Here is a 57,671-nt window from a genome sequence, read left to right as displayed (position 1 = left end):
AAAAAAAGGCGCAATTGCGTAAGAAAAATACTCTTTGTAGAGTGAATTGCAAATATACGGAGTATTCTGCTGTATTGATTTAAATTTTTGTTATAACTATGGGAGGCATATAGAGGTGGTTATCTTAAGTAATCTTTTTAATAAATTTGTTTATACTATGATTATTTTAAGAGTTTTTACTTGTATTAAATGTAGTCTTTGTCGTTGTGAAATAGTAAGAAAGATAATATTATGGAGCCGAGTAGAATTGTGTCAAGTAAGGAATAAGAAATATAGTTTAAAAAGACTCTTCCTTCCGTTTGTATTAAGTATGTTTGTGCTTGAAAATCAAAAAGAATTATGGCATCAGATAGGTTAACTTCTAAAACAAAAGAATACTTAAGTAAAAATTTTACAAGTGATTTTATAAAAGCATCACTTCAAACAGCTTATGATATCTTAAAACAATATTACAAAGTGTTTTCGATTGAAGAAGTAGGTGAGGAACAAAGTAAGCCAACATCAGAGTTTGTTCAAGTAAATAATGCACAAGGAAATCTTACTGCTGAAGTTAGAGTATTGATAACATCTTATCTAAGCACATTTAAATTTACTGAAAATGACGTATTGTCTTTAACGATAGCTTATGTAAATTCGATGAGTTATGATAAAGCTGCAGTATGTTTGATCGATACGAATGATGAGAGGAATGTACAAGAATTATATGAAGTATTAATTGAGAAGCGTGTAAGTGTTGAGTTGCCAATTTATTTAAAAGAGGTAATGATTGAATCAATGGCAATGTTCTGTGCAGAATTTGATATCTCTGGAGGGTTAGTGGACAATGAATATTTTATTGACTTATTGCCTGTATATTGTACTTTTAATAATTGTAATTAGTTGTTTGATAAAAATTACAGTTTTATTTGAGTGATGTATAACTTTTCTTTTTTTTCTTAGTTTAAGAAGGTTGTTGGATCTTGGTTCGTTTAAAAAATAACTATATGCAAGAGAATGGTATTGAGGTTTTAAAGGGGAGTAAAGATGAGGATTTCAAAATAGAAAACTCACCGTTATACGCTTTGTTGTTTGTTAAAGGAGATGTCGGTTTTAGCGTAGATGGGATACCTTACTGTTCAAAAGATCATACTGTAATTTTTTTAACACCTTTTCAAGTTTTTGAAATTGTAAAAGGACATCTATATCAACTGATTCTATTTCACGGAGATTTTTACTGTATAGAATATCATAAAAAGGAAGTAGCGTGTAATGGTTTATTGTTCAATAATATTTATTTAGAACCTTTTATAAGAGTAGATGTTAGCTTATTTGAAGAATTAAAAATGATTACTAATAAGATGCAGAATCTTTTAGTTGCGCCATCAAAATACGATGAACCTATTTTAAAAAGTTATCTACAATTAGTGTTAGCATTATGTAGTAAAGAAAAGTTAAATGAAATTGAGTCTAAAGAAAACAAGGAGCTTCTTTTGTTAGAAGACTTTACATTTCAAAATGAGTTAGAACAGTTTTTTATTGAACAACGCGAAGTTTCTTTTTATGCGGATAGATTAAGTATATCTGTTAATTCACTAAGCAAGAAAGTAAAGAAACAATACGGAAAGAGTCCTTCTATTATGATTCAAGAACGTGTTATATTAGAAGCGAAGAAACTATTGCATTTAACAACTAAGCCAATAAAAGAAATAGCGTCAATTCTCAATTTTGAAGATGAATATTATTTTAGCCGTTATTTTAAAAAAGCTGTAGGCTCATCGCCTAAGCACTATCGGGAGAGAGTAGGTATTTCAAGGGTAGCACAATAGTCCATTTTTATTCCCTTTTTATCCATTTTATGGAGATAGATCATACTATATTTTTGCTTAAAAATAAGAAAGATGAAAAATATAGTAGATCAACTTGTTAAACTGCAAAGTCAGTTTTTTAATGTTATGCGTATTGCAATTTTTGTAGTAATGGTTTGGATAGGAGGTTTAAAAGCTTTTCAGTATGAAGCTGATGGTATTGTTCCATTCGTTACGAATAGTCCATTTATGAGTTTCTTTTATCATAATAGCGATAAGGTTGAACAAGATCAGCAGGGAAAGAAAGTTGCTTCTTACACTTTACATAAAAATCCAGAAGGTAAGACTGTGCAAGCTAATGTAGAATGGCATAAAGAAAATGGTACTTATCTATTTTCTTATGTATTAGGAACTGTAATAGTTAGTATTGGTATTCTTGTTTTATTGGGGGTTTGGTATCCTAAAATAGGATTATTAGGAGGTTTTTTAACAATAGGAATGTCTATGGTAACATTATCTTTTTTAATAACTACACCTGAAGTTTATGTTCCTAATTTAGGAGGTGATTTTCCAACACCTCAGTATGGTTTTCCTTATTTGTCAGGAGCAGGGCGCTTGGTGTTAAAAGATATAATTATGCTTGCTGGAGGATTATTACTTATGGGAGAAAGTGCCAGACAAATTAAACAATAATATATAGTTAGCTATTCAATATGATTTAGTTGTAAATTAAGTTATTATAGCATAATAAAAAGTCGGTTAAATAACTATTTAACCGACTTTTTATTTTATAAACGAGTAATTAATTCTTCTTGAGGAATACGTGATTTTTTTAATGAAACATTCCAATCATTTGCTTCATCTCTATATCCTATATACATCATCAACGTGCTTTTTAGTCCTTTTTCTCTAAGACCTAATACTTTGTCAATCATTTCATTATTGAAACCTTCTGCGGGTGTACTATCAATTCTAAGTTCAGCAGCTTGTGCTAATGCAATTCCTAATGCGATATAAGTTTGTCTTGCTGTATGATCAAAGTTAGCTTCCTCTGAGATGTCCTTGAAAGATTGTTTTAGTTGATCTGTATAACTATCGAAACGCCCTCTTGGTAGGCCTTTTATATCGGTCATTAAGTTATATACATTATCAATTTTTTCATCAGAGTATTTGTCCCAAGCTGCAAATACGATAACGTGAGAACAATCACGTACACATTCTGGATTTAAAGTATATGGAACTAATTCATTTTTAATATCTTGATTTTCTATTACAAGTATTCTAAATGGCTGTAAACCAGAAGAAGATGGTGCTAATGTAATTGCATCTAATATTTTTTGTAAGTTTTCTTCTGATACTTTTTTTGTAGGATCGTATGCTTTAGCTGCATATCTCCATTTTAAATTATCTATCAATGTCATTATAATAAAGTTTGATTACTCAAAATGAGTGATTTTTATTTGTTAGCAATTTACAAAATATGTAAGTAATGAAAGGTATATTTTAGTTTACTTTAAGAAATGTAGGTGTAATGTTAGTTACTTTTAAAGGATAAAGGAATATTTTATTATACGATAGTTTAAAAAGGTTACTAATAAAAAAATATAGGTAATTTTTATTAGTTTTATTTTACTTGTTGTGATTTAATATGTTCTTAATATGTGAAAAATTTACTATATTATTCTTATTTTATGTATTTTAGTAGTATATTTGTAATTATATATTAGTCGGTTCTGCTTATAAAGTATTAATTCAGATGAAGATTATAAGTAACAGAATTGCAAAAGTATTTTGTGATGGAAAAGAGAGTAAATCAATGTATAGATAGAAGTGTTTTAAAGGGATTATATTTTTTTAGAACAGATGCAATTACAAGTGGACGACCTGTGCAGATAAATAGAGTAATAGATTTTGTACAGTATAGTTTTTTATGTGAAAAAGGGGTAGATAATTTGTCTACTGAAGAAAGACATCTATTAAGACAAGTGCTTTCAGATAATGAAGAAGCCTTTTTAAAAGAGGGGAGTTATCTTGTAGATACCCCTACAAACTATTGGGAGTTTAATGTAGATAGTAAGAATAGGTTAGTAGGTAAATCATATTTTAAAGATACTGTTGATGGTATGGAGTATGCGTTGTTTTTTGAAGATGGTATTGCCGTTAAAGGAGAATTAACTATTAACAACGTAATTGTATCAAATTTTCATTATACGAATGAAATATTATGTCTTCGTTATTTCAGTGAAAATGATATATTAGATTCTCAGACAGAGATATTTGTAAATTTATTGAATCAAGAAAATATAATATGTACGTCTTTTTATAAAAATGGACGTGTTATGCGTGTTGAGAATAGTATTGATCAAAGTATCTCTACATATTATGAAAGTGGAAATTTAGAAAGTGTACAAAATTTGAATGAGCAATGGTCAAAGTTTTATGATGAAGAGGGATTGATTTGCAGTGAAATGTATTCTGAAAATGATGTTAAAACAATAATAACTTATTGTGATGGTGTAATTACAAAAAAAATAGAAGTTTCGGAAGAAGAAAATAAGAATTACTATTTTAAAAATGGCGTGTTAAGTTCATTTGAAGTATGTAATAATGCAACTAATGAAGTGGTTTCTTATCGATCTGAAGATATTTTAGTAAGGAATGATTTAGTAGAACAAGAATTTGTGTGATTTTCTAAAATGATTTTATCAATAATTCAAAAGTATTCTGTTTTAAATCACTGGTTTATAAGATAATAAGGTGTATTGATATAAATTAAAAAAATAAATAGGTAAAATAGTGTGGAATATTAAATTTATTCCGTAATATTGCACCGTTAACAAAATCTGTTATTTGTTAACCTACTCCCTCTGCAGGCTTCCAATTCTGCTTAGGGAGATTTTTTTTTATGCTATTCTTCAAAAACTTTTCTAAGTAATTCTTTTTTTAAATTTGACAGTATTTTTTGTGTAATAAAGATATTGATATATTCATTTGTTGTAATTTCATATTATAGTGTGTACAATTGGTTTATATTGCGATTATATTAATAAAAGAGTGTAAATAAATTCCGTAACGCGAACTTATTAAAGGCAAATTACTAATTTTGTTAAATGATTTACCTTACTCAGAAAAATAATAAACTTGTTTTGTACTTAAGTTTTTTAAGTGCAATATTGTTATTAGTAAATTGTTCAAACCCACAAATCAAAACTGAAACTGATTTAGAACAATTGTATGCATATAAATATAGTAATCACTACAGAGATAGTTTAGCAGAGGTGTTACAACCCGAATTTAAACATGTTATGAGTCTTTCGAATACGGAGGGTAATCGTATGGCTATGGATAGTGTTTTAATGAAGTTGCGTTGGACACGAGATTCAGTGTCTTTTAGAGCACTTGCTACTCGATCTAAAAAGTATGCACTTGCACGTGGAGATGATTATGCTTTAGCTAAGGTGTATAATAATATAGGTATGTATTATCACAATATGGAAAAATTGGATAGTACATTTTATTATTATTTATTAGTTGAAAATATCTATAAAAAAATTAACGATAGTGTACGTGTTGGAGAAATACAATTTTATCAAGCAAGACTATTGTTTGAAATGGGATTGTATTTAGAAAGTGAGGTTAAGGTTTCTAATTCGTTATCATTATTAAGAAATTCTATCAATAATCCTGTTCCTTTTGAAGCAAATCAATTGATGGCATTGTGTCTTATGGAGCATAATGATTATAAGGAAGGAGAACGCTATTTTCTTCAGGCTCTGGAGTTAATGGAGAAAGATTATAAAAATAAAAAAGTACTTGAAGAGGGGAATTTAAAATTAGCTTTAGCTGCTGTTCACGGAAATTTAGCTGCTGTTTATTTAAAGCAAGAAAAGTTTCAAACGGCATATCAATATGCAGAAAAAGGATTAAGCTATCTATCAGTAAACGATTATCCAATTTTAATATCTTTTCTTGAAACAACAAAAGCAATTGCTTCATTTGAACTTACGGGAGATAGGAATAATTTTAAAATTATTGAAAATAACTATAAAATAGATTCAACATTTGGCCATATTTATAGAATGTTTATGACGGGTAATGATCTTGCTCAATTGTATCTTGATTCTGGTAATCGTGATCTTGCTCTTGTTTGGGGTAGAAAAATTTATGATATAGTAAAAGGACAGGACTTAAAGGTTTTGGAACGACAAGCTCTTGAGTTTATACTTTTAAATGAACATCACAAATTTAAAAATGAGGTTGATCATTTGATACACTTGAATAGAGAAATTCAAGAACAAGATAATAATACTCGTAACAGATTTGCTCGTATAGCTTATGAAACAGAGCTAATAATAGCTGAAAATGATCATTTAAAAGGTATTATTTCCTTATTAATTATTGCAACATTATCTGTATTGATTATGTTAATCCTGTTTTTTTATGTTGCGCGTTTAAGAAGTAAAAATAGGGCGTTAAAGTTAATTGAAGGACAAAAGAAAGCGAACGAGAGCATATATCAATTGATTATTGATAAAAATAATATAGCTACTGAAGTGAAAAAAGCAGAGAGAAATCGTATTGCCAAAGACTTACATGATGGTATTGTTAATGGAATTTTTACTATACGTTTTAATTTGCAACAGATCGAGTGTGATAATGGAGATTTAAAGAATGTGTTAATTGAAGAGTTGAAAAAACTTGAGATTGGTACACGTGATTTATCTCATTCTCTTCGTAATGTTGATTTGTTCAAAGGTAATAGGTTTATTGAGATAGTAAAGGAACTGGTAAATTTGCAGAGAAATGAGTGGAATACGCGTTTTTGTGTTTATGAAAAGCAAGATGTAGATTTAGAAATATTGTCTTCTTCTCAAAAGGTAAATATTTATTATATCATAAAGGAGGCTCTGCAGAACGTTAATAAACATTCACACGCATCAAAATGTGTTGTAGATTTTAAAAAAGCTAATGAAGGAGTGTTGTGTAGTATAAGTGATAATGGAGTAGGACTTCTAAAAGGAAAGAGTCACGGTATTGGTATGAGTAATATGATAGATAGGGCTTCTTTTCTAAAAACAGATTTAAAGATAACTTCCTCTGAAGAGAGTGGAACTACGATAAGTTTTATAGTAAAAACTACTGTAATTGATAAGAATGAAAAGGACAATTAAATAGGTTTATTGTATGAATTTAAAAAAAGAAGATATTAAGTACTTTCCTGCTTATGAGGAGGTATTTGCAACTGATATTGAAAAATGTAGAGAGCATTTTTTACCTATTTGTTCTATTAATTTAAAATGTATCGATCCTGATAATGATCAATGGCTGCACTTTGTTTCTGTCAAAGAAATTTACGATGGCTGTGTAGGTCAAGAAACAGAACAATGGCATACTGAATATTGTAAAATGGATATGTTAGGCTTTGATATTATAGGTGATAAATATGCTTTTGAAGCAGACTGGAATTACTTTGCTATTGAAAAAATGAAGCAAAGTGAGGTGTCTAACTTAGAAATAGTACAGCTATATCGCAATAAACGTAAAGAGTTTCAAAACGTTGAAGAATTAAAGACTTGGTTGTTTACTTATAAAAATGATATTAGGGAAAGCGTCATATCTACAATTATACAGAAGCATATATTCTATACTAATCCTTCATCGGATCAAGGATTAGTAGAAAGTTTGTTAGATAGATTGGAGAAGCAAGCTATTGAAGCTGATCAAGATAGTTTGATAGGAGCATATCAAATAAATGAAGATACATTTCAGTTAGCAAAGAGTTTTTATAAAAAGCATAAACATATATACCCAAGTACGATTGGTAATTATAGTTCCAAAATATATACGTTAGAGCAATTGGAAAACAATTATGCTAAAGATAGAGAGTATATGGAGAATCCTGAAATAGGTGGAATTATAGATGATATACAATTCTTGAGTAAGGGAGAGCAAGAATATTTAACGAAGTATAATGTTAGCTTAGAAGAGGCTAAAGCATTTGAAGGAACAAATTTGATTGAGAAGCCTTTTGATAAGGATGGTAATATATTTGACTATATAGGTCGCCTTACGGGGTATATATTTCAAGGTTATGGAGCAGATAGTGTTTATTTGTTTTACAATAAAGAACTTAAGAAAGCAGTTATTTGTTTTGAATACACATAAAAAGCAAAAAGCCAGGAGATACTCCTGGCTTTTTTAAGATTTTCAATAAGTCAGATTTTTTCAAATCGTCTATTACTGGAATGGAAATTACGCTTTTCTTACGTTAACTGCGTTTAATCCTTTTTTACCTTTTTCAACTTCGAAAACAACTTCGTCATTCTCACGGATGTTGTCGTATAAACCTGTAGTATGTACGAAAATGTCTTGTCCTCCGTCTTTTGGTGTAATAAATCCGAAACCTTTAGTTTCATTGAAGAATTTTACTGTTCCTTCTTGCATAATATTAAGTATTTAATTTTGTATTATTTTATTATTTTGGCAACTTCTATAGCTCTAAGACCTTTAGGAGTTCTTTCTTTTTTAAAGGTAACGCGGTCACCTTGGTTTATGGGTTGTGTTAATTGACTGCTGTGTACAAAAATGTTCTCCTTCGTTTCGTCTTCAGTAATAAAACCAAATCCTTTACTACTGAAATAAGTAACCTGTCCAACACATTCTTCATTAGGTCCAGCTGCAGACATACGTAATTCGTGCTCTCTGTTCGCTGCCTCAATATCTTGCTCTTCTGGCGGAACCTCAGTTAAATTACCATTAATATCCACATAGATTAGCATATCTTCAAGGTCCTTTCCTTTATTGTTGTTGGTTTTTCGGTCTTCTCTTTTCAGTGCTTTCTCTTGCTTTTTCTGTGCTTTCTTTTTGTTTTTTTCTTTTTTAGAAAAAGAATCAGCCATATTTACTTTGTTTTTTAGTTTATAAAATTTTTACTTTGATACCTGTTTTCTCACTTTCATTTTAATTCCAGTGAAACGTTGAATATCATTAAGCTCTTTCTGTTGTTCTGGTGTACAGATAGATAGAGCAGTGCCTTTTATTCCAGCCCTACCTGTTCGACCAATACGATGTACGTAGGTTTCAGGTTTATCTGGAATATCATAATTAATGACAAATGGTAATTTGTCAATATCTATGCCTCTTGCAGCTATATCAGTAGCGATTAAAATCTTAATGCGTTTACTTTTAAAGTCTTCAAGTGCCTTTGTTCTTGCGCTTTGAGATTTATTACCATGAATAGCCATAGCTTCAAGTCCTCCTTTATCTAAGTGTTTTACAAGTTTATTAGCTTCGTGCTTTGTACGCGTAAATACTAATGTAGGTGCTTTTTGTTCACTTAAAAGAGAATGCAATAAGTCTCTCTTGTCCTTTTTTTCTATATAATAAACTTCTTGTGTTATAGTTTCTGCTGTGATTATCTCAGCAGCAATCTCTATTTTCACAGGATTTTTCACTATTGTGTTAGCAAACTTAGCAATGCTTGCTGGCATTGTAGCTGATAAAAACAGCGATTGTCTTTTAGAAGGTATATATGATAATATCTTTTTTAAATCATGGATGAATCCCATATCAAGCATTTGGTCTGCTTCATCTAAAACCAAAATCTGTAATTTTGATAAATCAACATATTTTTGGTTGATTAGATCTAACAAACGACCTGGCGTTGCTACAACAATATCAGCTCTTTGTTTAAGTGCTTTTATCTGAGGTTGTAATGAAACTCCTCCAAATAGTGCAATTGTCTTTAAAGGCAAGTGCTTGCTGTAATCTAAGAAACTTTTTTGGACTTGTAAAGCAAGTTCACGTGTAGGGACTAATACTAATGTTTTGATTCCTCTTTGTGAATTATCTTCTTTACTAAGTCTTTCTAAGATAGGAATTGCAAAAGCAGCAGTTTTACCTGTTCCAGTTTGAGCAGTACCGATTAAATCTCTACCCTGTAGGATTAGTGGTATAGCTTTCTGCTGAATCTCCGTTGCTTGAGAATATCCAATCTCGTTTAACGCTTGTTTGATTTGTGGTATTAAAGGTAATTCTTTAAAATTCATCTTTTCTTTAATAACTATATAAAGATATAAAATTCTTTACAATAGCTTGTTTAATTTTTAATAACTATTTGTATTAGTGATCTCTTCGTATTTATTCTTTTACAAAAGATTGTTTTGACTACGGGATAGTTCAATACTTAGAGTATAGGTGAATCACATAGGTTATTAATATTAAACTTAAAGACAGATAGATTACATTATTTCTCTTAGAAAGAAATAGAGTAATCATTTTGTTTGATGTTGTAATGATTAACTAAAAACTTCTGTTTTATTGCTACATTTTAGTGTAAGAACAAGACAGTTTACTAAATATAAGAATCAAGAGCTAATACGAATGTTACATTTGTTTCATCCATTCTTTTAAATATGAACGCTACCATTGGTAAAATCTATATAGAAAAGAAATTCATTAACTATTAATACGTTGCAAATGTATGATTATAAATTGAGATTAATAGTATATTTTTTTTATTTTTTCTAAAAGCAATGTGTTTTTTCTAACTTATAGCTTTTTTATGCTAATATTTTTTAGTGTTTTTAAAGATATATCTAAATATTTTAAAAAGGATAGTTGCGAATTTTTGGCTTTTATATCTTATTTTCTAATTAGAATCACGTATTTAGTTTATGTATTTGATATATATAGCATCTTTTTATGATGGATGTAAATGTACTGTTTTCAAATGGTAACTATTTTGTTTTTTATAGTAATTTATAGTTTCTAAGTCTGTTTTTCGTATATCAATAGAAAGGTTTACTTTTGAATATTGTTGCAAACTCAATTGTATATACATTTTAGATAACCCCTTTTTTATATGCTTGATTCTTTAAAAAAACGCGTAAATCAGTTTATAATTAAACTTCCCATTTTGATCTTACTATTTACTGTGATATGTTCTACCACTGGTTTTGCTCAAGAGGTGGAAGTAGTAGATGAAACGGATACTGCAAGTATTATTAAGTTGTGGTTAGATGACAATGGAGACAATAAACTATATATAAATGTTGGTGCAACGTGTAATAATTATGATAGTAAAGGATTGTTTCCTAAACGAGGATATCCTTCTGTGATATCTGTTGAGTTAGAGAATGATGAACACCATATTTTTGCTGAATTTGCCGATAGACATTACGACAGAGAAATGTTGATGTTTTATGATGAAGCAATTTGGTTTACGGAGTTAAACGAAAAGCAAGCTGTGTTTATTCCTGTTTTCTATTGTACTGTTTTTCACGGTAATACAATGCCATTGACTTATATTGTATTATATGATGGCAAACGATATTTGTATCATTTTGACTATCAATGTGAACCTTCTGTTTTGGGGAAATGTAGATTGCCTTACACGAATAAAGAATTAAGTAAACGATTGAGTAATTTACCTAAACCGTTGGAAAGTAGGTTTACAGATTACCTACGCAAAGTTTACACTACTCGTGAAGACTTATTTCCAAATCATGCAACATTTGACTTAGAAAAGTATCATCAAACAAAGAAACCTTTTGATTTGGCAACTGCTTATAATTCAAGCTATCCTTATGTGTTATTAGATAAGGTAAATACTTATTTAGTTGGCCGACGCTATTCTTTGGCTCTAACGTATTTAGAGGAGTTTGAATACTTGTATGTTCGCGATCCAAATATTGTTGATGTTGCTGGTTTTTATGTGCAAGACAGAAAAATTAGCGGTAAGGCAGAAGAATACAAGCCTTTGGTGTTAGATAATCCTCAGGAGTTATTGGATAAGGCAAAGGTTTTTACAGAGTATAGTTTATACCAAGAAGCTTATTTGATTTATAAAACTTTCATTGAAGAAATTGTTATGTTGATGGCAGAAGAGGCATAGTAACTAAGTGATATTTTAAAAATAACGTATAAAAAGCTTATTTGTGCTATTCCCTATATAGTTGTATCTTGCTAACAAATTGTTAAACAGTGTTTTAATTGGCATTAAGTGTCATTTTAAACAGTATAAAATTAAATAGTATGAAAAAGGTAGTTGCTTTATTAAGTTTAGCACTATTAACATTAGGAGCTTGTTCTTCTGATGACAATAAGGGAAATGATAAGGTTTCGATTGAAGTAGGGGAAAGTCATTCTACAGATATTAAAACACCAGTATGGTTACAAGGTACTTGGGCGCCAGAGAATGATTCAGAAGTAGAATTTGATGTCGTTAAATTTAGAATTACTAAAGATGATGTATGTATGCTTACTGGAATTACACAATGTTTTAAAGGAATTGTAAAAGAGTTACTTCGTGTTTCTAAGGATAATGTAAATGTTTATCAAAAATATGAAGAAGACTATTATCAGTTAGATATTGATTTTCCTGCAGGTGCAGTTGTAGAAATGGAATTTTATCGTTTAGATGATAATCGAATGAGACTTGTTCAAAGTGGTGCTTCAGCTGTTTTTGTAAGAAAATAGTTTAAAGGTATTATATAGAAAAAACCTCAACTAAATAGTTTGTTTAGTTGAGGTTTTTTTATGCCATATTTGATAGCTTTTTCTTTAGTTACAATATTAAATTTTTATGCATCATAAGTGCTATATCATTTTTTTTGCTATTTTTAATACTCTTAAATTCAGATGTTATGATACGTTCAATTGAGAAGGCGTACTATCCCTTAGCGGTTTTTATGATTTTAGTGGTATTGATTGCAGTAATCAATGAGCTTATGTATTTGTTATTGTTTATACCCGTATTTGCTTTTTTAGCTTTGCTGAAATTGTATATCATTGACCAACGATTGCATTACTATGGGGAGGAAGCATTGGCAACTATAGTGAAGTATAAGTCATACGTGAATTTTGATGCTAATGTAGCAAGTAGTAGAAGAGGAGATGTAAAAACAGAAGTGGTCTTGATGGAATTTACTACGAAAGAAGGGGAAACTGTGAAAGGACAACCTAAAGAATATGATATCCATACTCCGTCTATTGATGAAAGCCAATTCGGAACACCGTATTTGGATTTACACGAAGAGCTTAAGAACTTCAATCCGGTTGGACAAAAATATGAGATTATCTATGACCGAGAGCGCCCTGATATTTTCATTTTTAAAGAATTACTCTTAGATGAGATCGGAATTAGTGTGAGGTTAATGCAGCTATTAGGTGTATTTATTGCGCTGTGTTTTGGTTATATATTTTATACTTATAGCGTAGTTGGTACTGTTATGTATCTATTTGGTAAGTAATCATTTTTAATATTGAGGGGCTTTAAAGGCCCTTTTTTTTTGCTCTTTTTTAAGGAGAAGTGAAGATGGAGTATGTGAGGAGTGCTGGTAAGAACGTAGGATATGCGTGTTTTGTTTAGGTGATGTTCGAGACAAGTTCGAGATTTGCTCGGAAAAGAGCTTTTTTACCGAAGGTGTGTGGGAGGTGTGTCGAACTTGTGTGGTATTAGATATGATTGAGGTTCGCACTAATTTTATAGCAAGGATAAGTGATGTTGTTATCTAAAAAAAGAGGTGCAATATATTGCACCTCTTTCGTATAGAATTTCTATTTTAAATAGTATTACTATCTACTATGTGATAGTAAGTATTTGATAATAAGCTTTATGCTGTTTATCTTGCTTATGATTCTGGTGTAAGTTTGTTATTTGTAACACCACATTTAAGCATTGCTGCTCCGTAAAGCGGGTTGAATAAATCCTCAGCATCACTTAACCAAGCACCACCTTCTCCATTATCGTACATTGGACAGTATTGTTCAAATACAACGCGGTCAGATCCTACAATGCTGATTAATTTAACCATATCTTCTGTAAGGTCTTCAAATGCTTCTCTTTGTGCTTTGATATCACCTTTTTCAATTTTAGCAGCTTCTTCAGTTAATTCTTTCACTAACTCTTTAACGTTAGCGTCAGTAGAAGCAGTACCTACTTCATTTAAGCTTTTTACAAAAGCTACAGAAGCCGTTGCTGCGTCAGCTTGCTTGTCTTCTTGAAGTGCTTTTTTCATTGAAAAATACCCGTCTAATGAAGCTTTTAATACATCAGAAGATTTAACTGCTGTTGATTTCTCTACTGTTTCATTTGTTGCGTGTCCATGGTCGTGGTTGTGTTCATGCGTTTCTGTAGCAGGTACAGTCTCATTTGTTTTTTTGTCATTACAAGCTGTAAATGCAATCGCTAATACAGCAATACTTAAGATTACTTTTTTCATATTATTGTTTGTTATTTATAATTAGTGTATTGTTAACAGTTCATTATTGTGGTTGTGAAATGTAATATTCTACTTACACTGTAAACTATAAGCCGCTAACCTCTAAAACCTATCTCGTATATTGGCAACAGCTATGTAAACCTGCGTAGGCGTCGTGAGATGCTTTGTGGATCTCCGTATCGTGTCCAACACCTGCAACAGCTTTACTTACCTTTGTTTTATCTGTCTTTGAACTATCAATAGTCAAATGTAATAATTTTGTGTTTACATCCCACGTTGCAATTTGAACTCCTGCTACTGATTTTGCAGCGGTTTCAATGCGTTCTTGACAAAGTGTACAATTTCCTAAGACTTTAAACATTACTTCTTCACTGTGCTTATTAGTCGTACTATGATCAGTGTGACCAGCGCTTGCATTGCTGTCCTCATTGTTCATCATGCTTCGTTTTCCCTCTAATTGCGCACTCGCATCAATGGTAAAAACGCCATTGGTTACAATTTCCTCTCCATCTTGTAAGCCAGACATAACCACGTAGTTTTCACCTAATGAAGGTCCAAGCTCTATCTCGCGCATCATAAACGCTGGAGTAGTTGTGTTGGGTTGTTTTACATAGATGATCGAACGCTTACCAGTCCATAATACAGCTGATTTAGGAATTACCATTTCATTGTTGTACGCCTTCATCGGAGCTTTAATACGTGCACTCGCATACATCTCTGGTTTCAGGTTTTGATCGCTATTGTCTGTTTCTACACGCACTTTAGCTGTTCTTGATGTTGCATCAATAATTGGATTGATAAATGCTATTTTTCCTTTGTACACTTTGCCAGGGATACTCTGTAATGTATATTCTAAGTCAGCCCCTTCTTTCAAGAAAGGCAAGTCATTTTCATAAGCATCAAATACAGCCCATATTTTAGATAGATTAGAAATGCTAAATAACACAGTACCTTGATTGATGTAGTCACCTTGGTTCACATTTTTAGCAACAACAATTCCACTTGTATTAGCGTGAATGCTTACATAAGGAGAAACATTTCCAGAAGTAAGGACTTTGTTGATTTGCCCTTCAGACATTTTCCACAAGCGCAGTTTTTGTTTTGCCGCATCTACTAATAGGGGTTGAAAGTCTTTCAACTTTTCAGCTTCTAATAATTCTTGTTGCGCTGTCAATAGGTCAGGGGAGTAAATAGTGGCAATCAATTGGCCTTGTTTTACAGCTTCCCCTGTAAAGTTGATATATAACTTTTCAATACGCCCGTTTACGTGAGAGGTTTGCGATTGTTGTAATCGTTCGTCAACTTGAATTGTTCCGTATAGTTCAATATCCTTTATAGGGTCTTTTCTGCCTACTATGGTAGTTTGAATATTTGCTAATGCCATAGCTTGTTTTGACATTTGTATTGCATTGTCATCTACCGTTTCATCTCCACTATCACCAGATTTAAGAGGAATTAAATCCATTGCACAAAGAGGACATTTACCGGGTTTGTCCATCTTGATTTGTGGATGCATAGAACAGGTCCACAGAGTTGCTTTTTCTTCAGTAGGAGCAGGCTCTCCATTGTGTTCGTGTGTTCCAGAGCCACCAAATATCAACCATCCTAATAATAGTCCGATTAGTAAAATAGCACTGTACTTTACAGCGTTATTTTGAAATATATTTTTCAACTTATCCATTGTTTTCTGTATCTGTAATTGCAATTAATTTATTGATAGAGGCTACCATCGTATTGTAATTGGCAATAGCTTCTGCTTTTTTTAATTGGTAATCTAATAATTGTCGCTGTACTTGAATTACGTTGGTTAGGTCATTTTTACCAGCTACAAATTCTTTAACAATCAAGTTAAACGTTGTTTCAGCTAATGTACTTTGCTTGTCGTACAGTTTTACGATGCGTTCAGTATCTTCAAGCTGACTTTTATAATCGTAATAGGCTGCTTTTAGGGTGTTTAGTGTATTGTTGTAATTTTGCTCACTTGACTTCCACCACAGCTTACTTTCTTCTTGTTGGGCATTGTATTTTTTGCGGAAAATAGGTAGCGAGACCGTTAGCATAGGCATAACCATGTCTTTTCCGTTCATATCTCCCATACCTAACATAGCATCGTTCGTTTTACCAATAATCATATATTGTAAACCTACGCCAATCATAGGGTAACTCATCTTTTTGTCCATTTCTGCTTTTGCTTGATACGCTAATCCTTGTTCCGTAAGCATACCTAACATTGGGTTGTTGGTTTCAATCATAGCCATCACATCATCTTCTGTCAGCATAAATGGTGTTTTTTCAATGTGTTTAGCAACGACTACCTCAGCAGTTGCTTCTCGATTTAAGAGTACATTAAACTTTGCTTTTTCTACTTTTATCTGAGATTGTAAAGTTTCAATGGTATTTTCAACTTCAATAATTTCAAGGCGAATACGCAATACATCAGACATTCCAGAAGCTTGACTACCTCCCATTTCACTCATACCGCTGCTTGCTGCCATAGTAGGGGTAGAAGAAGCTGTATTTGATGCTCCCATTCCCATACTACTCATTCCATTAGCTGATGAGTTGGTCGTCGTTGGTGCAGGTCTATTGACAACAGGAGTAGGTGCTTTAGCCGAACTTGTAGGAGAAGAAAACTTCTTTAAAGATAGTTGTTCTAATTGTTCCAATAACTTTTTATTGTCTTCTGCATTGGCTAATTGCTGTTGTTGTTTTTGCAATATATACCATTGTGTGTTTACTTGTAAGGCCAGGTTCTCCTTTGCCTCTTTGTATTCTTGGTATTGCATTTGCGCCATGTGGCTCGCCTCGTTACGTGCACTTTTACGTGTGCCAAACCAAGGCAACATCTGCATTACTGTAATATCTCCAATTTGACGACCACCAACTATATCCATTGGTTTGGTATAAAACCCCATAGATAGTTCAGGGTCGGCAAACGCACCGGCTTGGGGTACCTTTTGTAAGGTAGCCTCATAAGCCAGTTGTTGTGATTTCACTAACGGATTGTGTTCAATAGCCACTTTTATATAGTGGGCTAAGGAATCCTTTGGTTGTTCTTGTGCTGCTATTGGTGCTGTTGTAGAGAACATCAATAGGGTAGTTGCTATATATAAATAAGATTTACGCTTCATTGTTTACGGTATTTTCAGTTGGTTTCTGTTCTTTTTTAATCGCCCATTCTCTCCACATACATTGGAATACAGGGACTACAAACATGGTCATAGATTGAATAAACATTCCCCCGAAAGTCGGAATAGCCATTGGCAACATAATTTCTGCTCCTTTTCCTGTTGAGGTCATCACAGGAAGTAAGGCGATTAATGCAGTAGCTGTTGTCATTACAGCTGGGCGTACACGTTTTAATCCAGCATATATTACAGCTTCTCTAATATCTTCTTTCGTTTTCGGGTCTCTGTCCACAAAGGTGTCGTGAATATACGTTCCCATTAACACCCCATCGTTGGTCGCTAAACCAAATAAGGCGATGAACCCTACCCATACGGCAATACTCAGGTTGATGCTGTGCATTTGAAATAAGTCGCGCATATTCATATCTCCGATGGAGAAGTTCATAAACCAAGGTTGACCATATAACCACAATAAGATAAATCCTCCTGCAAAGGCTACAAACACTCCTGAGAAGTGAATTAACGAAGCAGTGATTGTTCTAAATTGAAAGTATAGAATCAATAAAATAGCCAATAAACTGAGAGGAACAACAATCATTAAGCGTTGTGAGGCACGTTCTTGTTGCTCGTAATTACCTGCAAATTTGTAAGTAACTCCTTTCGGCAAGGTTAACTCGCCTGATGCTATTTTGTCTTGTAACAGTTTATCTGCTTCACGGACAACATCAACTTCTGCTTTACCAGCTATTTTGTCAAAAATCACGTAACCTAATAAGAAGGTGTTTTCACTCTGAATCATTTGAGCACCTTTGGCGTATTCAATGTCGGCAACCTCTTTTAGTGGAATCTGAACGCCAGTTGCAGTTGGAATAATTAGTTTTCCTAATGCTTCTGGGTTATCTCTCAACTCACGAGGATAGCGCAGTCTAACAGGGAAACGCTCACGACCTTCAACAGTTGTAGTCAAGGTCATTCCACCCACTGCAGCAGCAATTACTTCTTGTAAGTCGGCAACGGTAATTCCGTATCTCGCCATATTGTTTCTATTCAGGTGAATCTCGATGTACGGAGCACCCACTGCACGGTCGTAAAATACCGTTGATGGCATAATAGAAGGAATGTCTTTTAAAGCCGTTTCCAATGCTTTACCACCCGTTTCAATAGACTCTAAATCTGGTCCTGAAACCTTTAGTCCCATTGGAGCACGCATACCTGTTGACAGCATCACTAAACGGGCTTCAATAGGTTGTAATTTCGGAGCGGATGTTAGCCCTGGTAAGTGTGATACATTCACAATTTCTTGCCAGATATCATCTGCTTTCTTGATATGAGGACGCCATTGACGGAAATACTTACCTCCTTCATCTACAAGTAAACTATCTTTTGGAATCAACCTAAATCCGTTATCAGGAGTATAAGTATCACCATTGATAAGTTCAAACTCTCCTTTTCTATTGACTTTAAAACGCTCTCTATGTCCTTGTTCATTGAGCATATATTCTGGTCTATAGTTGATTGTATTCTCAAACATCTGAGCAGGAGCAGGGTCAAGGGCAGAGTTTACACGTCCCCATTTACCTACTGCTATTTCTACTTCAGGAATATTAGTAATACGCTTATCTAATGTCTCGATGAATTGCAAGTTTTGCTCAATTCCCGTGTGAGGCATACTCGTTGGCATAAGTAAATACGACCCCTCGTTTAAGCTTGGCATAAACTCCTCACCAATACCAGGAAATCGCTCACTTGGTTTTTGCCACATTGCTGTTTGGCGGATATTCTTCCAACCTACGGCTTCAAAACCGTTAGCAATTACTCCAAACGTCTTGTCAAACCCAAGCCATACTAAAACTCCGAATAACACGGTGATAATTGGAATACTCATAAACTTCCAGCGGTTGTTTAATGCCCATCTTAAGATGTTTTCATAGTAGATAACTAATAACCATAAAGCCCCTAAAATAAGTCCAATTGCAAAAAACACAAAGGCGAAGTTAAGACCAGTGCTTTGTTGTGTACCTAAAGGCAACCATTCTACGGTTAAGTAGTATAGCGCTACAATTAAGGCAATAGCTACATTGGCGTAATTAGCGATTTGTTCTCCTTTCCACTTCGGAGTAGATAGGTTGTTTAGTCCCACTAAAGACAAGGCAATTGCAGGCAATTCGCCTGTGAATATAATTAAAGCAAATCCCAAAAAAACTAAAGCGTAATTAGCATATTTGCGCAGCTTTTTACTGTCTAAACGAATAGAATAGATATAGTATGCAAGGGTAGGTAGTACCACAATTCCCAATAAGAAAGCTGAGGTTAAAGCAAAGGTTTTAGTATATGCCAATGGTTTAAACAGTTTACCTTCTTGTGCCTCCATCGCAAAAACGGGAAGGAAACTGATGATTGTTGTAAGCATAGCAGTTGATAAAGCTCCTGATACTTCAGACACCGCATTCGTAATCAGGTTTACAAATGCTTGTCCCTTGCTTTCAATGCCTTGTTTTCGTTCTTCTTCTATATGTCGAATAATACTTTCTACAAAGACGACTCCCACATCAACCATAACTCCAATAGCAATAGCAATACCCGATAGGGCAACGATATTTGCGTCTATGCCCATATATTTCATAATGATGAAGGTCGCTAATACACCAATAGGAAGAATACTGGATATAATGATAGAAGCACGTAGGTTGATAACCAAGACAATAACAACAATAATACAGATTAGTATCTCGTGTGCTAATGCACTTTCTAAGGTACCTATTGTTTCTTTGATTAAGCCAGAACGGTCGTAAAAAGGCACTACAGTTACTTTGGATACCGTACCATCAGCTAATGTTTTCTGTGGTAATCCAGCCTCCATCTCTTTGATTTTTGCCTTTACATTGGTGATTACCTCCATTGGGTTAGCACCATATCGAGCAACTACAACCCCTCCAACAGCCTCAATACCCTCTTTGTCCAATCCACCACGACGGGTAGCAGGACCAAGGTTTACAAAGGCTACATCTTTAACTTTTACAGGAACGTTATTTCTCACCGTTACTACGGCATTTTCAAGATCGCTTACGTTCTTGATATACCCTAATCCACGTACAAGATACTCCGCTTTGTTGATCTCAATAGTTTCTGCACCTATGTCTAAGTTGCTCTTTTGAATAGCAGTCATAACATCCATGACAGATACGTTATAAGCACGCATTGCATCTGGATTAACTTCAACTTGATATTCTTTGATATACCCTCCAATAGAGGCAACTTCAGACACACCAGATGCCGCTGCTAAACTATATTTAGCATAAAAGTCCTGTACAGTGCGCAACTCATCAGGATCCCAACCACCCGTAGGTTCTCCTGTTTGTGGATTGCGCCCCTCTAATGTGTACCAAAATACTTGTCCCAATGCGGTAGCATCAGGTCCTAAGGTAGGAATTACACCTTCAGGTAATGTTCCTGCTGGTAGAGAGTTTAGTTTTTCTAAAATGCGTGAGCGGCTCCAGTAGAATTCAACATCCTCATCAAAAATGATGTAGATAAATGACATTCCAAACATAGAACTACTACGTACAGTTTTTACTCCAGGTACTCCTAAAAGAGATGTGGTAAGAGGATATGTAATTTGCTCTTGTATATCTTTAGGAGAGCGCCCCATCCATTCTGTAGCAACGATCTGTTGGTTTTCACCAAGGTCAGGAATAGCATCTACAGGCACGGGATTACTTGGCAATATATTTTGATGCCAATTAAAGGGTGCGGTTACTAATCCCCAAATAATAACTACACAAAGTAGCAATAAGGTGATTAGTCTATTGTTTACAAAGTACTTAATGATTTTATTAAGCATAGTATTTGATTTTTTATGAAAAGACGATTGGGTTGTTTTGGTTAACGGTTGTTGGTTAACTGTTTACAGCTTGTATGTGAAGCGTAATACACCACTGTGGGTATACTATACGATGTAGATTCCCCTTGTCGTTCATTGATTATGAAAGACATCAATATATGCGTGATACGAAAGACGTAAAACGAAAGACGTTGTTGTGGATAGACTGTATTAATGAATAGTAATTCGCCTCTAAATCAAGTAGAATGCGCTATTCAGTAACCACAATAGGGGTAGCGGTAAACGGTTAGCTGTTTACTGTAAACTAAATCAAATACGATAGGTACAGATGTAATCGAGGCGATTATCATCTTTAAATTTGAAGCCATCAGAGGCTATAGAGGTAAGAGTAACGGAAGTAAGATCAACAGTTCTCCAATCTGACAAGTAGTTTGAGTTAAACCACTTAGCTTTGATATTTGCCTTTTTCTCTTTCGCAATATCAACAGTTTGTGTTACTTCAATAGTAAGGTCAATGGTTGGTGAAACAACGCGCATTGGAGCGGGACAACACATCATGTTTGTCATGTCGTTGCTTGCTTTTTCCATATCCATAGAACAGCAAGACATATCGCTATCTCCACTCATATCCATTCCACAAGTCATCACGCTCTCAGTACAGCTCCAGTCAATAACCGGATTAGCCATAACAAGTACGGATAGGAATAAGAATAATATGGAAGCGTATTTCTTCATTGAACTTAATAGACTGATAAATAAAACGTCAGTGTTGCAAATGTACATTGTTTTGAATTGCAATGAAATATTTTTTTGAAAATATTAGGGATTAACATAAGGGAGTACAGTTGAAAGATGGGTAAGTAGCTTTACTGAGTTTTTCGCCAGACAAGGGGGAATCAGGTTGAGGTTTTTGCTCTAAAATAAGTAGTATAGTTGATTTGGGAAAGTAAAACAAAGTGTACTTGAGTGTTATGAATTAGTTGTTCGTTTTGTGATGTTTTTATCTCATTAAGACAAGGCAAAAAGAAGGAGGGAAGCTAAGTTGTTGATTGATAGAAAGTCAGTGTTTACAGGGGGTTTTGTTATGATAAAGTATTAAATTTTTTTAGAAAACTTTATGCTTTTTGCTCCTTTTCTTTTGTGACAAAACATGATTTTTTTCGGCAACTTATTTTTTAAATTTGCATACTTTATTTGCAAATCTGATTGGTTCCCCCAAGTGATCAATCATTTACTACAAGTGCAGTATCCGTTTTATGTGGTCAAAGAGCAACGTCTTTATCACTACTATAGTTAGGTTTTATTTTTTTGCCTTTATAGCAATAGTAAAAGGTGGTTTTCCTCCCCCAGGAATACGGTCTTTTGTTTTTGTTAGGCGAAGTGGGTCCTATATTTGAATAGTTAGTTGGTAAATAAAAAACTACTCCCCAGTAGTATCTCTTGTGTAGTACCATGTCAAATAGAGCTGTATGCGTGTTTTGTATTTAAGGTAATACTCCTTTAGTTGACAAACAGCTAATAGGGTGTGAAACATAGGAAACATAAACTAACAATGAAGAAAAAGTACTTATTAGGTGCAATGTTAATTAGCACTATGATGCTGTATGCACAAGAAACTCCTAAAAATGGAGAAACGCTAAAAAGCGTTGAAACGTTAAAAGTGGAAGAAGCTCCAAAAGCAGATGAAACACTTTTTGATGTGATTTTACCAACTCAAAAGGTAGAAAAAGAAGAGAAACCAAACAACATCAATGTGTTTTTGGACTCTAAATTTGAAAACAAAACAATTATCAACAGTAAAGAACCGAATGAGAGTGGTTTCCAAATTGCTCAAGCAAGGGTTTACTTAGAAGGTAACTACAAAAACAAGTTGAGATATTATTTGCGTTATAGACTAAACGAGTCTGTGGCTAAAAATGCGTTGGAATTAGCGTATTTTGATTATGATATCAATGATAAATGGACAGTTACTGTAGGTAAGCAATTCACAGCATGGGGGTCTTGGGATTTGTTATACAATGCGTCTGAATATTATATGTTTAGTAATGAGTTTAGCTCTTTAGAGTTATTCAGCTTAGGGGCAGCTGCAACATATAAAACAGCGGGACAAGCATTCAAATTACAAGTTATTTCTCAAGGGGAGCAGTTTACTGCTGAGAACTATAGAAACAAAGCTTATGCAGGACTATTCTTATGGGAAGGTGCTTTGTTTAATGACCACTTCAAAACGAGATATGGTTATGAGATTTTTCAACACGATTCTAAAAGATATTACAGCTGGGTAACTTTAGGTAACCAAGTTAATTTTGATAAAGTTGTTTTAGAATTAGACTGGATGTACGGTTTCCATAATTTAGCTGATAAGGAATTAACACCGTTTAGTGCTGATACAAAGGTTGCTTATGTAAAAGACAATGCAACTGTATTCTCTGCTAAATATCACTTCAAAAAGTTTACTCCTTATGTGAAAGCAATGTATAACTACCGCGAGGATTTAGACAACAATGTTGCTTATTCTTTAACAGGTATTTCTACTGCTTTGGAATACTACCCATTTGAGAAAGCTCCGTTTAAAACAATCCGTTTATACGCAGCTTACAACTACTTAAACTACAATTACCAAAAACACGAAGTTCGTCCATCTGACAAACATGAGCACCAAATTGCAGTAGGTATGCGTTGGAATGTTCCGTTCTTTTAGGTCGTAACTTGCAGTATTACTAAATGTTATATAAATGCTAAATATCAATCATCTCGTTTTTTAAATGCGTACTTTAGATGTATTAAATTTTTAAACATAGATGATATGGCAACGTTTAGTGAATTAGTTTTTGATGAAAAACTAAAGACGATGGAATTGATTACTGACTTATCCAAAGAAGCAGATCAAGTGTTGACAGCCAACATCGGTAAAATGATTGAGGCGGGTATGGATGTTCGATGCCAAGTAATGGCTACAACAACTACTGCAGAGGATTTGTACGTAGAAGGGTACAAAAAACAAGCTGGAGTGTATAAAGGATTATTACAATCTTACACTGAGCTAACAGCTACTCAATCTAATCACAATTAGGTAAACAATTATTATCGTAATTCTATAATTCATTAGGAGATGACTCATTTGAGCATCTCCTTTTTTTATTGATAGCATAAATTTATAACAGCGATATATAAAAGTGTATCTTGCTAAGAAATTAGTTACGTATAAATACTTGAAAAAGTAGGCTTTTAGTTAGGTGTCAAATCACAAGGTTGAAATAAATTATCTTATTAATGATGTGGAGTATAATTAGTATGAGAAATAAAGTTATAGCAGGGGGAATTATACTTCTATTTACTTCTTGTTTTTTAGATAAAGAATACTGCGAGAAGGTAAATAAGTTTACGGATGAAGATGACTACCAAATTATATTAAGTGAGAAGCCTTATAATACTTCTACAAATTTGGTGTTTCACTATGTAGTAAAAGGAAAAGAAGTAAGCACACAGAGAGATACTATATTGAAGTTATACCATTATCGTTGGCATGATTCTTTTGTCTTTTATTGGGATAAAGGCGACTCAATTGTAAAGCATAAAAATTCAAGGGTAACGGAAATACATAAAAAAGATACGGTGTATTTTATGGAATGGGATTGTGAAACACCTTTGATTAATGGAATGACCACAGACCAAGTTTCTCAAACAGGCAATTTTCGGATGCTGAAAGAAAAGTATTACCAAGAATATAGATAAAAAAAAGCCACTCAATCGAGTGGCTTTTGTGCTTTATGCTTTTACTGGATGTTCCTTTTTCAAGTAACATAACAAGTATAAAAGGTGACAACCTAATAAGGCATAACCAGTTAATACCATAATATCAATTGGAATTAAATTGGTAATTGCTGATATAATAAATGTAAGCAATAATTGTAATGAACCTAAAAGAGCAGAGGCAGAACCACTATTCGTAGTGAATGGTGCTAAAGCTAATTTAGTTGTAGTAGGGAATAACACTCCTAATGTTAATACAATGAAGAACAATGGAATTAATAACTCTACAATTGGCATTTGCATAATACACAAGACTAAGAATATAGCACTTACTACAATCCCAAAGAAAATAGTGTATTTCACAATTTGCTCAACAGTCCACCATCTTGCTAATACAGAGTTTGCTAACCACGCACCAGCTACTAAACCAATGGCGTTAAATGCGAAAATTGTACTGAACATACTTGATGATAATCCACCGTAATCCATGATAATAGAAGGAGCATTAGCTAAGTAAATCATCAAAATACTGTAAGTTAAACTACCGATTAATGTGTATTTAACGAATACGTTATTTTGCATAATCTCTTTAAAGTCAGCCATAATATTTGTAGCTTTCTTTTCTGTTTTAACCATCGTTTCTGGCATAAAGAAAATAACAGCAAGTAAACATATCATACCAATGATGAATAAGGTAACAAAAGCTGATTGCCATTCAAAATGACGAATAAGGAAGTTACCAAACACAGGGCCTATGATAGGTGCAATACCAGCAATAATTGCTAATAATGAGAAGATTTGCATACTTCTATCCGTGTCAAAGTACTCATTAACAACTGCTCTTGCAATTACAACACCTGCACATCCAGCGAATGCTTGAAAGAAACGGGCAATAAGGAATTGCTCTATCGTTTGTGAATAAATACAAGCAACTGTGGCAAGGATAAAAATCACAAGGGAAATAATAGTCGGCATCTTACGACCATACTTATCAGAGATAATTCCCCAAAATAGCTGTCCCGCAGCAAAACCTCCTAAGAAGGTAGAAATAGACATTTGTACTGATTTCATATCAGTCTTAAATGTTTCTGCAATTTTTAGAAAACCAGGTAAGTATAAGTCGATACTGAATGGCTCTAACGCAGAAAGAAGTGATAGTATAATAACCACCACAAGTTGAGTTCTTGTTAAATTCTTCATGTTGATGTTTAAAGTCGGCAAATGTACTCCCTTACATCAACCTACTCCTTACGATAAATGGAACTCAACTTGGACTTTTTTCACATTTGTACGAAATTCGATAGGGGTGAAGCCTGTGTTTTTTTTGAAAAAACGATTGAAATAGTTGACTTCACTGAACCCTAAGTCTGCTGAAATTTCGGATATGTTTAAGTCAGAATACCCTATTAAACGCTTAGCTTCAAGGAGTAAGCGGTATTGTAAGTGCTGACTCAATGTGGCATTAGTGGCATTCACTAATATCTCATTCATACGTTTGACAGATAATGCGATTTTTTGCGCATAAAAGTCGTTGCTACGCTCTTTGGTGTAGTTGTTCTCAATCATTTCAAGCAACTGAAAAACGCGTGTATCTTTAGGAGAATATGCGTCAGATAGTCGCTCTAAATCCTGAATGTGAATAAGTGAAAGCTCAAGGTACTTTTCTAACACTTCTGTACGCTTTTGTCCGTTCCACTCTAAAGCCACTAAGTTCAAAAGTGATTTAAAAAGAGAGACTTTGTCTTCCGAGACGTGAAAGTGTAACGGAGGAGGGAGTTTGAAAGTGTTTTCTTTAAGTTGATGGTGAATAATGCGGTTAAAGTAGTCTTTATCAATCGCCAAGTAATACCCTTTAATCCCAGTTGGGTCAAAGAATTGTACTTGTCCAGGGTAGATAATCCATATCTCCTGTGGTTTGATTGGGTACGATTGAAAGTCTATTTGTTGCTGACTATTCTCTACTTCAGTAAACCAGAAAATCTGATAAAAGTTGTATTGATAGTGGTAATCAAAGTCGAATAATTCAGTTGTATCCTCTATAGAATAAAGCTCAATGGGAATGTTTTTGTCAAACATTTGAACTTTGATAACCTTGTTTTGTGGCATTATTCTGTGTTTTTAGTGTTGTAAAAATACAAATTTTAAAACTTTTTTTGCCTTTGAAATTCTCCTTGCTTTTTGGTTGTTCAAAAAAACTCCTAACTACTTGTTAAAATAGGGGTTAGGGTGTAGTTCAGTAGTGTCTTTTTTTATTGAATATTTATTGGTTTTTGAAGCATAATTCGTGCTATTCGTTAAATAAAAGTGAAAATTTATTAGCGTATTGTAAAAAATGTTTTCTACATTTGTTTCAGATGTTAAAGCAAGGCAATACATATAATTCAATTTCTACACCAACAATCTTCGTTGGCGGCATTGCTATTGTATCTACATCATTAACGACATCTACATCGTCGTCATCGTCAACTTCTACCCCGTAAAGGGGTATCAATTAACATATCGCCCATTTGGTGGTTGTTTGCATATTTGTAAGCAGCCGGCATATCTTTTATCCTAATTCAACACAACACAAAATAATATTTATTATGAAAATAGTAAAATTCGGTGGGTCTTCTGTGGCCAATGCCGCCAATATATTGAGATGTATAAACATCGTTAAGAATAAAAAATCACCTGTAATTGTTGTCGTTTCTGCCTTGGGTGGCGTAACAGATTTACTGCAATTAGCTGCTAATCAGGCGTCAAAAAAAGAAGATGCTTATCACGAAAACTATGAGGTTATCGCTCATCGTCACCTGGATATTGTCCGTGAGTTGATTCCTGTAAACCAACAAGCGGGTATTTTAAGTAACGTTTTACGCAAATTAAATGAGCTTGAAACACTGCTACAAGGAGTGTTTTACTTAGGAGAATTATCATTGCAAACGAAGGATGTGATCTTGTCTTTTGGAGAGCGTTTATCGTCTTTCTTAATCGGAGAAGTGTTAATTGCACAAGGAGAAAATTGTTGTTCTGTCAACTGTCGTGAGTTGATCAAAACTAACAACCGCTTTGGTAAGGCAGCTGTTAATTTTGATGTAACAAACACAATAATCAGACAGTATTTCGCTAAAAATAATTGTGATTATTACATCGTTCCTGGTTTTGTAGCAGAGTCAGAAGATAAGTTTATTACAACTTTAGGACGTGGTGGTTCTGACTATACAGCGGCTATTATCGCGGCTGCTTTAGACTTGGAAGAAGTGGAGATTTGGACGGATGTAAGTGGAATTTACACAGCTAATCCAAAGATGGTGAAGCAGGCGCAAGTAATTGAGAATATCAACTTCCAAGAGGCAATGGAACTTTCTCACTTTGGAGCTAAAGTATTGTATCCATCGGCATTGGAACCTATTTTACCTAAGAATATTACCATGCTTATCAAAAATACTTTTGACCCTGAAGCCAAAGGAAGTGTAGTAAGCAACAAAGCACATGATGAGGGATGTAATCCAATTCGCGGAATTAGTAATATTGATAAAATTGCCTTGCTAACATTAGAAGGACCAGGAATGGTTGGAGTTGTTGGTATTGCAAGAAGGCTGTTTGAAGTACTATCTCACAACGAAATAAATGTAATCTTCATTACACAAGCCTCGTCAGAACACTCTATTTGTTTTGCAATTGCAGAGGGAGAAGCAATGGTAGCAGAACGTTTAATTAACGAGGTTTTCCAGTTTGAAATCCAACAAGGAAAAGTTAAGCCAATAGCAGTAGAGTTTGATTTATCTATTGTGGCTATTGTTGGTGATAAAATAAAAGGTCATCAAGGATTAAGTGGTAAGATGTTAAGTGTATTAGGACGTAATAACGTCAATATCTGTGCAATTGCACAAGGGGCGTCTGAGCGTAATATTTCAGTTGTTATTTCTCATAAAGATGTAAAGAAAGCATTGAATACACTACACGAAGCGTTCTTTGAAGAGGCGGTAGTTCAGTTGAACTTATTCGTAATGGGTGTTGGAAACGTAGGTGGTAAGTTCTTAGAGCAAATTGAACATCAGTACGCTTATCTGAAAAATAACTTGAAGATTAATGTTCGCGTGGTTGGGATGGCAAATTCTAAGAAGATGCTTTTCAATGAAGAGGGGATTGACCTGACAGACTATAAAGATGATTTAGCAAATGGAGTACCTGCAAGCCAAGAGGCGTTCTTAGAACAAATCAAAGTGTTGAATATGCGTAATAGTGTTTTTGTTGACAATACAGCAAATGCTGAGGTAGCAATGACTTATGCGTCTTATTTGAGAAATAGTATTGCAGTGGTTACTTGTAATAAAGTGGCGTGTTCTTCTGACTATGCGTACTACAAATTACTAAGAGACTTATCTCGTAAATACAACGCTCCTTTCTTATATGAAACAAACGTGGGTGCGGGATTACCAATTATAGATACACTGAAAAATTTAGTGGCATCAGGAGATAGAGTGAAAGAAATTCAAGCTGTATTAAGTGGTAGTTTGAACTTCATCTTTAACAATTTCGATGGGAAGTTGCCTTTTGACCAAATTGTTCATCAAGCACAAGTGGAAGGATACACTGAGCCCAATCCAAAGATTGATTTAAGTGGAATTGACGTATTGCGCAAGTTGCTTATTTTGATGAGAGAGAGTGGTTATGTCGTAGAGGAAAAAGACATTGCTGTTGATTCGTTCTTGCCAGAAGCGTGTTTGAAAGCAGAAACAGTAGAGGAGTTTTACCAATCTATGAAAGACAACGCAGCTCACTTTGAGGCATTGTACAACAAGGCACAAGAACAAGAAGCGCGTTTGAAGTTTGTGGCTACGTATAAAGACGGAAGTGCCAAAGTAGGTTTGCAATTTATCGATAAAGAACACCCTTTCTACAATTTGGAAGGGAAAGACAATATTGTGTTGTTCTTTACAGACCGTTATCAAGAGCAACCACTGTTAATCAAAGGGGCCGGAGCAGGGGCAGCAGTTACTGCTTCAGGAATTTTTGCAGATGTAATACGAATTGGAAATAAATTGAATTAGTTATGGAAGTTATAAAAATATTTTGTCCGGCTACAATCGCCAACTTATCTTGTGGATTTGATGTGTTAGGAGTATGCTTGGACAGCGTTGGAGATGAAATGATTATTGAAAAACGCGCAGAAAAAGGAATTAGAATTAAAGAAATAATCGGAGCAGATTTACCCTTGGCAGTTGAGGAAAACGTAGCTGGTGTAGCAGGATTAGCTTTGTTGGAAAAGTTGCAACCTGACTTTGGTTTTGACATCACAATCTATAAAAATATAAAGGCAGGAAGTGGTATCGGAAGTAGTGCTGCAAGTGCTGCTGGTGCGGTTTACGGAATAAACGCTTTGTGTGGTTATCCGTTGACTAACCTTGAATTGATTGAATATGCAATGCAAGGAGAAGCATTGGCAAGTGGTGCGGCACACGCAGATAATGTTGCCCCTGCTTTGTTAGGTGGTTTTGCATTCATCCGCAGTTACGAACCATTAGATATCATTGCAATTGAAGCTCCTGAGGAGTTGTATGCTACTGTGATTCACCCGCAAATTGAGTTAAAGACAAAAGATTCTCGATCTGTGTTAAAGCAAACTGTGCCTTTGAGAAAAGCAGTGGTACAATGTGAAACCTTGGGGGACTTGTCAGCGGGTTGTTTTTAAAGGATTATGAGCTTATTGGTCGTTCTTTACACGATGAGTTTGTAGAACCAATGCGTTCATTGCTTATTCCAAATTTTGACAAGTTGAAACAAGCAGCTTATGACAATGGTGCTTTAGGAGGTGGTATTTCAGGTGCCGGACCATCAATGTTTGCCTTGTCAAGAGGTAGAGAAGCTGCAGAGCGAGTGGCGGCGGCGATGAAAGAAGTAGTTGCTAATGCTGATTATGAGAATGAAATACATATTTCGGCTATTAATCCAATGGGTATAAAAGAATTGAAATGAGATATTACAGCATAACAAATCCAGAGTTGCAAGCGTCTTTTAAAGAAGCGGCAATCAGTGGAATAGCTCCTGATAGAGGATTGTATTTCTCAATAGAGATTCCAAAGTTAGACAAGGAATTTATCGACACTATAGAAAATTATAGTAATCACGAAATAGCTTACAAAGTTATCAAGCCTTTTATGGGAGATGAGATGAGTGATGAAGCACTGAAGCAATTGGTAGCAGAAACGTTGTGTTTCGACTTCCCAATTGTTGAAGTAGAAGAAGATGTTGCAAGTTTAGAGTTATACCATGGTCCAACTTTAGCATTTAAAGATGTTGGAGCTCGTTTTATGTCGCGTTGTTTACAAGCCTTTACGAAAGAAGAAAATAAGAATATTACAGTATTAGTGGCAACTTCTGGTGATACAGGAGGGGCAGTAGCTAATGGTTTTTACGGAGTGAATGGGGTTGAGGTTGTTATCCTTTATCCTTCTGGAAAGGTGAGTAGTATTCAAGAAAAACAGTTGACTACATTAGGAGGAAATATCCGCGCTGTGGAGGTTAATGGTAGTTTTGACGATTGTCAGGAGATGGTTAAAACAGCTTTCTTAGACCAAGAGTTGAAAGATTGTAATTTAACTTCTGCCAATTCGATTAACGTGGCGCGTTGGTTGCCACAGATGTTTTACTATTTCTTTGCCTATAAAGCATTGAAAGGCAAAGGAAAACCGATAGTGGTTACTGTGCCAAGTGGTAATTTTGGTAATATCTGTGCGGGAATGTTAGCACAGCGAATGGGCTTGCCAATAGCACATTTTGTGGCGGCTACAAATATAAATGATACAGTGCCTCGTTTTATGAAAACGCAGGATTACAAGCCTAATAAAACACAAGAAACAATTTCAAATGCAATGGATGTAAGTAATCCGAGCAACTTTATTAGAATATTTGAGTTGTTTGAAAGGCAATATGGAAGCCTATCTAACGTTTTCTCTTCATATTCTTTTGATGATATGCAGACAAAAGCTACGTTGAAAAAGGTATATGAAGAGCGAGGGTATTTATTAGATCCTCACGGAGCTGTAGGGTATTTAGGACTAACACAGTTTATGGCGCAACACAAAGGATATACAGGGGTGTTTTTAGAAACTGCCCATCCTGTAAAATTCCCTGAAAGCATTGAGCAAACATTGGGTATTGAAATTCCTGTACCAGAGGCTCTAAAACCGTTAATGACAAAAGAAAAACAATCAGTTGTCATCAACACATACAATGAATTAAAGCAATACTTGTTAGAGTAGATTTCAGAATAAACATTTTTTAGCAGTAAAAAAGGGCGAAGTAATTCGCCCTTTTTTTGTTTTATGAAACTCTACAACGTTGTAGTGTATCGTATTTCTTATCAAGGTTCTCTTTTTTCAAGTTTATATGGCGTTGCACTGCATACGCCATTACATATATCGATTATATAATCTGAATTTTATATTCATATAAATACAACATCTCCAAAACATTTTAATAATACATTTCTTTTCAAAACCTTCCTTTTTCCTATATTCGCGAAAACGATATATATGATTACAGCAGACTTCTCAGATTTAGGTTTTACCTTTTGTGGTAAAGAATTATCTTTTCCTTTTCACATTGACGAATTACACGCATTATTAGGAAACTCCGAATTGTTTACTGGGGAGTACAACGATGTATATATATGGAATTTTTTGGGTATTCGCGCCTTTTCAAAAGTTGACCAATTGGTAGATGCATTAGAATTAACTTGCCAAATAGATGACTACGAAGGAGCTATTCAATCTACATTTACAGGACAATTGAGTATGAAAGGTGAGGCAGACCCCGTAAAATACTATAACGAACACACAGCAGAGCGCGTTAAATTGTGGGACACCGACACTTCAGGTGCTTTTGTATTTAATGATACTTCAGTTTGGTACAGCTTGCGCGATGGATATTTGTATGCATTAAGTATTCAACAATACGTGAAACAAGAAGTGCCAGTAGTTGAGTTATTGCCAATGGATGAGGGATATGAGTATTTACAAGCAGTTTGGAGCGATTGGTTGACGGGGATCAGCAAGGTGGTGAAGAGTGATAATAAATACTACAACCTGACACATGGGATTACAAAAGAGCAGTTTGACCAAGTAAGCGAAGAACTGGAAGGAGTTGTGTTACCTGCGGTTTTAGTGAACTTTTACAAAGCGAATAATGTAAAGTGGAATGCTGTTACTTCGGCGTTTAGCCTACATGCAAATGGATGGGATTACGACTTACTGCCGTTTGACCGTATTGGTGATGCATGGGAAAATGTGAACGGACTATTAGGCGATGAGGATGTAGATGTAGACCTATTAGCTAAATACTCCGATAAAGTTAAAGCCACAGGATATGCTAATCCTAAGTGGATTCCGTTTGCAGAAGGTCGTAATGGTGATTTTCTTTTAATAGACACTGATCCGTCTGACAAAGGCGATTACGGACAAATAGTTGAACTACAAAACGAAGCGTGGGAACGTACGGTTGTTGCTGGTTCTTTAGAAGAGTTGATTTACAGAGAAATAGGCTCACTCGAACAAGGAGGAACAGAAAAGTATATGTTTATCGTAGAGCACGGTGCTTTTTAGAGATTACAAGTCGTTTCTTAATATTCTTACCATTTATCGACTGCTATTGAAATAAATTGGGTAATTTTAGAATTACACCAATAGACTACTTATGCCTACTACTATTCACAAAGGGCGATATACTAACAATAGTGATATCATCTGTACATTTGATGGAAAAAACCTCTATAAAGGCCGTTATAACAATATGAGCGATCAGCTTTTTTTGTTTGATGGGAAGCATATTTACAAAGGGCGTTATACCAATATGAGTGATGTACTCTATACGTATGACGGAAAGCATCTTTATAAAGGAAGATATACCAATATGAGTGATATTTTGTACACTTTTGATGGAAAGCATATTTATAAAGGGCGCTATAACAATATGAGTGATATTCTCTATACTTTTGATGGGAAACACCTCTATAAAGGAAGATATACGAATATGAGTGATATTTTATACACTGTAGATGGTAGTTTTCCAATGCCACTTTGGATAGTAGTGATTTAGCATAACAACCTTACAAAATATAAATAAATGACAACAGACCAATTTCAGGCAATTATTCTGCTTTTGGACAATCTATTCTTAAGCCCTAAGAAGTATTCACGCACTTCATTTGCTGACGCTTTAGAGGATAAAGGATTACCTTTTAAACCAAGTTTTATCACTAAAGTACTGAGTAAAACCCGCGATTTAGGAATCAATATCGTACATAGTCATCTTGAAGGATGTTATCAGTTAGATACAGATGACAACCAAGAAGAAATGCTGTTGAACTACCAAAATATAAAGAACATCATTAGTTTGGAACAATTTAGCCAAAAGGTGTTAGACGATCCTATTTTATTTCGCTATGTACAGTTTGGACATCGCGTTAGAGGGAAAGGTTATGCCTATTTGCCCCTTTGTTTGGAGGCAATTTTGACCAAGCGAAAATTGCAAATTGTCTACGAATCGTTTAAAGATGACAAACCGACTACTTATATTATAGAACCATTATTTGTCAAGGAATATCTCAATCGTTGGTACATTATTACAAGAACGTTAGCCAATCGTGATCACAATATTTTTGCTTTAGACCGCATTCACGACTTAGAGATTACTCAAAAGGAGTTTACGCTGACAGAAGTAGATAGCTTTGCGATGTTTGACAATACGATTGGTATTGACCAACGCGGAGAAATTAGCTATGTGCGCTTGAAGTGTGATCAAAGTGCAATTAACTACATACGCACTTTGCCTTGGCACGACTCGTTCAAAGAGGAAGAAATAACCGCTGACTACATGATATTCTCTATTACAGTTAGGTTAAATCACGAATTAGAAAGTTTACTCATTTCGTACGGAAGCGCGATTGAAGTGTTAGAACCTGTAGAGTTGCGCACCAACATTAAAAATAAACTGCAAAAAGCCTTGAATAGATACGTTTAGTTATAGATGTTTCGCTTTACAACATTGACTGTGTTATTTTAGAAATATGAGAGAAACGGAGTTGTTTTCTCAATGGAAATTATAAACAATTGAAGCAGTTAATTATGAGTAATACAGCATTAAACCAGAAACGTACAAAAACAATAGTAGAGAGTAAATACTTTGCAACAAAGCAAGCGTTTGAAAGTTGTTGTGATGTTGTGCAAAAGAATGTAGAGAACGGAGCGATAAGCGTTGGGAGTGTTGATCTTGCGGCATTTTTGAAAAAAATAAAAGCCTTGCATTCTACACTTGAGTTCAGCAATAGTAAATCACCTAAAGCTATTTTAGTAGATAGAATGACGTTTTACACTGCTTTAGACGTGCCACACAATCCAGATGCGCAAGCAATTGTATTTTTATACGAAAATGAAGACAAAACTTACTATATAGCGTTGGAGTAAGCATAGAAAAACACATTAAAAGAAAAGAATTGCACATACAAAAAACCTTAGTTTATTTTCACGGGTATGGTTCAAACAGACAATCGCGTAAATTTCTAAACCTTCAATCAGCAATGAAAGAGGTTGAAATGATTGCCTTTGAGTGGACTCCCGATACCAATTTTAAAGACTATATGAACATTGCTTTTGCAGCCGTTGCCAACACACAAGAGGTAATCGTTGTAGGAGATTCAGCAGGAGCAAACTTTGCTTATCAGTTGAGAGAAATGCGTCAAACACACGGTTTAAAGACGATATTAGTCTTAACGAGTCCGCTTTTGAACTATACAAACCAACTTCGCGTCCCCGTTCCAATTACCGATAATTTACAAAATGCATTGGTTGTTATTCCACAAGTTAGCGATGCCTTGCTATTGTTAGCTAAAAACGATGAAGTACTTGACTTCACCCAATATGATATTTATAATCAACCAAATACCGTTGTGGTTTATGTTGACGATAACCATCAATTAGAGCGTTTTGAAGCCTATATAGGGTATATAAAAGCTTATATAGGAGAACAGGAAACCCACTAATTACGTGTTGAAATTCAGTAGTTGCTGTAAATAAACTCCCTTCAAAAGCTTAAAACCCTTGATATCTGTTGTAACTTTGCCTATTAATAGAAAAGTAAAATTAATTCACATAGATATGATTAATTATCAAGATATAATGGAAAGAGTAAAAGCTGTTGGCGACAAAGTTTTTTACATTCCAATGACAGAAGCAGAGGTTGCGAATTTAGAACAAGAAGTAGGAATTGCATTTCCAGCATATTACCGTGACTTTTTGTTGACTTTCGGAATGCAACAAGATTTCGTTCAAGGGTTATTTACAGACGTTAGCGATTTCTTAGAACAAAATTCGTACTTACAAGAAGCTGTGCCAAATTATTTGATGATTGGTGATAATGGAGGAGAGGATTATTGGATTTTACGTACGGAGAAGGTGAATAGTCAGCGTATATTCAATTGGGTTGACGATGAGATTGAGAAAACAGATTTCACATTTGAAGAGTTAATTACGTACGCTTTACAACAATTAGAAGACGAAGATGTAGTGTCATTAGACAATTCAGAAAAAAGTTGGTGTGTACAATTTGCTATTACAACAAAAGACGAAGAAGCGTTATACCAAGTGTTGCCGTTAAAGTTGACAAGTAAATGGACATTGTCAGAACAATCAGAAGCAGGAGTAGACGAATACATTGCACAAGCCGTTTTAAATGGAGAAGCAATTGAGATGAGTCGCTTAACTTACGGTTCAGGAAGTACACCAACGTATTTTATTGACTATAAAGAAAGTTTAGACAGCGTTAAAAAACAAGGTCAAATCAAACAATGGACTACAGCGTTAGAAGCTAAATTTCCGGAGTTTAATTTAGTTGACTATGGCGTATTGCCAACAAGTTTTGAGATGTAATCAATCTTAATTATAAAAGATATATAGAAGCACTGTTTATAGCAGTGCTTTTTTTGTGCCTAATGGTTTCGTTGTAGAATAATTTTGTGTTTTTAAGTACATAGAAAGATGTAGTATGTGAGTTTGTTTAAATAAATGAATTACAGTGATTTAATAAAAATAACAATCGCATAATATGCTATTTACGAAAATAAGAAACAGCGTTATAAAAAAAACAATACGATGAACCATAGTTTGTAAAAAATACCGTAAAAAGATAAAAAGTACCACTTTTTTAGTGTTTCAAAGTAAGGTAATGCAGTTCAAACCCTTACTGGATAAGGGATTCAGGATATTGGAAAAGCATTTGTTCGGGTGTTGTTCGGGAATTGTTCGAGTGAGCTTCGGAAAAAGGGGGGCTTTTCCGAACAATGGTATTTTAATCCTTGATTAATCCTCGGATTGAACACTATTTTGTGTTTTGAAAACCAGTAAAATTTTTGAAAAAAAGTAGAAATACGACCCTGTTTTTAGTCGCAAATAGTGAATTAATTCTTAGAGTTGAATTTAAGCACTTATAATAGTTTTTTATAATTATCACACTGTGTGTGAGTATGATATAGTGTAAATATAAGAAAAAAGGATGGAAATAATAAAAATATCTTCTTCCTTTTCTTCGTGTTGCACTTAGCAACATTGCCTAAATTATCTTTGTTCTATAACCCAAAAGATAGTTGTTATGGATATTCAACGATTAGTTAGCCATGTGTGGCAGAATAGCGAAATATTAGGTATTCCGGAAGTTGTGAAGCAGCGCAAGTACTGTTTTTGTGCTAACGACAAACAAAAAGATATATTGGTGTTGGGGTTAAATCCAACTTACAATGATTCTTCAATTCCTGGACCTGTTAAGTTTACTTATCGCAAGAATCCAACCACAGAATATAAATACAATCCTTACTTCACAAGGGTTACTGATATGTTGCAGTCAGCAGATTCTCAGCTTGATTTTGCACCTCACATCGCTTATACCGACCTGTTTTATCATCGTGAAAACAATAGCTTAGACTTGTTGCAAGTATTGTTAGATGATTTAGATGGTCGTATCTTTTTGATAGATCAATTAAATGTTACCCAAAAGTTAATCGAGGAGGTTATTAAACCTAAAGTTATAATTGCCAGTAATTGGACTGTAGCTCTTTTTATGGGGTTTTATGGGATGAATGCTGATTCTCCTTGGTATGGCTACGATTTTGAGTTTGTAGAATACACGAAGAGTGGGCACAAGGTTTATCAGATCAAAGGGATTGTTACTGACGATGCATTAATGGATGATTTTGTAAAGACAACCAATTTAGTGGGCACCTATTTTATCTGTAATCCCTATTTGAGTAGTGGCGAGTTTTCAGCTAATACCCTAACAGCGGAGGATATTGCGGTTTATTGTAAGGATTTGAATCAACAGATTGAGCGTGAGGAGACTTTTAATGAAATTCAGAGTGGACTTTTTGACGATTTGTACGATGTTATAGTATGTGCAAGTTTTCCAGATTTATACATTGGTTATTTTGATACAGGTGAAGCAGAACAAGAGGAGCATCGCCCGGAGGATATTGTTCTTTTAAAGAAATTATTGTTGTTTAGAGATTTGCCCGTGCCAGAGGTTGCGAAGTATATTTTTGCTGATTTAGCAAACGAAAAGGTGCTTAAAGAACAAGATATTTCTGAGTTGAGTAGTGCTACATTTTGTGCTGATGTTTTGTGGAATGATACTTTAGCGCTTAAGGAAGTAACGGGTTTACAGGAGGCGGATATTATTGCTTTGTCGGCTGACTTCTTTACAGAGCCAATTGAGTTATTAGCGGATAGATGGTTTGTGATTAGTAAGCAATGGGATGAGTTTATGCTTAATCCGTTAGAGGAGTGGTTTGTTGGAAAGGTTTATGTGGAGAGGGGGTAGTTTACTCAGAGAATGTGGTGTTTGGAGTAATTTTTGATGAGTGAAAGGATATAAATGAGTATATTCAAATAGAATTCTATATATACGGACATACATTGTTGGTATTTGGTAAGTAACTAATTAAATAATTTAAAGATGATATTTAAAGAAATAGCTAATTATAATTTTGATACTGTTTCAAAAGGTAAAGCAAAAAATGTAGATGAATTTATTGAAAAAATCGTAAAAAATCAGTTTGAAGAAAGCAAGGATACAATTATTGAAATTCATAAAACGCTCATGAAATATGTGGAACAAGCAAGTAGTACTTATTTTTTAAGGCTTTATGGGGCATTTACTAAAGATAAATATGATTTGCTTCGTAGAGGTTTTTTAAGTGAATATGCATGCGGTAATAAGATGGTTTTTTGTGACAATACATTTTCTATGTTATTTACAGGAGCAAAGTTGAGTAATAAAGCTTATACTGTAGAGGACTTAAATAAGTTGTTTTCTGGAAAAGAATTAATTTGTTCGTTTGGAGTTACAACTAAGGAAAGGGAATTAATTTTTTATGATAATAAGAATGCGCCAAAAGTTGATTTAAATTCAAGAGGTTGGTATTTAGCTCATTTAAATCCTGTTGGGAAAAGTTATAGTTCGCTTAAAGAAAAATCTAAATTAAAAGAAGTTTTCATAAATCCTGACAGAAAAGAATGGAATAGTGATTCGAAAGTTCGTCAAGTTAAAAGTTCAATTCCAGCAAGTGAATTAGAGCTATTAAAAGCACATTTTTTACGATTAGTACATCCTTTAAATTCTTTTTTAGTTCCTAAAAGAACACAATTATTGTATGAAGGGAAAAATTTTGGAGAAGAAGATGAATTATTATACAAGGTTCAAAATTTAGTAAAAAATATGTTTCCAGTAGAATATGGTGAATTTTGTAAGTTAGCAATGGTATCTGAACTTGAGAGGGGTGAAAAAAGTGACATAGCAGAAATCGAATGGAAAAATGGGAAATATGAAAAATCGAAGAAAATAGTAGAAAAAAGCGTTAAATTATTAACTAAACAGAATACAAAGAATATTGATATGGTGATAGAAGATATAGATAATATTAGTGATGGAAGAAACGAAGTATTAGAAGATAATTTGAAGTCTGTAGGGTTGCGAACATTTACATTTTTTATGTTTGAAGTCTTTACTGAAAATAAAAATGCTTCAATTGAAGATGTGGAATTAAAATATGGTGAAAAATATTCACAAGAAAATGGAAAAGTATTTAAAGGTTCAAGTAAAAAAACGCATATAAGTGTGAGTAAAAGGATTTTTGAGAATGGATTAGAGTATGAAGCTTTAAAAATAATCAGAGATAGTAAAGCTAATGCTGATGTTAAAGAAAAAGCTAATAAATTATTAGGAAGATTATAATATATACAGAAAGAGAGAACCGATAGTAAAACACTATCGGTTTTTTAATTTATTATTAAAATCATTTACCTTAATTTAGTAAGCTATTCCAATAGAAGGAATATTTATGACCTTAACATCCCATCAGAAAGTAATGCAACAAGGAATATATGAAGGCTTGATTACACAAGCATTAGCAAACAAGCTACAACAATTAAATCAAGATAAATATTATATAGCGAGTAAGCAATTAGATTTAGAAGAGGCAACTTTCTATTTAACGCAACACTTCTCTAAAGCTATGGAGAATGCTTTTGATGTAATTAAAGGAATTAAAAAGGAGTCATTACTTTCTCATCAAATTGAAATTGTAAACAAGCTATTGACTTATTTGCATAAGGAAATAGAAACGTATGATTTTACAGAAGATATACTAACAGCAGAAGGAAGTATATTGACAGGAGTATTAGATAAGATAAATACCGATTATTCAGATTTGTCTCTACGATTAAAGCAAATTACTCCAGTTTCAAGATTAACACAGAGTGAATTATTTACTGGAGGTAATCTTGGCTTATCGTTGGATGGTGAGTTGAAAAAAGAAATTCTTTCCTCAGATCGTGTTGACCTGTTAGTTTCATTTATCAAGTGGAAAGCTATTGTTTTATTAAGACCAGCATTAGAGGAATTTACTCGTAATGGTGGGCAATTGCGAGTTATTACTACTACTTATATGGGCGCTACGGATGCTAAAGCTATTAAGGAATTAGCTGAATTGCCTAATACAACAGTAAAGGTGTCTTTTAATACAGGTAACGAACGTTTGCATGCTAAGGCATATTTGTTTTATAGAAAGACTGGATTTCATACTGCATATATAGGTTCTTCTAACTTTTCACGAACTGCTTTGACTGATGGATTGGAGTGGAATGTAAAAGTTACAACGACTGAAATACCTCACATCATTGACAAATTTCAGAAAACTTTTGATACTTATTGGAATAATGAAGAATTTGAAGTCTATAAAGGAGATGAAGATTATGAGAAGGTAGATAGTGCTTTAAAGCGTAGTAAAATAGGCAAAAGTGATCAACAAGAAAACATTGCCTTTTTTGACATCAAACCTTATTATTACCAAAAGGATATTTTGGAAAAACTACGTGTAGAACGCTCTACGCATCAATCTTATAAGAATTTAGTTGTTGCTGCCACAGGCACCGGTAAAACTATGATTGCTGCATTTGATTTTAAAAGTTATTACAGTGAGAATCCAAATACTAAGATGTTATTTATAGCTCATAGAATAGATATTTTAAAGCAAGCACGTACAACTTTTAGACAAGTATTAAGAGACCAAAATTTTGGTGAATTATTAGGTGATGGATATACTGTTCAAAATAAACGTTTTGTTTTTGCTACTATTCAAACACTTTATAATAGTATTGAAAAAGGAGAAATAGCTTCAAACTACTATGATTATGTTGTTTTTGATGAGGTACATCATGCAAAAGCAAGCACATATCAATCTGTAATAAAATATTTGACACCTACTATATTATTGGGATTAACGGCAACTCCTGAACGTATGGATGGAGGTAATATTTTAGAAGATTTTAATTTCCGAATAGCAGCAGAGATTCGCTTACCAGATGCTTTAAATAATAAATTACTTTGTCCTTTTCAGTATTTTGCTATATCTGATAGTATTGATTTAACAAATGTTGTTTGGAAAAATGGTAAGTATGATATCGCAGAGTTGACTAATATTTATACTGCAAATGATATCCGTGTTGGAGAGATTTTATCTAATATAGATAAATATACACAAGGTGTAAAATCAGTTACAGCTCTTGGATTTTGTGTAAGCAAAGCACATGCAGAGTTTATGCATAATAAATTTCAGGCAAAGGGAATTAAATCTGCATATTTGACATCAGATAATAGTAGTCAAAGAGAAGAATTAATAGAAAAGTTAAGAAGAAAAGAGATAAATTATTTATTCGTAGTTGATATATTCAATGAAGGTATTGATGTACCTGAGATAGATACCGTTCTTTTTTTAAGGCCAACAGAAAGCTTGACAATTTTCTTACAGCAGTTAGGAAGAGGTTTAAGATTGAATGAAAATAAAGAAGTTTTATCTGTACTTGATTTTGTTGGGAATGCCCGATCAGAATATGATTTTGAGAATAAATTTAGAGCATTAGTAGGCAAGACAAATACTACAGTATTACAAGAAATAGAACAAGAGTTTCCTCATTTACCTCTGGGATGCTCTATTATTTTAGAGAAGCAAGCAAAAGAATATATTCTAAATAATATTAGCCAGGCGATAAACTTAAATAGAAGAAAGCTATTGCAAAAAATTAGACAGTTTGGTGAACATACAAATAAACCATTAACTCTTACTAACTTTCTGGAGTTTTATAATATTGAATTAAAAATGTTATATAAGACAGATCTTTTTTCTGTGTTATGTAAAGAAGCTATTGGAGGTGAAATAGAAGAGCTTAATTTAGATAGATATAGAAGTATGTTTAAAAATAAATGGAACGTAACAGAATCTTTCTCGTACTTTTCATTTATTATGAGATTGATTGCTGTTGATTTTAATTATAATGCGCTACCTCAAACGGATGAAAATTATTACATGGCTCTAATGCTTCATTATGATTTCTGGCGAGATAATAAAGTGTCTTTTAGTATTCAGGAATCTATGAATATAATCGGTCAGAATAAGATGATGCTTAATGAAATGGCGGCTTATTTAGAGTATAAAATATCTAATATTAGTTTTGAGGAGAAACCTGTTGTAGGATTAACTTATACACTGCCTCTTAAAATACACGCACGTTATACAAGGGATCAGATATTAGCCGCTTTTAGGTTAAGTACAATTGATAAAAAGAGTTCGAGTAGAGAAGGTGTCGCTGAAAATAAGGAATTAAATACAGAGTTACTATTTGTAAATCTACAAAAGAGTGAAGAGGACTTCTCGCCAACTACAATGTATGATGATTATGCAATTAATGAAAGCTTATTTCATTGGCAGTCTCAAAACAATACAGCTGATACTTCTCCAAAGGGAGTTTCTTATATAGAACAAATACAGAAAGAAAAAAAGATTGCATTATTTGTTAGAGAAGGGAAGAATGATATGTATAAAAATACGCAAGGTTATGTATTTTTAGGACTTGTGAACTTTAAAGATTACTATGGATCTAAACCTATGTCTATTACTTGGAAGTTAGAGGAGCCTATCCCTAATTATATGTGGAAAGAGGTTTTAAAACTAAGAATCGGTTAACGCCTACCTTTAATTAAGAAAATACATCTCTTAATTACAATACATAACCCACAAAACAAAAACAGCCACTCAATCGAGTGGCTGTTTTGTTATTTCTTAGCAACGTTATTTAAAAACATTTGCTTTACTTTTTGTAAGTCATAGCTCTTTTCTGATTCTAACTCACCAGAACCGATGATTTTTGTTACTTCTCCCTCTCCATTGATAACAAAGAAGAACGGATAGCCTAATTTCTTACCATTTGGAGCGTATTTCTCAAATACCTCTGTGTTCTTGTTCTTTGTAGAGTAATTTAAGTGGTAGTATAAGTAATTTGCATCTACAACAGCCTTCAACTCCTCATTTTTTTGAACGAAGTCGTTAAATCGCAAACACCAAATACACCAGTTTCCTCCAGCTTGTACAAATACATTCTTACCTTCAACCTTTGCTTTAGCTACTAATTCATTGATTTTTGCTTGTGCATCTTCCTCTTCGTTATAAGGCTTTGCAAGTTGTTCTTTCTCTTCATTTACCTGTTGCTGCTTAGCTTCAGTACTATCAACTGCTGTTGTAGTTGTTTCCGTTTCCGTTTTTTCTACTTCTGCTTCTTTCTTACAACTTGTAAGTGATAAAAATGCAGTCAGTAATATAGATGATATGATAAGTTTTTTCATAATTAAGATTGAATTATATATTGTTTGATGCTGTGAATGTAATAAAATAATTTAAAAATGGCGTTCTTTAGTATTGTTTTTTTGCCTATTATTCATATTTACAAATATTAATCAATTAGTCATTAAATGGTACTAACTGTTCTGATATTTCATTTTAAACAACTGTAAATGAGTGTTTTGTTTGTTTTTTGTGGTAAAATGAGATTTAAAAAGGATGAGATTTATAATGACATAAATATTTGATTTGTTTTATTCTACAGATTTTTATCGTAAGCACTTTTTTATAAAATTAAGTGAATATATACGTTATTTCCATTATGCAGATTACCTTTGTAAACTTTGACAGTAAAAGCAAATATTAGATAGTGTTATGAGAATTATTCCCTGTAAAGAAGGAGACTTCTATGAAGATGAGATAAAGGACTTTTTATTGATTAATGGCAAGCAACTAACGACGGAGATTCAGTTAGCAGTGCAACCGTTTTTGGTAATGACAGAGGAGTATAACGTCTTGTTAGATGTTGGTCTTGGATATAATGAGAACGGAGAGTATATCATAGATGCTATTTTAGCAAAAGAAGGACTAACTCCTCTAACTATAGACCGCATTTACTTATCACATTTACACAAAGATCATATTAATGGTTTGTTAGTAGAAACTGATGCGGGATATGAATGTCGCTATCCTAATGCGGATATTTATATTCAACGCCGCGAAGCAGAGTTTGCTATAAGACAACAAGATGATATTTCTTTTGATTACGATATTTTAGAGGAAGTATTAGATTTACCTAATATAGTGTGGATGGATGATGATCAAGGCCGTTTAGATGATTATATCACCTATGAGGTTGTTGGAGGACATTCTCCTTATATGCAAGTGTTTTGGATGAAGGATGGTAAGCATACGTACTTTTACGGTGCAGATAATTTGCCAAAGCGAAATTACTTAGACTTTGATATTGCATTTAAGAGTGATTACGATGGTAAACGAGCTATGCAGTTACGCCAAGATTGGAAAGTACGTGCAAAGGAAGAACAATGGATTGTATTGTTTTACCACGATATGGATATGACGAGTTATTCGTTTGAAATAGATAAGTAAAAAGAAAGCGCTAACAATACTGTTGGCGCTTTTTTTTAATCCTAAAAAAGGGACATGATTAATGTGATCATATACCTGATTACAGCAGTTAATAAAGTAATCATAATAGTAGTTTTAGGTTAGTTTATATTTATGAATAGTATCTTCTATGTTTTTCCGTATTAATGGTCTGATTGTAAAGGTAGTAATAAAGGTGCATAGTGCGAAAACCAATATTAAAAAACTGTATAAAATAGTTTGAAAAAGCAATGAACTATTTTCTGTAGTGCGATATAATTCAGTCAAAAAAGGTGTAAACATTCCTCCTATAATAGGGAGACCGAATCCTTGTATCGCAATAGAAGAAATAAGGAACTTCTTGTTTGTGATTTTACACAATTTACGGATAGCGTAATGCCACTGTATCCCAAGGAGTACATATAGTAGAAAGGTTATTATCAGTAAACTGCTATATATTTCAGTAGCACTGTTAGGAAATACTTTACCTATTAAGCATAACAGTAAAAATAAGGCAGTGGTCAATACAATTCTCGGAAAGGTAAAAAAGCCAAGTAATGTTTTAAATAGCAGCTTTATATAACTCCCCGTTAGTCGTTTTGTCTTTTCTTCTATAATATCAGAGAAGCCATACACGCCAAACTTCTTGAACTCAATTTGTAAGGCATTATCAAAAGTGATATTGTTGTCAATAGTCCACTGTTGCTCAATACCATTTGCCAAGTGATCCACTAACTCCAATTCTACGTCATAGTGTTCAACATAGTGCTTTTTCACAAAAAGGTGAATCTGCTGTACTTGTTTTTCTGTTAGTTGTGTCATAAGCTGAGGTGTTAGGCAGTTAATTTCTTTTTTAAGACTTCTCTTTCGTTGTTAATCGTTGGATAAATTACAGAAACACTAATAAAATACCATAGTATAATAAATAGCATTGCTGAAGCAACTAACCAGGTTTGACGATGGAATATCGAGATAACCATTCTAAAGTAAACGAAAAAGATAATGGTAGGGAAAGCAATAAATTGAAACTTTACTTTGTCTAATATCCACTTTCTACCTTCACTTTTATTTCTTCGTTTGGTTTTAATGACATCAATGCTTGCCCATATAATATTAAATACAAGTGTTGATAGAATAAATATATCTGCTATATCTCGCGTGTGTATAAAAGTTGCTGTATACTTTAGTAAAGCATAGATAACACTATACAATGCCATTGATACAACTATTCTATGCCATTTGAAATAGCATTTAATATCCTTTAAGAGATTCTTTATGTATTGCAATGTTAAAGATTGTGCTTTTAACTCAACTACATCAGAGAAGCCATACACGCCAAACTTCTTGAACTCTATTTGTAGAGCATTGTCAAAAGTGATATTGTTGTCAATAGCCCACTGTTGCTCAATGCCATTAGCCAAGTGATCTACTAACTCCAATTCTACGTCATAGTGTTCAACATAGTGCTTTTTCACAAAAAGGTGAATCTGCTGTACTTGCTGTTCTGTTAGTTGTGTCATAAGCTGAGGTGTTATGTGATTTTTAATATATTTTCTTTTTCTTTTTTGTATCGAGGATAAAGTACAAACCAGCATATATAGTTAGTTAGTGCTAGTAACGTAAAACAAAAAGCAAATACGATGTTATAAGCTAATGTATCAATTAAGTAAGTAAATTGCTGATAACGAGGAATTATACTAATAATTAAATATATAAATCCGCTTGTAGCATTTATAGAGGAAACTACACGTCTAAATGTTTCGTCGATTAAAAAACGTTGCTTAATATTTAATCTTTCATTGATTACTGGATTCTTATTGTTATTAGTTTGTAGTGTTATGTTTAAGAAATAAGGTGAACCTAATGCTAATACTAAGAATAGTAACGTAAAAAAAAGATTGTTTATTTTAGTAAGAAAAGCAAAGGCAGTTAATAAGAAAGCGATGGTTATTGTAATTTGTGGTAATCTAAAGAAAGATTGTATTTCCTTTAAAAACATTGTCTTATAAATACTGAAGTGCATTTTCTCATTTTCTTTCTTTATTTTTAAGAAGTTGTCCTTACCAAAATTATTGAACTGAATTTGAAATACTTGCTCAAATGATAATAGAGGCTCTTCATTCCAAAGTTCTTCAATACTACTAATTAGGTGATCAGTTAATTCCTCTGTTACCTCATAATAGTAAGCACCATTACTTTGAACTACTTTACGTATATAGTCTATTTGTCTATTTGTTAGTTGTATCATAATTAATAGCAATGTTGGTTTTTAATATATTATGTCAATTTTAGGTTGACGATATTCTGCATATTTCGGATAAAACTTTCCAGTTCCTCCATTTTATTATCTGTTTCCTTCACCCCAGACTCCGTAAGCTTATAATATTTACGCACACGGCCATCTACGCGTTCCATTTCAACATCTAAGAAACCATCTGCTTCCAATTTGTGTAGCGCAGGATATAGTGCTCCTTCTGTTAAACTCATTTCACCTGCGGTAACTTCTTTTACTTTTTGCGTAATCTCATAACCGTACATTCGCCCATTTTGCTCCAATAACTTCATTATAATTGCGCTGAGGCTTCCTTTGTATAATTGTTGTTGTTTTTTCATACTTAAGATTCTTATGTATGGCAAATATAGAAATAAAACTGATACATCAAATACTTAGGTATTGTTTTTAATCAATTATTATTGATGTAGGACATAGAGGTTTGTTAGCTATATCAAACAGGTTGAGTTGCTTAATTATTCTTGTTGTTAACTAAAATCAAGGAGTAGGAGGAAACATAAGGACACTATACATCACAACTGCTCGTAGTCAGAAAAAGAAATAAACGAATAAAAAAAGAGTAGAATAAACATTTCGATATACCTTTGCGTTTTGATAAAAAAATGGAAATAGACATATTATTCTACTTGTGTATTGTAGCTTTCTGTGCTGGTTTTATAGATGCCATTGCAGGAGGAGGTGGGTTAATACAAACCCCGTTAGGATTGGCATTACTACCCACTTATCCAGTATCGACTGTAATCGGGTCATTGAAGATTCCGGCTTTCTCAGGAACAGCAATGGCGGTAAGGCAGTATTTGAAAAAGGCTAAGATAAACTGGAAGTACTTCGGAATATTAGCAGCTATATCCTTTGGGAGTGCGTTTCTTGGTTCTTATACTTTGACAATCGTCAATAATGACTTTATGAAACCGCTCTTGTTTGGCATACTGTTGTTACTATGGGTGTTTACGTATGTGCGAAAAGACTTTGCAAGAAAAAGTATAAGTGCTGTAACAGACAAGAACAAGTATAAATACGGAATAATAATAGCTTTATTTGTGGGCTTTTACGATGGTTTCATTGGTCCGGCTACAGGAACATTCTTTATTATGGGGTTCATCTTTTTAGTTGGCTTTGATTTCTTTAAAGCCTCTGCTTATGCTAAGATGATTAACCTTGCTACCAATTTTGGAAGTATTTGTTTATTTATGTTGAAAGGACAGATTATATGGGAAATAGCAATTCCAATGGCGATATGTAATGGAGTAGGAGGATACTGTGGTGCTAAGTTGGCTATTTTGAAAGGACAACAATGGGTACGTTATATCTTCTTGTTTATTATGTTCGTTGCCATTTGTAGATTTGGTTATGAAGTATTTGAGTTTTAACTCCCACGAGTTATTCTTTTAATATAAAGCGAAAAGCCCTGACACCGTAGTGATCAGGGCTTTTCTAAAGTACAAAAAAGTTATTTTTAGTCTTCCATAGGAAGTTGATTTTCTATTAAATCTTGGTCTTTCTTACTCATAAATAATCGACCCATTTTATCTAAACCAAAGCGCATATAGATATCTCTTGTACGCCCAAAGTGGTGAAATAAAATATAGAGTAAAATACCCACTCCCGCGATGTTTATATAACCAAATAAGGTTTTGTTTGCAGCTAATACAGCGTTTACTTGCACTGCTTTTAAACTGATGCCATTATTAGGTCTAAACAGTAAGGCGTCGTCAAAATACACAGCCAAGTTGGTTAAACTTTGTAATTGTAGCTGGTATAGTACCCAATTGAATAAAGAAGAACAAATACCTAAAGAGATGAAGGTTCTCCATAAAAGGATGAAACCAATCAAGCTCAACAAGCTTGGAATATCTAATTTATCTAAAGCGTAATACCAGATTACGATAAACAATACTCCCATACCATAGCCTTTTAAGAACATTGGCAATAGCCAGCTTTCATAGTTGAACTCAGGAACCATTGAGAAGTACATAATTACTGTGTACATCATAAACGAGGCAAATCCAGAGAACGCAAGCATACGGATAGGTATCTGACGGCTAAACCACTTGTAGCATACTATTGCACCAACGAGTAAACCAGGAACCATCATTACGTTTAGTGAGGCGTTTGTCAAGGGGTTGTATCCCAAAACTCCCACTGCAAAGATGTTTTGTATATTGGTTGTAGCTAAGTACATTCCTAAAAAGAACAACATCAAGATAGCGTGTCTTACGTTATTTTTCTTAAATGCTTTAAGTGATAAGAATGGTCTTTTTAATAGTTGTTGTCTCAAAAAGAACAAGAATGCTAAAACGATAAAGGTAGCTGTGGCATACTTTATTTTATCAGAATTGAACCAAGCTTGTTGTTTTCCAAAGGATAGGATATACCCTAAGATGATAAACGAACTATTGTACAACAATACACTTAACCAGTCGATATAATAAAGGGGTACCTTTTTCATAAAGCGTTGGTTATGTTGGAAGATTACGCAGATTAAAGCAGTAATTAAACACATAGCAGCGTATTGTAAATATCCAAACTGCCAGTTGAGGTAGTATGAAACTTTAGCGATATGATAACCTGATAGCTGGGTAACCACTAGTACTCCAGAGTAAAAAATGCTGTAAAACAAACCTCTATTTCCTCCTTTACTCAAGAGGAACATTAAAGGAAGTAATACCTCCATCATCCCCAGCATTTTAAACATACCCACTAAGAACGAAGCTCCAATAATAACCTGTGGTTGGTGGGTTGTACCCATTATGGTAAACAGAAAAGCGATGCTCACCAAAGAAGTGATAAGTATCTCTTTAGTTCTGAATCTTGCTTTTATACGAATCACCAAGGGCATTACAGTTCCCATTCCTACTACGTTAGCATAGTTTGCCCACATATAGTATTCTGACATTGCCCCCGTACTACCCACTAAGTAGGTGATATTAGTAGTGTAAATTCCGCTTAAAGAAAAGAACACTAAGGCAATCAGGATAATCAGTAAGAGCATAACAGGTTTAGGAACCCAATTGTGAAATAATCCTTGATTATACATTTACTTTATATTTTTAATTAAAAACCAAAAAGGCGAGGGGATTATCCTTTTACTTGGATATTCATATTCATCCCTGCTCTTAGTCTTTCTACATCTTCTTTTTTATTAGCATCTGTAAACTCAATACGCACAGGAATACGCTGTTGAACTTTAACGAAATTCCCCGTTGAGTTATCTGTAGGCATACTTGAATATCTTGCTCCAGTTGCTGCTGAAATAGCTGTAACAACCCCTTCAAAACTTTGTCCTCTAAGCGCATCAGCACTCATATTAATTTTAGTTCCAATTTGAATATCTGGCATTTGTGACTCTAAGAAGTTAGCAGTAACCCATTTGTTGTTGTTTAAAACGATTGTTCCGATTTGCTGACTTGGGTTAAGCAATTGGCCTTCGTTGATTAATCTTCTCCCCATTGTACCATCATAAGGAGCAGTAATAACAGTGTAAGAAAGATTCAACTTAGCCATATCAAGCATTGCTTTAGTACGTTGAATATCTGCGTCATTTAAGGCTAAACGCGTTTGAACTTCAGAAACAGAAAGTTGCGTTGTACTTTTTTGTTTTGTCAAGGCCTCGTATCCTGCTTTAGCCGCTTGGTATTCTGTTTTTACTTGGTCATACTGTTGTTGTGTTACAGCTTCAGCCTCCAGTAAGTTTTTAAATCGGTTACTATTTTGCTCCGCATTCCACAATCTCGCTTTAGCTCCTTCTATATTAGAGTCAAAAACAGCAATATTGTTAGAAACCGTTTGAATAGCAGATGAGGTAACTTGCTTTGCCGCCAATGCACTTGCGTATGCAGCTTCTGCTTGTCCTACTTGCGTTAATATTTCGCGATTGTCAAGAATAACCAGTGTATCACCTTTCTTTACATTTTGGTGTTCAATGAATCTAATCTCTTTAATATATGCAGATACCCTTGTGTTAATCGGGTTTATAAATTCTTCAACCTGTGCAGATTCAGTATAATCTTTGTCGCCAATATGGAAGTACTTGGTCAATAACCAATAAAATGCCAAGGCGATAATCAGAAAAGTAGTTACATTAATGATAATGATCTTCGATTTCTTACCGATCTCTTGTTTGTGGTTAATCCCTGTATTGGAAGAAGCAGCAGCTGGTTTTTGAGTTTCCTGTACTTCTGGAGTTTCTATGTTGTCTTTATTTTCCATTTGTAATTGCAAACATTAATTAAAGTGTTCCTGTTGATTTGATTAAATTGTAGTATTGAAACAATACGTTTATCTGTGCATTAGCATATTGTAATTCCGCTTCTAACTTAGCATTTGTAGCATCAGTCATCTCGGCTTGAATTGCTAACTGGTTTAAATATTTAGCTTCAATAATGCGGTAGTTTTCTTGAGCTAAGTGTTGGCTCTTTTTCAATAGATTAGCGTTTTGAACAGCCTCTTGATATTTGGTATAAGCAGCATTCACACCCATTTCTATGTTTTGTAACAATAAGATAAGTGACTCGTCTGCTTGAGATTTGTGTATTTCTTCCAGTTTCACTTTTCCTTTTGTCTTGTATAGGTTGTCTAAGCTATAACTAAGAGAAACACCAACCTGCCAAGCATTAGAATACATATCCATTACAGGGTTTACCGTTGTTATAGGTCTTGTCATATTATATCCACCAACTGCGGCAAGTGCTGGGTATTTATCTGTTTTAGCCACTTCAATTTTCTTTTGTGCCAACTCTACGCTTTTCTGTGCCATAGCCAACATAGGGTGGTTTTCATAAGCCAATTGCAGATAGTAAGAAAAGTCACCTTCTAATGCTTTATTGTTTACATCACTCACTGGGATAAAGGCTGTATTCGGTTGTAATCCTAATGCAAACGCTAAGTTGTAGTTTAGAATAGCGGTATTGTTATTTACTACTAATAATGCTTGGTCAATGTTTTGCAAAGCCAATTCACCACGGATAACCTCGTTTCTGGTCATCATACCTTCTTTGTAAAAGCGAGTAACATTTTCTAAGCGAATATTAGCCAGTCTTTTATTGTTTTGGTAAACCTGTTCTTGATTTACCAATTTGTATATATCCAAGTAGTTAGATATTACAAGAAACTTAATAGCTTGCTGGTCCTTTTCGAAGTCGAGATTCGTCAGTTGCTCACGCATTTCAGACATTTCGATAGACTTGTTAATCAAACCACCTTTGTATAATAGCTCCGAAGCCTGTATAGCATAAGAATTTCCAAAATGTGGCATATCTTTTGTCATAACCTTACTGAAGTCCTTGTCTAATATCTGTACATCACCAATATAGGCAGCAGTAGCAGATGCTGTAAGGTTTGGAAGGCGTTGTTGTCTAACAACCTTCGTTTGCTGAGTAGCAAATTCTTTATTCTTTTCGTTAACTTTTAGTTGTTGGTGATTTTCAAGAGCAAGTTGTATAACTTCCTCAATAGTAAGTTCTTTTACTCCGTTTTGGGCATAAGAAATACCAGACGATAATAAAAGAGCACTTATTCCATAGAAGCATTTACGCAGGGAATATTTCATTTTCTCTAATCATTTTAAGAATGCAAAGTTAGGTCGTAGCTATACTTTGTAAAATGATTAAAAAACGGATAAAGATGTTTGAAAGTATTATTTTGTTTATTTGAACTGCGCGCGATATTGAGTCGGGCTAATGTTAAGATGTCTTTTAAAGAAGTGAGCAAAAGCGTATTGATCGCTAAATTTGAGTAATTCAGCAATTTCTCTGATTGGATTTGTTGTGCTTGACAATTGTGCTTTAGCCTCGTTTAGAATAAACTCGCCTATAATCTCGTTTGGAGTTTTATTTGTAATCTCTTTAACGACAGTGCTTAAATGACGTATAGATATACGGAGTTGATCTGCGTAGAACTGCACTGTTTTATCGCGTAAATAGTTTTCGGACACCAAAATAAGGAAGTTATAAGCTATAGCTTGTTGGGTTGTCATCTGACTTAAACTGTCGTGTTGTTTAGGAGAGGTAATACTAACAAGGTGATATAAAACAATATTAAAGTAGTTTTCTACAATCTCTCTTGCATACTCGATATTGTTGAAGTTTTTGATATAATAGTTAAGCATACGAATGTTTTGCCAGAACAATTCCAATTCTCCAGGAGTTGTAGTAAAGCTTCTTTTTAGCTGTCTTTTTAAGTTGTCATATACTTTAAGCTTGTTGAGTTTAAGTGCTATTTTTTGGATAAACTCCAAGTTGTAGCTTACTAATCTTAGCTCTATATCATCACTCATTTCAATGGTTTCGTACACGTATTTCTTGTCAAAAAGAATGATTGTATTTGCCGTTGCTTCAATTTCTGTAATCTGTTCTTTGAATAATAGACGACCCTTTTTTACAAATAAAATCGACGATCGAATAGGGCGATAAGGGTGACCAATAGGAACAATATCAAAGATAGTTTTCTCGTCATTTACTGCTACTTCTAAGAAGGGATTATTTGTATTTGAATCTGCGTTTTTCAAAGTAAGATGAATTGAAATTAAGTATTGCAAGTTACCAAAAAAAATGGGTAGGTTGACTTAATACATAATCCAATTCTCTTCCTTAATATTCAATTAGAATAAGATTTATGTATCCAATAACAAGATGTTTTTTGTGATTTATTCGTGTAAGTAAAGAGTCATATAAGGAGTGTTTAACAATAAATGAGTTTTTTTTAACAAAAAACAGTAAGTGGTAAGAAAAGTTCAAACCTTGTTTTTGGTTAAGTATGTGTTTTTTAATTGAATAATCTATCTTTTTTACTGTGAAATTTATTTTAGGATATGGTTATAAAGCTATGTATTTATTATATTTGCAGGCATTTTTAGAACGCAATATGTGCTATTGTAAAATTGGGTTAATAAAATAATTTCCAATGAGTTGTGTTTTTATGGAATTATCGAATTCTTAGTTAAATAGATGTTTTATTGGTAATATTTAAATATAAAATGCCTCTTGTAGAAAGGTTCTGTTGTGCAGGTCTTATATAAGTGATATTGTTAATTATTCATAAAATGTGATTTTACATAATTTAAATTGTGACTCAATGAGAATTGTGTGTCTTAAGGGTGAAAAAATAGAAATAGAATGTCTTATTTACTTTGTAATTATCGACATATAAAAGAGTAGAGCTCTATTGAATACAGATACCAATTTATGGGAAAGCAATTGGTATTAGGTATTAAAATAGTAAAGAGAAAAATAAGAATAACGGATTATTTTTCTTCTTTTAAAGATTAAAAAAAGTACTATTTGTACGAATGAAATTTTAAAATGGTGTTTTTACATTGAATGTAAAAATATTTAGAAGTTTCATTACTAAAAATGAGATTTTTTTGTAAACCGTTATAAATCAAAGCGTGCACTGCGTTTCATTTTATTGGGAAGTACATCTTTTTTACAAAATGAAACATATATAAAAGTGAATAGTGCAATCTTTGCATAAATAATTTGTGCGCGCGATATGAACTTATGTTTCAAAATCGCGAAGTACAGATAAATTGTAAAACTATACAATACTACACCTTATGAACAAAAGATTAATTTCTGCTGGCTTGCTAATGTCATCTCTTGCAATCAATGCGCAAGTAGGGGTTGGTACATCAACACCAAACAAATCTGCTGAGCTTACTGTAGCTTCAACAAATAGAGGTTTATTGATACCACAAGTGCCATTAAAGAACACTGCAGATAAGAGTACAATCACAAATGGTAATGTTGAAAGTTTACTTGTTTACGCAACTGTAAAGCAAGAGGATATTATTCCAGGATACCACTATTGGGATGCTAAACGTCAAGTTTGGAAACGCCTAACAGCGGACTCTGAAATTCCTGCGCTTGTTGTAAATCAATTTGAAAATATCTTGAATCTGGAAGGAGACAAGGTGAAAAATCTGATTAAGAATATCGTGAATAATACTACGGGAAATGTAGTGTATGAAGGAGATAAATTATACCACATAACAGAGGGTGGTAAAAAGGTTGAAATCAAACTTGGCGATATTGTTAAAGCAAATGAAACATTGACTGTTTTAGCTTACGATAAAGTTACTGGTGCTTTGACTTATTCTGATGAGAAAAAAGCTATCGTTACTGTTGATATCAAAGGGGCTGTTAAGTCTTTTGAAACTGTTAATAGTATCATCACAGATGAGGATAAAGGAACGATTACTTTTAAAGATGCAGCTGGTAATGTAAATGCTACTGTTAAGATTAAAGACCTTGTAAAAAAATACGAGACAGTGACTACTCTTGTGGATAACAAGAATGGTACTTATTTATACACGTCTGAAAATAATACACAAACTACAATCAATGTGCCTGCTGATGTAATTAATCAATTCAACAAAATCGTGAATAACGGTGATGTTTTAAAAGAGTTGGTTACTGTTTTAGGAGATACATATGTAGGAGGTAACGTTTACTATGACGGAGATAAGTTTCAATACGTTGATAATAGCGGAAAGAAACACAATGTTAGCCTTGAACAATTAGTAAAAGGAAAAGAAACTATTACAACTTTAGTACGTGAGAAAGCTGGTAAGTATGTTTATACTAATGAAGCTGGAGCTACATCTAATATTACTGTTGTAGGTGATGTTACTGAGGTAATCAAAGCTAAAACTGACCAAGACTTGTACAATGTGTTAAAAACATTTGTAGATGTTGAGGAAACATTGACACAATTAGTGTACAACGCATCAACTAAGAAATTGGTGTTTAGTGATGAAGATGATAAAGAGCACGAGATTGATGTAGATGCATTAGTGAAAAATAACCAATTTGTTTCTGTAGTTCGCGGTGGCGCTAATATCAATGTAGCTAAAGTTATCGATGGAAATACGATTACTTATACATTAGATGTTCCAACTGCAACTAAAGATGTTGCTGGGGTTGTAAAAGCTGGTAGCGGATTAGACGTTGATGCTAATGGGAACCTTAGTGTGAATTTAGAAACTGCATTAAATGGTAAGAATTTGAGTGGCGACAATATTATTGTTGTTACTGATGGTAAAGGTGCTGTTTTAAAAGAAACAAAATTAGCAGTAAATGAAAAGGCAATAAGCCTTGAGAATTTAGGAGGTTTGCTTAATCTGTCACAATTACATAAAGGTAATGCAGGTGATGTATTAGTTGTAGATGCAAAAGGTAATGTAGTATGGTCTGCAAAAGAGGCAATTACTACAAATACATTAGTATTAACAGGTTCTGATTTAGTTTCTACTGTAAACGGCATAGAGGTAACACAAAGCTTAAAAGACAAATTGTCTACTGAGATGCTTCAAAAAGGAGCTGTTACAGCCGATAAATTAGGAGCTACTGCTGCTGAAAAAGGAAAAGTTCCTGTGGTACAAGCAGACGGAACAGTGAAATATGAAAACATTGCTGCTTCTAATGTAGATGGAAAAACATTAGATTCTGCTAATGAGTTATTAACTGTATCTGATGGAGCTGGAGTTGTATTGAAAGATGTAACATTAACAGTGAACCAAGGGAAGTTTGATTTAGCTAAAATAGGAGGAGAGTTACAATTAACTCAAATCAAAAAAGGAAATAAAGGAGAAGTTTTAGTAACAGATAAAGATGGAAACGTTAGTTGGGCAAAACCAGAAAGCGATTTAATCAAAGAGATGGTTCAAAAGAACCAAACGGTTACTAAGATTGTTGATCATAATAATGGATCATTCACTTATTACAATGAAGCTGATTTTGATTTGAACGGCGAATTAAAAGCAAATGCGAAAGGATTGACTTTTGATGCCAATACATTGACAATTTCAGTGAAAGATGGTGTATATACATTCACAGATAAGTCGACTAAAGAGCCATTAGCTGTTATTGATACAAATGCGAGTTCAATTATTTTCAATGATATTAAAACGCAATTGGGAAGTACGAATGTACAAGGAGCAATTGAGAAGTTATTAGAGAAAATAGGTGCGGTTGAAAGTACGAAAGGAGAATTGAGCGGTACAGGTATCTTAATTAATGGCAAAGCAAGTTTAGTTGATTCTGTGTTAAAGAATATGGCGTTGTCTATAGAGGATGGTGCTATTACAACAGATAAGTTAGCAGCTGATGCTGTTACAACGGCTAAGATTGCTAAAGGAGCTGTAACAACAGATAAAGTTCAAGCTGGAGATAAGGGTACTGTTTTAATTACAGACAAGAACGGAAACGTTACTTGGGGTAATGAGAAAAATGAGGTATTGAAAGATATTGTTTCAGCAAATGAAACACTAACTGTGTTAGGATATGACAAGTCAACTAATGCGTTGAACTATAAAGATGAGAAGGGAAACACTTCAACATTAGACT

Annotated in this window: 46 protein-coding genes and 2 pseudogenes; 27 read left to right on the top strand and 21 right to left on the bottom strand. The window is 33.7% G+C overall.

What is annotated here, in order from left to right; genetic code table 11:
• Window positions 1-339: 339 nt before the first annotated feature.
• The 3 genes from AABL81_RS06380 to AABL81_RS06370 all read left to right on the top strand — a co-directional run bounded on the left by AABL81_RS06380 (window position 340) and on the right by AABL81_RS06370 (window position 2,477).
• A complete protein-coding gene (locus AABL81_RS06380) occupies window positions 340-879 on the top strand; it encodes a hypothetical protein (protein ID WP_158211108.1) in 540 nt (179 codons plus the stop codon).
• Window positions 880-983: 104 nt separating this feature from the next.
• Complete coding sequence (locus AABL81_RS06375) at window positions 984-1,805, top strand: helix-turn-helix domain-containing protein (protein ID WP_158211107.1); 822 nt, start codon at window positions 984-986, stop codon at window positions 1,803-1,805.
• A gap of 72 nt (window positions 1,806-1,877) precedes the next feature.
• The gene (locus AABL81_RS06370) at window positions 1,878-2,477 is read left to right on the top strand and encodes a DUF417 family protein (protein WP_158211106.1); all 600 of its coding nucleotides are present in this window, start codon (window positions 1,878-1,880) and stop codon (window positions 2,475-2,477) included.
• A 95-nt stretch (window positions 2,478-2,572) separates the two neighbouring features.
• On the opposite strand, the gene AABL81_RS06365 is transcribed toward AABL81_RS06370, so the two are convergent.
• The gene (locus AABL81_RS06365) at window positions 2,573-3,205 is read right to left on the bottom strand and encodes an NAD(P)H-dependent oxidoreductase (RefSeq protein ID WP_341340616.1); all 633 of its coding nucleotides are present in this window, start codon (window positions 3,203-3,205) and stop codon (window positions 2,573-2,575) included.
• Window positions 3,206-3,580: 375 nt separating this feature from the next.
• Between AABL81_RS06365 and AABL81_RS06360 the strand changes: the two genes are divergently transcribed.
• From AABL81_RS06360 to AABL81_RS06350, 3 genes are all read left to right on the top strand, one after another.
• Window positions 3,581-4,471 (top strand): hypothetical protein, encoded by an 891-nt coding sequence (locus tag AABL81_RS06360; protein WP_341340615.1) that lies wholly within the window; start codon window positions 3,581-3,583, stop codon window positions 4,469-4,471.
• A 423-nt stretch (window positions 4,472-4,894) separates the two neighbouring features.
• Window positions 4,895-6,955 (top strand): histidine kinase, encoded by a 2,061-nt coding sequence (locus AABL81_RS06355; protein WP_341340614.1) that lies wholly within the window; start codon window positions 4,895-4,897, stop codon window positions 6,953-6,955.
• A gap of 13 nt (window positions 6,956-6,968) precedes the next feature.
• Complete coding sequence (locus tag AABL81_RS06350) at window positions 6,969-7,949, top strand: hypothetical protein (protein ID WP_341340613.1); 981 nt, start codon at window positions 6,969-6,971, stop codon at window positions 7,947-7,949.
• 87 nt (window positions 7,950-8,036) lie between these two features.
• Here AABL81_RS06350 and AABL81_RS06345 read toward each other — a convergent pair whose 3' ends face one another.
• Genes AABL81_RS06345 through AABL81_RS06335 form a run of 3 tightly spaced genes read right to left on the bottom strand, consistent with a single transcriptional unit; the run spans window position 8,037 to window position 9,832 of the window.
• Entirely contained in the window at window positions 8,037-8,228 is a 192-nt protein-coding gene (locus tag AABL81_RS06345; RefSeq protein WP_090408125.1) for a cold-shock protein, read from the bottom strand.
• Between the two features lie 23 nt (window positions 8,229-8,251).
• The gene (locus AABL81_RS06340; protein WP_158211102.1) at window positions 8,252-8,683 is read right to left on the bottom strand and encodes a cold-shock protein; all 432 of its coding nucleotides are present in this window, start codon (window positions 8,681-8,683) and stop codon (window positions 8,252-8,254) included.
• Window positions 8,684-8,713: 30 nt separating this feature from the next.
• Window positions 8,714-9,832 carry a DEAD/DEAH box helicase gene (locus AABL81_RS06335; RefSeq protein ID WP_158211101.1) on the bottom strand — a complete coding sequence of 373 codons (1,119 nt, stop codon included), beginning with the start codon at window positions 9,830-9,832 and terminating at the stop codon, window positions 8,714-8,716.
• A gap of 815 nt (window positions 9,833-10,647) precedes the next feature.
• On the opposite strand from AABL81_RS06335, the gene AABL81_RS06330 reads away from it, so the two are divergent.
• The 3 genes from AABL81_RS06330 to AABL81_RS06320 all read left to right on the top strand — a co-directional run bounded on the left by AABL81_RS06330 (window position 10,648) and on the right by AABL81_RS06320 (window position 13,036).
• Window positions 10,648-11,679, top strand: a complete 1,032-nt coding sequence (locus AABL81_RS06330) for a hypothetical protein (protein WP_341340612.1) — start codon at window positions 10,648-10,650, stop codon at window positions 11,677-11,679.
• Between the two features lie 140 nt (window positions 11,680-11,819).
• On the top strand, window positions 11,820-12,263 hold the full coding sequence (locus AABL81_RS06325) for a hypothetical protein (RefSeq protein ID WP_158211099.1): 444 nt from the start codon (window positions 11,820-11,822) through the stop codon (window positions 12,261-12,263).
• Window positions 12,264-12,430: 167 nt separating this feature from the next.
• Complete coding sequence (locus AABL81_RS06320; protein ID WP_158211098.1) at window positions 12,431-13,036, top strand: hypothetical protein; 606 nt, start codon at window positions 12,431-12,433, stop codon at window positions 13,034-13,036.
• Window positions 13,037-13,417: 381 nt separating this feature from the next.
• Here the strand turns inward: AABL81_RS06320 and AABL81_RS06315 are convergent, their stop codons facing one another.
• The 5 genes from AABL81_RS06315 to AABL81_RS06295 all read right to left on the bottom strand — a co-directional run bounded on the left by AABL81_RS06315 (window position 13,418) and on the right by AABL81_RS06295 (window position 21,760).
• Window positions 13,418-14,008: a DUF3347 domain-containing protein gene (locus AABL81_RS06315; RefSeq protein WP_341340611.1), complete on the bottom strand. Its 591-nt coding sequence runs from the start codon at window positions 14,006-14,008 to the stop codon at window positions 13,418-13,420.
• Window positions 14,009-14,117: 109 nt separating this feature from the next.
• The gene (locus tag AABL81_RS06310; protein WP_341340610.1) at window positions 14,118-15,689 is read right to left on the bottom strand and encodes an efflux RND transporter periplasmic adaptor subunit; all 1,572 of its coding nucleotides are present in this window, start codon (window positions 15,687-15,689) and stop codon (window positions 14,118-14,120) included.
• The gene (locus AABL81_RS06305) at window positions 15,682-17,139 is read right to left on the bottom strand and encodes a TolC family protein (RefSeq protein WP_341340609.1); all 1,458 of its coding nucleotides are present in this window, start codon (window positions 17,137-17,139) and stop codon (window positions 15,682-15,684) included. Before AABL81_RS06305 ends, AABL81_RS06310 begins: the two co-directional genes overlap by 8 nt.
• Window positions 17,129-20,977, bottom strand: a complete 3,849-nt coding sequence (locus AABL81_RS06300; protein WP_341340608.1) for an efflux RND transporter permease subunit — start codon at window positions 20,975-20,977, stop codon at window positions 17,129-17,131. The genes AABL81_RS06305 and AABL81_RS06300 overlap by 11 nt, the downstream gene beginning before the upstream one ends.
• 309 nt (window positions 20,978-21,286) lie before the next feature.
• Window positions 21,287-21,760 carry a hypothetical protein gene (locus AABL81_RS06295; RefSeq protein ID WP_341340607.1) on the bottom strand — a complete coding sequence of 158 codons (474 nt, stop codon included), beginning with the start codon at window positions 21,758-21,760 and terminating at the stop codon, window positions 21,287-21,289.
• Window positions 21,761-22,529: 769 nt separating this feature from the next.
• On the opposite strand from AABL81_RS06295, the gene AABL81_RS06290 reads away from it, so the two are divergent.
• The 3 genes from AABL81_RS06290 (at window position 22,530) to AABL81_RS06280 (ending at window position 24,712) form a co-directional block, all read left to right on the top strand.
• On the top strand, window positions 22,530-23,678 hold the full coding sequence (locus tag AABL81_RS06290; protein ID WP_341340606.1) for a porin: 1,149 nt from the start codon (window positions 22,530-22,532) through the stop codon (window positions 23,676-23,678).
• 105 nt (window positions 23,679-23,783) lie between these two features.
• Window positions 23,784-24,050, top strand: coding sequence for a hypothetical protein (locus AABL81_RS06285; protein ID WP_158211092.1), 267 nt, complete (start codon window positions 23,784-23,786; stop codon window positions 24,048-24,050).
• Between the two features lie 221 nt (window positions 24,051-24,271).
• A complete protein-coding gene (locus tag AABL81_RS06280) occupies window positions 24,272-24,712 on the top strand; it encodes a hypothetical protein (RefSeq protein ID WP_341340605.1) in 441 nt (146 codons plus the stop codon).
• Between the two features lie 33 nt (window positions 24,713-24,745).
• On the opposite strand, the gene AABL81_RS06275 is transcribed toward AABL81_RS06280, so the two are convergent.
• The 3 genes from AABL81_RS06275 to AABL81_RS06265 all read right to left on the bottom strand — a co-directional run bounded on the left by AABL81_RS06275 (window position 24,746) and on the right by AABL81_RS06265 (window position 27,221).
• On the bottom strand, window positions 24,746-25,930 hold the full coding sequence (locus AABL81_RS06275; protein ID WP_158211090.1) for a multidrug effflux MFS transporter: 1,185 nt from the start codon (window positions 25,928-25,930) through the stop codon (window positions 24,746-24,748).
• Between the two features lie 48 nt (window positions 25,931-25,978).
• Window positions 25,979-26,836, bottom strand: a complete 858-nt coding sequence (locus AABL81_RS06270; RefSeq protein WP_341340604.1) for a helix-turn-helix domain-containing protein — start codon at window positions 26,834-26,836, stop codon at window positions 25,979-25,981.
• A 244-nt stretch (window positions 26,837-27,080) separates the two neighbouring features.
• On the bottom strand, window positions 27,081-27,221 hold the full coding sequence (locus AABL81_RS06265; protein ID WP_158211088.1) for a hypothetical protein: 141 nt from the start codon (window positions 27,219-27,221) through the stop codon (window positions 27,081-27,083).
• A 94-nt stretch (window positions 27,222-27,315) separates the two neighbouring features.
• Between AABL81_RS06265 and thrA the strand changes: the two genes are divergently transcribed.
• From thrA to AABL81_RS06205, 12 genes and pseudogenes are all read left to right on the top strand, one after another.
• A complete protein-coding gene (gene thrA / locus AABL81_RS06260) occupies window positions 27,316-29,766 on the top strand; it encodes a bifunctional aspartate kinase/homoserine dehydrogenase I (RefSeq protein ID WP_341340603.1) in 2,451 nt (816 codons plus the stop codon).
• A 2-nt stretch (window positions 29,767-29,768) separates the two neighbouring features.
• Window positions 29,769-30,691, top strand: a pseudogene (locus AABL81_RS06255) (homoserine kinase).
• Entirely contained in the window at window positions 30,688-31,977 is a 1,290-nt protein-coding gene (gene thrC / locus AABL81_RS06250) for a threonine synthase (protein WP_341340602.1), read from the top strand. Before AABL81_RS06255 ends, thrC begins: the two are co-directional and overlap by 4 nt.
• Before the next feature lie 273 nt (window positions 31,978-32,250).
• The gene (locus tag AABL81_RS06245; protein WP_341340601.1) at window positions 32,251-33,318 is read left to right on the top strand and encodes an SMI1/KNR4 family protein; all 1,068 of its coding nucleotides are present in this window, start codon (window positions 32,251-32,253) and stop codon (window positions 33,316-33,318) included.
• A 91-nt stretch (window positions 33,319-33,409) separates the two neighbouring features.
• Entirely contained in the window at window positions 33,410-33,811 is a 402-nt protein-coding gene (locus AABL81_RS06240; protein WP_341340600.1) for a hypothetical protein, read from the top strand.
• A 27-nt stretch (window positions 33,812-33,838) separates the two neighbouring features.
• On the top strand, window positions 33,839-34,735 hold the full coding sequence (locus AABL81_RS06235; protein WP_341340599.1) for a WYL domain-containing protein: 897 nt from the start codon (window positions 33,839-33,841) through the stop codon (window positions 34,733-34,735).
• A 104-nt stretch (window positions 34,736-34,839) separates the two neighbouring features.
• Window positions 34,840-35,178 carry a hypothetical protein gene (locus AABL81_RS06230; RefSeq protein ID WP_341340598.1) on the top strand — a complete coding sequence of 113 codons (339 nt, stop codon included), beginning with the start codon at window positions 34,840-34,842 and terminating at the stop codon, window positions 35,176-35,178.
• Between the two features lie 29 nt (window positions 35,179-35,207).
• Complete coding sequence (locus tag AABL81_RS06225; RefSeq protein WP_341340597.1) at window positions 35,208-35,753, top strand: YqiA/YcfP family alpha/beta fold hydrolase; 546 nt, start codon at window positions 35,208-35,210, stop codon at window positions 35,751-35,753.
• Window positions 35,754-35,868: 115 nt separating this feature from the next.
• On the top strand, window positions 35,869-36,639 hold the full coding sequence (locus AABL81_RS06220; protein WP_341340596.1) for an SMI1/KNR4 family protein: 771 nt from the start codon (window positions 35,869-35,871) through the stop codon (window positions 36,637-36,639).
• A gap of 718 nt (window positions 36,640-37,357) precedes the next feature.
• A complete protein-coding gene (locus tag AABL81_RS06215; RefSeq protein WP_341340595.1) occupies window positions 37,358-38,578 on the top strand; it encodes a hypothetical protein in 1,221 nt (406 codons plus the stop codon).
• Window positions 38,579-38,713: 135 nt separating this feature from the next.
• Window positions 38,714-39,991: a hypothetical protein gene (locus tag AABL81_RS06210; protein ID WP_341340594.1), complete on the top strand. Its 1,278-nt coding sequence runs from the start codon at window positions 38,714-38,716 to the stop codon at window positions 39,989-39,991.
• A gap of 106 nt (window positions 39,992-40,097) precedes the next feature.
• Window positions 40,098-43,277 carry a DUF3427 domain-containing protein gene (locus tag AABL81_RS06205; protein ID WP_341340593.1) on the top strand — a complete coding sequence of 1,060 codons (3,180 nt, stop codon included), beginning with the start codon at window positions 40,098-40,100 and terminating at the stop codon, window positions 43,275-43,277.
• An 89-nt stretch (window positions 43,278-43,366) separates the two neighbouring features.
• Here AABL81_RS06205 and AABL81_RS06200 read toward each other — a convergent pair whose 3' ends face one another.
• The gene (locus AABL81_RS06200; RefSeq protein WP_341340592.1) at window positions 43,367-43,933 is read right to left on the bottom strand and encodes a thioredoxin family protein; all 567 of its coding nucleotides are present in this window, start codon (window positions 43,931-43,933) and stop codon (window positions 43,367-43,369) included.
• Between the two features lie 370 nt (window positions 43,934-44,303).
• On the opposite strand from AABL81_RS06200, the gene AABL81_RS06195 reads away from it, so the two are divergent.
• Window positions 44,304-45,038 carry an MBL fold metallo-hydrolase gene (locus tag AABL81_RS06195; RefSeq protein WP_341340591.1) on the top strand — a complete coding sequence of 245 codons (735 nt, stop codon included), beginning with the start codon at window positions 44,304-44,306 and terminating at the stop codon, window positions 45,036-45,038.
• A gap of 114 nt (window positions 45,039-45,152) precedes the next feature.
• On the opposite strand, the gene AABL81_RS06190 is transcribed toward AABL81_RS06195, so the two are convergent.
• Genes AABL81_RS06190 through AABL81_RS06175 form a run of 4 tightly spaced genes read right to left on the bottom strand, consistent with a single transcriptional unit; the run spans window position 45,153 to window position 47,648 of the window.
• Entirely contained in the window at window positions 45,153-45,857 is a 705-nt protein-coding gene (locus tag AABL81_RS06190) for a hypothetical protein (RefSeq protein WP_341340590.1), read from the bottom strand.
• Between the two features lie 11 nt (window positions 45,858-45,868).
• Entirely contained in the window at window positions 45,869-46,555 is a 687-nt protein-coding gene (locus tag AABL81_RS06185; protein WP_341340589.1) for a hypothetical protein, read from the bottom strand.
• Window positions 46,556-46,566: 11 nt separating this feature from the next.
• Entirely contained in the window at window positions 46,567-47,283 is a 717-nt protein-coding gene (locus tag AABL81_RS06180; protein ID WP_341340588.1) for a hypothetical protein, read from the bottom strand.
• Window positions 47,284-47,312: 29 nt separating this feature from the next.
• The gene (locus AABL81_RS06175) at window positions 47,313-47,648 is read right to left on the bottom strand and encodes a PadR family transcriptional regulator (RefSeq protein WP_158211068.1); all 336 of its coding nucleotides are present in this window, start codon (window positions 47,646-47,648) and stop codon (window positions 47,313-47,315) included.
• A 282-nt stretch (window positions 47,649-47,930) separates the two neighbouring features.
• Here AABL81_RS06175 and AABL81_RS06170 point away from each other — a divergent pair, with 282 nt between their 5' ends.
• A complete protein-coding gene (locus AABL81_RS06170; RefSeq protein ID WP_158211067.1) occupies window positions 47,931-48,698 on the top strand; it encodes a sulfite exporter TauE/SafE family protein in 768 nt (255 codons plus the stop codon).
• 86 nt (window positions 48,699-48,784) lie between these two features.
• On the opposite strand, the gene AABL81_RS06165 is transcribed toward AABL81_RS06170, so the two are convergent.
• The 4 genes from AABL81_RS06165 to AABL81_RS06150 all read right to left on the bottom strand — a co-directional run bounded on the left by AABL81_RS06165 (window position 48,785) and on the right by AABL81_RS06150 (window position 53,833).
• Window positions 48,785-50,365: an MFS transporter gene (locus AABL81_RS06165; protein WP_341340587.1), complete on the bottom strand. Its 1,581-nt coding sequence runs from the start codon at window positions 50,363-50,365 to the stop codon at window positions 48,785-48,787.
• A 41-nt stretch (window positions 50,366-50,406) separates the two neighbouring features.
• Entirely contained in the window at window positions 50,407-51,537 is a 1,131-nt protein-coding gene (locus AABL81_RS06160) for an HlyD family secretion protein (RefSeq protein ID WP_341340586.1), read from the bottom strand.
• A gap of 19 nt (window positions 51,538-51,556) precedes the next feature.
• Window positions 51,557-52,876 (bottom strand): TolC family protein, encoded by a 1,320-nt coding sequence (locus AABL81_RS06155; RefSeq protein ID WP_341340585.1) that lies wholly within the window; start codon window positions 52,874-52,876, stop codon window positions 51,557-51,559.
• A gap of 96 nt (window positions 52,877-52,972) precedes the next feature.
• Window positions 52,973-53,833 carry a helix-turn-helix domain-containing protein gene (locus AABL81_RS06150; RefSeq protein ID WP_158211063.1) on the bottom strand — a complete coding sequence of 287 codons (861 nt, stop codon included), beginning with the start codon at window positions 53,831-53,833 and terminating at the stop codon, window positions 52,973-52,975.
• 1,047 nt (window positions 53,834-54,880) lie between these two features.
• On the opposite strand from AABL81_RS06150, the pseudogene AABL81_RS06145 reads away from it, so the two are divergent.
• A pseudogene (locus AABL81_RS06145) lies at window positions 54,881-57,671 on the top strand (hypothetical protein); the annotation flags it as partial.

The organism is Myroides sp. C1519, assembly GCF_038039755.1.
GTDB lineage: Bacteria > Bacteroidota > Bacteroidia > Flavobacteriales > Flavobacteriaceae > Flavobacterium > Flavobacterium phaeum_A.
Note: the sequence above shows the minus strand (reverse complement) of the source record. Positions and strands in the feature narration are given on the sequence as shown.

Coding starts and splice junctions, on each gene's coding strand:
- AABL81_RS06305 (WP_341340609.1), bottom strand. CDS start 17,139: ATGAAGCGTAAATCTTATTTATATATAGCAACTACCCTATTGATGTTC.
- AABL81_RS06290 (WP_341340606.1), top strand. CDS start 22,530: ATGAAGAAAAAGTACTTATTAGGTGCAATGTTAATTAGCACTATGATG.
- AABL81_RS06300 (WP_341340608.1), bottom strand. CDS start 20,977: ATGCTTAATAAAATCATTAAGTACTTTGTAAACAATAGACTAATCACC.
- AABL81_RS06355 (WP_341340614.1), top strand. CDS start 4,895: ATGATTTACCTTACTCAGAAAAATAATAAACTTGTTTTGTACTTAAGT.
- AABL81_RS06295 (WP_341340607.1), bottom strand. CDS start 21,760: ATGTACATTTGCAACACTGACGTTTTATTTATCAGTCTATTAAGTTCA.
- AABL81_RS06185 (WP_341340589.1), bottom strand. CDS start 46,555: ATGACACAACTAACAGAACAGCAAGTACAGCAGATTCACCTTTTTGTG.
- AABL81_RS06220 (WP_341340596.1), top strand. CDS start 35,869: ATGATTAATTATCAAGATATAATGGAAAGAGTAAAAGCTGTTGGCGAC.
- AABL81_RS06180 (WP_341340588.1), bottom strand. CDS start 47,283: ATGATACAACTAACAAATAGACAAATAGACTATATACGTAAAGTAGTT.
- AABL81_RS06195 (WP_341340591.1), top strand. CDS start 44,304: ATGAGAATTATTCCCTGTAAAGAAGGAGACTTCTATGAAGATGAGATA.
- thrC (WP_341340602.1), top strand. CDS start 30,688: ATGAGATATTACAGCATAACAAATCCAGAGTTGCAAGCGTCTTTTAAA.
- AABL81_RS06200 (WP_341340592.1), bottom strand. CDS start 43,933: ATGAAAAAACTTATCATATCATCTATATTACTGACTGCATTTTTATCA.
- thrA (WP_341340603.1), top strand. CDS start 27,316: ATGAAAATAGTAAAATTCGGTGGGTCTTCTGTGGCCAATGCCGCCAAT.
- AABL81_RS06230 (WP_341340598.1), top strand. CDS start 34,840: ATGAGTAATACAGCATTAAACCAGAAACGTACAAAAACAATAGTAGAG.
- AABL81_RS06160 (WP_341340586.1), bottom strand. CDS start 51,537: ATGGAAAATAAAGACAACATAGAAACTCCAGAAGTACAGGAAACTCAA.
- AABL81_RS06275 (WP_158211090.1), bottom strand. CDS start 25,930: ATGAAGAATTTAACAAGAACTCAACTTGTGGTGGTTATTATACTATCA.
- AABL81_RS06190 (WP_341340590.1), bottom strand. CDS start 45,857: ATGACACAACTAACAGAAAAACAAGTACAGCAGATTCACCTTTTTGTG.
- AABL81_RS06365 (WP_341340616.1), bottom strand. CDS start 3,205: ATGACATTGATAGATAATTTAAAATGGAGATATGCAGCTAAAGCATAC.
- AABL81_RS06175 (WP_158211068.1), bottom strand. CDS start 47,648: ATGAAAAAACAACAACAATTATACAAAGGAAGCCTCAGCGCAATTATA.
- AABL81_RS06170 (WP_158211067.1), top strand. CDS start 47,931: ATGGAAATAGACATATTATTCTACTTGTGTATTGTAGCTTTCTGTGCT.
- AABL81_RS06335 (WP_158211101.1), bottom strand. CDS start 9,832: ATGAATTTTAAAGAATTACCTTTAATACCACAAATCAAACAAGCGTTA.
- AABL81_RS06270 (WP_341340604.1), bottom strand. CDS start 26,836: ATGCCACAAAACAAGGTTATCAAAGTTCAAATGTTTGACAAAAACATT.
- AABL81_RS06245 (WP_341340601.1), top strand. CDS start 32,251: ATGATTACAGCAGACTTCTCAGATTTAGGTTTTACCTTTTGTGGTAAA.
- AABL81_RS06340 (WP_158211102.1), bottom strand. CDS start 8,683: ATGGCTGATTCTTTTTCTAAAAAAGAAAAAAACAAAAAGAAAGCACAG.
- AABL81_RS06360 (WP_341340615.1), top strand. CDS start 3,581: ATGGAAAAGAGAGTAAATCAATGTATAGATAGAAGTGTTTTAAAGGGA.
- AABL81_RS06380 (WP_158211108.1), top strand. CDS start 340: ATGGCATCAGATAGGTTAACTTCTAAAACAAAAGAATACTTAAGTAAA.
- AABL81_RS06165 (WP_341340587.1), bottom strand. CDS start 50,365: ATGTATAATCAAGGATTATTTCACAATTGGGTTCCTAAACCTGTTATG.
- AABL81_RS06240 (WP_341340600.1), top strand. CDS start 33,410: ATGCCTACTACTATTCACAAAGGGCGATATACTAACAATAGTGATATC.
- AABL81_RS06205 (WP_341340593.1), top strand. CDS start 40,098: ATGACCTTAACATCCCATCAGAAAGTAATGCAACAAGGAATATATGAA.
- AABL81_RS06330 (WP_341340612.1), top strand. CDS start 10,648: ATGCTTGATTCTTTAAAAAAACGCGTAAATCAGTTTATAATTAAACTT.
- AABL81_RS06375 (WP_158211107.1), top strand. CDS start 984: ATGCAAGAGAATGGTATTGAGGTTTTAAAGGGGAGTAAAGATGAGGAT.
- AABL81_RS06370 (WP_158211106.1), top strand. CDS start 1,878: ATGAAAAATATAGTAGATCAACTTGTTAAACTGCAAAGTCAGTTTTTT.
- AABL81_RS06215 (WP_341340595.1), top strand. CDS start 37,358: ATGGATATTCAACGATTAGTTAGCCATGTGTGGCAGAATAGCGAAATA.
- AABL81_RS06350 (WP_341340613.1), top strand. CDS start 6,969: ATGAATTTAAAAAAAGAAGATATTAAGTACTTTCCTGCTTATGAGGAG.
- AABL81_RS06320 (WP_158211098.1), top strand. CDS start 12,431: ATGATACGTTCAATTGAGAAGGCGTACTATCCCTTAGCGGTTTTTATG.
- AABL81_RS06280 (WP_341340605.1), top strand. CDS start 24,272: ATGAGAAATAAAGTTATAGCAGGGGGAATTATACTTCTATTTACTTCT.
- AABL81_RS06315 (WP_341340611.1), bottom strand. CDS start 14,008: ATGAAAAAAGTAATCTTAAGTATTGCTGTATTAGCGATTGCATTTACA.
- AABL81_RS06210 (WP_341340594.1), top strand. CDS start 38,714: ATGATATTTAAAGAAATAGCTAATTATAATTTTGATACTGTTTCAAAA.
- AABL81_RS06235 (WP_341340599.1), top strand. CDS start 33,839: ATGACAACAGACCAATTTCAGGCAATTATTCTGCTTTTGGACAATCTA.
- AABL81_RS06285 (WP_158211092.1), top strand. CDS start 23,784: ATGGCAACGTTTAGTGAATTAGTTTTTGATGAAAAACTAAAGACGATG.
- AABL81_RS06345 (WP_090408125.1), bottom strand. CDS start 8,228: ATGCAAGAAGGAACAGTAAAATTCTTCAATGAAACTAAAGGTTTCGGA.
- AABL81_RS06310 (WP_341340610.1), bottom strand. CDS start 15,689: ATGGATAAGTTGAAAAATATATTTCAAAATAACGCTGTAAAGTACAGT.
- AABL81_RS06155 (WP_341340585.1), bottom strand. CDS start 52,876: ATGAAATATTCCCTGCGTAAATGCTTCTATGGAATAAGTGCTCTTTTA.
- AABL81_RS06325 (WP_158211099.1), top strand. CDS start 11,820: ATGAAAAAGGTAGTTGCTTTATTAAGTTTAGCACTATTAACATTAGGA.